This window comes from Acetobacter syzygii (assembly GCF_000964225.1).
GTDB classification, from domain to species: Bacteria; Pseudomonadota; Alphaproteobacteria; order Acetobacterales; family Acetobacteraceae; genus Acetobacter; species Acetobacter syzygii.
This window is the reverse complement of record NZ_BAMZ01000008.1, coordinates 1-57,671: the sequence shown is the minus strand read 5'-3', so window position 1 is coordinate 57,671 and position 57,671 is coordinate 1. Positions and strand designations below refer to the sequence as shown.

General features: G+C 56.2%; 52 protein-coding genes, 1 other RNA gene and 1 pseudogene (1 of these 54 running past the window's edge). 21 read left to right on the top strand and 33 right to left on the bottom strand.

The features are described from left to right. Positions 1–1,102, top strand: the 3' portion of a protein-coding gene (locus Absy_RS02995; protein WP_048853250.1) for a hypothetical protein. 239 nt of this gene lie to the left of the window's left edge; only the last 1,102 of its 1,341 coding nucleotides appear in the window; its start codon lies off the left edge, out of view; the stop codon is at positions 1,100–1,102. Between the two features lie 73 nt (positions 1,103–1,175). Here the strand turns inward: Absy_RS02995 and phoU are convergent, their stop codons facing one another. The 5 genes from phoU to Absy_RS02970 all read right to left on the bottom strand — a co-directional run bounded on the left by phoU (position 1,176) and on the right by Absy_RS02970 (position 4,917). After that, positions 1,176–1,892 carry a phosphate signaling complex protein PhoU gene (phoU, locus tag Absy_RS02990; protein ID WP_048853249.1) on the bottom strand — a complete coding sequence of 239 codons (717 nt, stop codon included), beginning with the start codon at positions 1,890–1,892 and terminating at the stop codon, positions 1,176–1,178. A gap of 33 nt (positions 1,893–1,925) precedes the next feature. Beyond that, complete coding sequence (gene pstB / locus Absy_RS02985) at positions 1,926–2,756, bottom strand: phosphate ABC transporter ATP-binding protein PstB (RefSeq protein ID WP_084596837.1); 831 nt, start codon at positions 2,754–2,756, stop codon at positions 1,926–1,928. Continuing rightward, positions 2,753–3,628 (bottom strand): phosphate ABC transporter permease PstA, encoded by an 876-nt coding sequence (gene pstA, locus Absy_RS02980; protein ID WP_048853248.1) that lies wholly within the window; start codon positions 3,626–3,628, stop codon positions 2,753–2,755. The genes pstB and pstA overlap by 4 nt, the downstream gene beginning before the upstream one ends. 2 nt (positions 3,629–3,630) lie before the next feature. Then, on the bottom strand, positions 3,631–4,614 hold the full coding sequence (pstC, locus tag Absy_RS02975) for a phosphate ABC transporter permease subunit PstC (protein WP_048853247.1): 984 nt from the start codon (positions 4,612–4,614) through the stop codon (positions 3,631–3,633). Positions 4,615–4,719: 105 nt separating this feature from the next. Then, the gene (locus Absy_RS02970) at positions 4,720–4,917 is read right to left on the bottom strand and encodes a hypothetical protein (RefSeq protein WP_048853246.1); all 198 of its coding nucleotides are present in this window, start codon (positions 4,915–4,917) and stop codon (positions 4,720–4,722) included. A gap of 20 nt (positions 4,918–4,937) precedes the next feature. Here Absy_RS02970 and ilvD point away from each other — a divergent pair, with 20 nt between their 5' ends. Further along, the gene (gene ilvD / locus Absy_RS02965; RefSeq protein WP_048853245.1) at positions 4,938–6,806 is read left to right on the top strand and encodes a dihydroxy-acid dehydratase; all 1,869 of its coding nucleotides are present in this window, start codon (positions 4,938–4,940) and stop codon (positions 6,804–6,806) included. Positions 6,807–6,905: 99 nt separating this feature from the next. Here ilvD and Absy_RS02960 read toward each other — a convergent pair whose 3' ends face one another. The 7 genes from Absy_RS02960 to Absy_RS02930 form a co-directional block, all read right to left on the bottom strand. Continuing rightward, positions 6,906–7,280: a hypothetical protein gene (locus Absy_RS02960; protein WP_146802557.1), complete on the bottom strand. Its 375-nt coding sequence runs from the start codon at positions 7,278–7,280 to the stop codon at positions 6,906–6,908. Between the two features lie 106 nt (positions 7,281–7,386). Beyond that, positions 7,387–8,001, bottom strand: a complete 615-nt coding sequence (locus Absy_RS02955; protein ID WP_048853384.1) for a hypothetical protein — start codon at positions 7,999–8,001, stop codon at positions 7,387–7,389. A gap of 296 nt (positions 8,002–8,297) precedes the next feature. Further along, positions 8,298–8,501 carry a hypothetical protein gene (locus Absy_RS02950; protein WP_048853243.1) on the bottom strand — a complete coding sequence of 68 codons (204 nt, stop codon included), beginning with the start codon at positions 8,499–8,501 and terminating at the stop codon, positions 8,298–8,300. Between the two features lie 37 nt (positions 8,502–8,538). Continuing rightward, positions 8,539–9,522 carry a quinone oxidoreductase family protein gene (locus tag Absy_RS02945; RefSeq protein ID WP_048853242.1) on the bottom strand — a complete coding sequence of 328 codons (984 nt, stop codon included), beginning with the start codon at positions 9,520–9,522 and terminating at the stop codon, positions 8,539–8,541. Between the two features lie 69 nt (positions 9,523–9,591). Next, the gene (locus Absy_RS02940; protein WP_276325217.1) at positions 9,592–10,596 is read right to left on the bottom strand and encodes an FUSC family protein; all 1,005 of its coding nucleotides are present in this window, start codon (positions 10,594–10,596) and stop codon (positions 9,592–9,594) included. A gap of 71 nt (positions 10,597–10,667) precedes the next feature. Beyond that, the gene (locus tag Absy_RS02935; RefSeq protein WP_048853240.1) at positions 10,668–12,197 is read right to left on the bottom strand and encodes a DegQ family serine endoprotease; all 1,530 of its coding nucleotides are present in this window, start codon (positions 12,195–12,197) and stop codon (positions 10,668–10,670) included. A 109-nt stretch (positions 12,198–12,306) separates the two neighbouring features. After that, positions 12,307–13,560: an OpgC family protein gene (locus Absy_RS02930; protein ID WP_084596835.1), complete on the bottom strand. Its 1,254-nt coding sequence runs from the start codon at positions 13,558–13,560 to the stop codon at positions 12,307–12,309. 215 nt (positions 13,561–13,775) lie between these two features. On the opposite strand from Absy_RS02930, the gene Absy_RS02925 reads away from it, so the two are divergent. Next, entirely contained in the window at positions 13,776–14,936 is a 1,161-nt protein-coding gene (locus Absy_RS02925) for an Mrp/NBP35 family ATP-binding protein (protein WP_371861709.1), read from the top strand. A gap of 81 nt (positions 14,937–15,017) precedes the next feature. Here Absy_RS02925 and Absy_RS02920 read toward each other — a convergent pair whose 3' ends face one another. Continuing rightward, entirely contained in the window at positions 15,018–15,314 is a 297-nt protein-coding gene (locus Absy_RS02920; RefSeq protein ID WP_048853239.1) for a hypothetical protein, read from the bottom strand. Here Absy_RS02920 and Absy_RS02915 point away from each other — a divergent pair. Beyond that, positions 15,313–15,513: a hypothetical protein gene (locus Absy_RS02915; protein ID WP_048853238.1), complete on the top strand. Its 201-nt coding sequence runs from the start codon at positions 15,313–15,315 to the stop codon at positions 15,511–15,513. The genes Absy_RS02920 and Absy_RS02915 overlap by 2 nt on opposite strands. A gap of 59 nt (positions 15,514–15,572) precedes the next feature. Here Absy_RS02915 and thyX read toward each other — a convergent pair whose 3' ends face one another. Next, positions 15,573–16,490 carry an FAD-dependent thymidylate synthase gene (thyX, locus tag Absy_RS02910; RefSeq protein WP_048853381.1) on the bottom strand — a complete coding sequence of 306 codons (918 nt, stop codon included), beginning with the start codon at positions 16,488–16,490 and terminating at the stop codon, positions 15,573–15,575. 156 nt (positions 16,491–16,646) lie between these two features. Here thyX and ssrA point away from each other — a divergent pair. The 4 genes from ssrA (at position 16,647) to Absy_RS02890 (ending at position 19,882) form a co-directional block, all read left to right on the top strand. Beyond that, positions 16,647–16,973: a transfer-messenger RNA gene (gene ssrA / locus Absy_RS02905) on the top strand. Between the two features lie 211 nt (positions 16,974–17,184). After that, positions 17,185–17,718: an SspB family protein gene (locus Absy_RS02900; RefSeq protein ID WP_048853237.1), complete on the top strand. Its 534-nt coding sequence runs from the start codon at positions 17,185–17,187 to the stop codon at positions 17,716–17,718. Between the two features lie 50 nt (positions 17,719–17,768). After that, positions 17,769–19,421: a fumarate hydratase gene (locus tag Absy_RS02895; protein WP_048853236.1), complete on the top strand. Its 1,653-nt coding sequence runs from the start codon at positions 17,769–17,771 to the stop codon at positions 19,419–19,421. A 68-nt stretch (positions 19,422–19,489) separates the two neighbouring features. Then, complete coding sequence (locus tag Absy_RS02890; RefSeq protein WP_048853380.1) at positions 19,490–19,882, top strand: VOC family protein; 393 nt, start codon at positions 19,490–19,492, stop codon at positions 19,880–19,882. Positions 19,883–19,946: 64 nt separating this feature from the next. Here the strand turns inward: Absy_RS02890 and Absy_RS02885 are convergent, their stop codons facing one another. Next, positions 19,947–21,416 carry a glucoamylase family protein gene (locus Absy_RS02885; protein ID WP_146802559.1) on the bottom strand — a complete coding sequence of 490 codons (1,470 nt, stop codon included), beginning with the start codon at positions 21,414–21,416 and terminating at the stop codon, positions 19,947–19,949. A 490-nt stretch (positions 21,417–21,906) separates the two neighbouring features. Between Absy_RS02885 and Absy_RS02880 the strand changes: the two genes are divergently transcribed. Beyond that, positions 21,907–22,398 (top strand): hypothetical protein, encoded by a 492-nt coding sequence (locus tag Absy_RS02880; protein ID WP_048853235.1) that lies wholly within the window; start codon positions 21,907–21,909, stop codon positions 22,396–22,398. Between the two features lie 126 nt (positions 22,399–22,524). Continuing rightward, entirely contained in the window at positions 22,525–23,691 is a 1,167-nt protein-coding gene (locus Absy_RS02875; RefSeq protein WP_048853234.1) for a nucleotide sugar dehydrogenase, read from the top strand. 6 nt (positions 23,692–23,697) lie between these two features. Here the strand turns inward: Absy_RS02875 and galE are convergent, their stop codons facing one another. After that, entirely contained in the window at positions 23,698–24,684 is a 987-nt protein-coding gene (galE, locus tag Absy_RS02870; protein ID WP_048853233.1) for a UDP-glucose 4-epimerase GalE, read from the bottom strand. A 130-nt stretch (positions 24,685–24,814) separates the two neighbouring features. Here galE and rfbC point away from each other — a divergent pair, with 130 nt between their 5' ends. From rfbC to Absy_RS02840, 6 genes are all read left to right on the top strand, one after another. Beyond that, entirely contained in the window at positions 24,815–25,369 is a 555-nt protein-coding gene (rfbC, locus tag Absy_RS02865) for a dTDP-4-dehydrorhamnose 3,5-epimerase (RefSeq protein ID WP_048853232.1), read from the top strand. Next, positions 25,366–26,313, top strand: a complete 948-nt coding sequence (rfbD, locus tag Absy_RS02860) for a dTDP-4-dehydrorhamnose reductase (protein ID WP_048853231.1) — start codon at positions 25,366–25,368, stop codon at positions 26,311–26,313. Before rfbC ends, rfbD begins: the two co-directional genes overlap by 4 nt. 164 nt (positions 26,314–26,477) lie before the next feature. After that, positions 26,478–27,536 carry a dTDP-glucose 4,6-dehydratase gene (rfbB, locus tag Absy_RS02855; RefSeq protein ID WP_048853230.1) on the top strand — a complete coding sequence of 353 codons (1,059 nt, stop codon included), beginning with the start codon at positions 26,478–26,480 and terminating at the stop codon, positions 27,534–27,536. Between the two features lie 17 nt (positions 27,537–27,553). Then, positions 27,554–28,429: a glucose-1-phosphate thymidylyltransferase RfbA gene (gene rfbA, locus Absy_RS02850; RefSeq protein ID WP_084596855.1), complete on the top strand. Its 876-nt coding sequence runs from the start codon at positions 27,554–27,556 to the stop codon at positions 28,427–28,429. Positions 28,430–28,828: 399 nt separating this feature from the next. Next, the gene (locus Absy_RS02845) at positions 28,829–29,557 is read left to right on the top strand and encodes an ABC transporter permease (RefSeq protein WP_158319838.1); all 729 of its coding nucleotides are present in this window, start codon (positions 28,829–28,831) and stop codon (positions 29,555–29,557) included. Positions 29,558–29,665: 108 nt separating this feature from the next. Further along, a complete protein-coding gene (locus Absy_RS02840; protein WP_408735013.1) occupies positions 29,666–30,304 on the top strand; it encodes an ABC transporter ATP-binding protein in 639 nt (212 codons plus the stop codon). Positions 30,305–30,623: 319 nt separating this feature from the next. Here Absy_RS02840 and Absy_RS02835 read toward each other — a convergent pair whose 3' ends face one another. Continuing rightward, positions 30,624–31,526, bottom strand: coding sequence for a glycosyltransferase family 2 protein (locus tag Absy_RS02835; RefSeq protein ID WP_048853225.1), 903 nt, complete (start codon positions 31,524–31,526; stop codon positions 30,624–30,626). A 422-nt stretch (positions 31,527–31,948) separates the two neighbouring features. On the opposite strand from Absy_RS02835, the gene Absy_RS02830 reads away from it, so the two are divergent. Further along, the gene (locus Absy_RS02830) at positions 31,949–33,907 is read left to right on the top strand and encodes a DUF4422 domain-containing protein (protein WP_084596829.1); all 1,959 of its coding nucleotides are present in this window, start codon (positions 31,949–31,951) and stop codon (positions 33,905–33,907) included. An 80-nt stretch (positions 33,908–33,987) separates the two neighbouring features. Here Absy_RS02830 and Absy_RS02825 read toward each other — a convergent pair whose 3' ends face one another. From Absy_RS02825 to alr, 8 genes are all read right to left on the bottom strand, one after another. After that, on the bottom strand, positions 33,988–35,133 hold the full coding sequence (locus Absy_RS02825) for an AGE family epimerase/isomerase (protein WP_048853223.1): 1,146 nt from the start codon (positions 35,131–35,133) through the stop codon (positions 33,988–33,990). Between the two features lie 18 nt (positions 35,134–35,151). Then, entirely contained in the window at positions 35,152–36,609 is a 1,458-nt protein-coding gene (gene rfaE1, locus Absy_RS02820) for a D-glycero-beta-D-manno-heptose-7-phosphate kinase (RefSeq protein WP_048853378.1), read from the bottom strand. Between the two features lie 6 nt (positions 36,610–36,615). After that, entirely contained in the window at positions 36,616–37,623 is a 1,008-nt protein-coding gene (rfaD, locus tag Absy_RS02815) for an ADP-glyceromanno-heptose 6-epimerase (RefSeq protein ID WP_048853222.1), read from the bottom strand. A gap of 689 nt (positions 37,624–38,312) precedes the next feature. Then, positions 38,313–39,281 carry an NAD-dependent epimerase/dehydratase family protein gene (locus tag Absy_RS02810; protein WP_048853221.1) on the bottom strand — a complete coding sequence of 323 codons (969 nt, stop codon included), beginning with the start codon at positions 39,279–39,281 and terminating at the stop codon, positions 38,313–38,315. Between the two features lie 8 nt (positions 39,282–39,289). Next, complete coding sequence (gene glf, locus Absy_RS02805) at positions 39,290–40,438, bottom strand: UDP-galactopyranose mutase (RefSeq protein WP_048853220.1); 1,149 nt, start codon at positions 40,436–40,438, stop codon at positions 39,290–39,292. Continuing rightward, on the bottom strand, positions 40,438–42,303 hold the full coding sequence (locus Absy_RS02800) for a DUF4422 domain-containing protein (protein WP_048853219.1): 1,866 nt from the start codon (positions 42,301–42,303) through the stop codon (positions 40,438–40,440). The genes glf and Absy_RS02800 overlap by 1 nt, the downstream gene beginning before the upstream one ends. A gap of 181 nt (positions 42,304–42,484) precedes the next feature. After that, on the bottom strand, positions 42,485–43,741 hold the full coding sequence (locus tag Absy_RS02795) for a D-amino acid dehydrogenase (RefSeq protein WP_048853218.1): 1,257 nt from the start codon (positions 43,739–43,741) through the stop codon (positions 42,485–42,487). 29 nt (positions 43,742–43,770) lie between these two features. After that, positions 43,771–44,916 (bottom strand): alanine racemase, encoded by a 1,146-nt coding sequence (gene alr, locus Absy_RS02790; protein WP_371263704.1) that lies wholly within the window; start codon positions 44,914–44,916, stop codon positions 43,771–43,773. A gap of 128 nt (positions 44,917–45,044) precedes the next feature. On the opposite strand from alr, the gene Absy_RS02785 reads away from it, so the two are divergent. Next, positions 45,045–45,497 (top strand): Lrp/AsnC family transcriptional regulator, encoded by a 453-nt coding sequence (locus tag Absy_RS02785; RefSeq protein ID WP_048853377.1) that lies wholly within the window; start codon positions 45,045–45,047, stop codon positions 45,495–45,497. A 76-nt stretch (positions 45,498–45,573) separates the two neighbouring features. On the opposite strand, the gene rbfA is transcribed toward Absy_RS02785, so the two are convergent. The 5 genes from rbfA to rimP are packed head-to-tail and all read right to left on the bottom strand — an operon-like array spanning position 45,574 to position 51,531. Next, complete coding sequence (gene rbfA, locus Absy_RS02780; protein WP_048853216.1) at positions 45,574–46,038, bottom strand: 30S ribosome-binding factor RbfA; 465 nt, start codon at positions 46,036–46,038, stop codon at positions 45,574–45,576. Next, complete coding sequence (gene infB / locus Absy_RS02775) at positions 46,035–48,713, bottom strand: translation initiation factor IF-2 (protein WP_048853215.1); 2,679 nt, start codon at positions 48,711–48,713, stop codon at positions 46,035–46,037. Before infB ends, rbfA begins: the two co-directional genes overlap by 4 nt. Then, complete coding sequence (locus Absy_RS02770) at positions 48,710–49,360, bottom strand: RNA-binding protein (protein ID WP_048853214.1); 651 nt, start codon at positions 49,358–49,360, stop codon at positions 48,710–48,712. Before Absy_RS02770 ends, infB begins: the two co-directional genes overlap by 4 nt. 14 nt (positions 49,361–49,374) lie before the next feature. Further along, positions 49,375–50,922 (bottom strand): transcription termination factor NusA, encoded by a 1,548-nt coding sequence (nusA, locus tag Absy_RS02765; protein WP_048853213.1) that lies wholly within the window; start codon positions 50,920–50,922, stop codon positions 49,375–49,377. 30 nt (positions 50,923–50,952) lie between these two features. Continuing rightward, entirely contained in the window at positions 50,953–51,531 is a 579-nt protein-coding gene (rimP, locus tag Absy_RS02760; protein ID WP_048853212.1) for a ribosome maturation factor RimP, read from the bottom strand. Between the two features lie 261 nt (positions 51,532–51,792). Here rimP and Absy_RS02755 point away from each other — a divergent pair, with 261 nt between their 5' ends. The 3 genes from Absy_RS02755 to Absy_RS02745 are packed head-to-tail and all read left to right on the top strand — an operon-like array spanning position 51,793 to position 54,662. After that, positions 51,793–52,380: a hypothetical protein gene (locus Absy_RS02755; RefSeq protein ID WP_048853211.1), complete on the top strand. Its 588-nt coding sequence runs from the start codon at positions 51,793–51,795 to the stop codon at positions 52,378–52,380. After that, on the top strand, positions 52,377–53,651 hold the full coding sequence (locus tag Absy_RS02750; RefSeq protein WP_048853210.1) for an AAA family ATPase: 1,275 nt from the start codon (positions 52,377–52,379) through the stop codon (positions 53,649–53,651). Before Absy_RS02755 ends, Absy_RS02750 begins: the two co-directional genes overlap by 4 nt. 45 nt (positions 53,652–53,696) lie before the next feature. Further along, complete coding sequence (locus tag Absy_RS02745) at positions 53,697–54,662, top strand: hypothetical protein (protein ID WP_048853209.1); 966 nt, start codon at positions 53,697–53,699, stop codon at positions 54,660–54,662. Positions 54,663–54,765: 103 nt separating this feature from the next. On the opposite strand, the gene Absy_RS02740 is transcribed toward Absy_RS02745, so the two are convergent. The 3 genes and pseudogenes from Absy_RS02740 to Absy_RS02730 form a co-directional block, all read right to left on the bottom strand. Further along, positions 54,766–55,683 (bottom strand): LysR family transcriptional regulator, encoded by a 918-nt coding sequence (locus tag Absy_RS02740; RefSeq protein ID WP_048853208.1) that lies wholly within the window; start codon positions 55,681–55,683, stop codon positions 54,766–54,768. 252 nt (positions 55,684–55,935) lie between these two features. Then, positions 55,936–57,420 carry an ABC transporter substrate-binding protein/permease gene (locus Absy_RS02735; protein ID WP_048853376.1) on the bottom strand — a complete coding sequence of 495 codons (1,485 nt, stop codon included), beginning with the start codon at positions 57,418–57,420 and terminating at the stop codon, positions 55,936–55,938. Positions 57,421–57,482: 62 nt separating this feature from the next. Continuing rightward, positions 57,483–57,671, bottom strand: a pseudogene (locus Absy_RS02730) (hypothetical protein); the annotation flags it as partial.

Sequence of the window (57,671 nt, the reverse complement as noted above, 5' to 3'; positions counted from 1 at the left end):
GGCCGAACTGACCAAGCCCGATACGCAGGATTCTGACGTAACGCGGATTCACCACCTGACCTTCCGCAATTTCCAGCTCGCGGACCCCGCAGGCAGCCTGCACCTGAAAACGGTGGAAATGGACAATCTGGCCCTGCCCACCAAGGCGGAAGACCCCGCAACCCCCGGTGTGCAGACCCTGAGCATAGAACACGCTCAGGCGACCGGACTGCACGGGTTTGTCAGCTCCTTACAGTCGGATCTGTCGGCCGAGACGGCCAGCATGGACAATTTTGGTGCGCACGAAACCTCGCACCTGCAAGCCAGCAAAGTCCAGCTCTCAACCGATGTGGCGCCACCACGCCATGTTAAGGCCGACTCCGTTGTGGTGGATGGCGTGGCCCTTGCAGACCTGTACAAAACCCTGTCCACCGGCGCGCCCTACACAGCCCAGCCTACCACGCGCGACATTACTATTGACCAGTTGAGCATAGACGGCACAACGCCGCTTATGCACGCTAGGCGCATTCTGTCCCACGCAAACCGTACCGATGCCACGGAGCAGGAAGTCTCCAGCATTCAGGGGCTGGAACTCTGGCCCGATGTACCCAATCTGGGCTGGCTGCCCTCCCTTGGGTATGACCGTTTTGTGGGCAATGTGGTCCTGAACGACACACATACACTTAAAACCGGCGCACTCCACGTGGAGACCTTCAGCATCGACTCCGCCAACATGGGGCGGCTGCATATTAATGGTGAGTTCGGGCAGGCGGCCTCCGCCTCCATGCTGAACGGCAGCAATGCGGAAATGCAGGTCATCTCCATGACCATGAACTACCTTGACCACGGTCTGGTGCCCAAAGCCCTGAACGCCATTGCCACCGCCCGTGGCCTGCCGCCACAGGATTTTCTGGCCTATGTGCAGTCCCAGTCCGCCACAGCGCAGAATCCGGCTTTTGCCAGCTTCTTCCACTGGCTGGCCAATCCGGGCAAACAGACCCTGAGCATTGGCGTCAAACCCACCCAACCCATGCCTTTGATGATGGTGGCGGCAACGCTGGGCAATCTGGCCTCCATGCCGGAACTGGCCCAGAAAATCGGGCTGACCGTACAGGCGCACTAACAGCCCACAAACAAAAACGGGCACCCCGGCTGCCATAGCCAGAGTGCCCGCCTGCGCGCCAGACGTGTGGCGCTTATTCGGGTTGTTCGATGTTGGTGCGGGCAGCCCCACCGCGCGGACGCACGGATGGCAGCATTTCCCCCGTAACGGCGTAGTACACACGCTCGGCAATGTTGGTGGCGTGGTCCCCGATCCGTTCAAGGTTTTTGGCCACGAACAGCAGGTGGATGCACGGCCCGATCTTGCGGGGGTCTTCCATCATATAGGTCACCAACTCACGGAACATGGTGGTATACAGCTCATCTACCGCTGTATCGGCCTTCCATACTTCCTGCGCGCGTTCGGCATCGTTCTCGACCATGGATTCCACGGCCATATGCAGGTTTTCCTGCACCAGACGGGCCATGGCCCGCAGGGCGCTAAAGGAGAGTGCGCCATCCAGCACCTCCACCTTGGCGGCACGGCGCGCAATGGAAGAGGCATAATCCCCGATACGCTCAAGGTCGCCGCTCATCTTGAGCACGGCCACAATCACACGCAGGTCAACCGCCATGGGTGCGCGCAGGGCCAGAATGCGAATAGCCAGCATTTCCGCCTCGCGCTCAAGCGCATCAACTTCGGGGTCCAGCTCGGGGGGTTCCAGAGCGGCTTCTTCATTCTGGTTCACCACGGCGGCAATGGCCTGAGCGGTCTGCCGCTCCACCAAGCCACCCATGCGCGCCACAATGCCACGCAGGCGATCAAGCTCCTGATCGTAGCGGGTAATGGTATGTGCGGGTTCGTTGCCCATAACGCTTTCCTCCGTGCCTTACCCTAATGGCCGTTAGCCAAACCGGCCTGTAATGTAGTCCTGCGTCTGCTGCTCACGCGGGGTGGTGAACATGCGGGCGGTGCTGTCCACTTCGATCAGCCGCCCCATATAGAAAAACGCCACCTGATCGGCGCAGCGGGCAGCCTGCTGCATGTTATGCGTGACAATGGCGATGGTGAACTCGGTCTTGAGTTCATCCAGCAGTTCCTCAATCCGGGCGGTGGAGACCGGGTCGAGCGCACTTGTCGGCTCATCCAGCAAAATCACTTCCGGGCGCACGGCAATGGTGCGGGCAATGCACAGGCGCTGCTGCTGACCACCCGACAGGGCCGTGGCGGAAGCACTCAGCCGGTCCTGCACCTCTGGCCACAGGGCCACACGGCGCAGGGCATCTTCCACCCGTCCATCCATTTCCGAGCGGGATACGCGCTCGTGCAGGCGAATGCCAAAGGCGATGTTATCGTAGATGGACATGGGGAACGGCGTTGGCTTTTGGAACACCATGCCAATGCGCGAACGCAGGACGTTCAGGTCCACCCCGGCGTTAAGGATATTCTGCCGGTCAAAAATGACCTCGCCGGTTGCGCGCTGGCCGGGGTACAGGTCGTACATCCGGTTGAGCACACGCAGCAGGGTGGATTTGCCACAACCCGATGGCCCGATCATGCCTGTAACGCTCCGCTCGGGAAAATCGAGCGAGATGTCATGCAGGGCGTGGGACGTACCATAATAGAAGTTCAGCCCTTTGACCTGCATGGCCACGGGGTGTGCATCCCTGCTGGGAGCGGCGGTGTCCAACGGTTGGGTCATGCCTGCCGTCTTTACGGGAACCTCTACGCTCATGACCGTCCTCCGCGGGTTCCGACCCGCACTACAATATTGATGATAAGCACACCCAGAGTAACCAGCAGCGCGCCGGTCCATGCCTGCTGCATCCAGTCCTGATAAGCGGAACCGGCATACTGGTAGATAGCGACAGGCAGGCTGGCCATGGGGCGACCAAGGTCAAGCGACCATTCGGAATTGCCCAGGGAGGTAAACAGCAGGGGTGCAGTCTCCCCCGCAACGCGGGCCACGGCCAGCAGCACACCGGTCATAATGCCAGCCCGCACGGCGCGGAGGCAGATAAACAGGATAACCCGCCATTTGGGCGCGCCCAGTGCAATGCCCGCCTCGCGCATGGCAACGGGAACAAGGCGCAGCATGTCCTCCGTGGTGCGGACCACAATGGGCATGGCCAGAATAGCCAGCGCCACAGCGCCCGACAGGCCGGAAAAGTGCCCGAACGGCACCACCAGCATCATGTAAATAAACAGGCCGATCAGAATGGATGGGGCGGATAGCAGCATGTCCGATACAAAGCGTACGGTGCGGGCCATGCGGCTGGTTGTGCCATATTCCGCCAGATAGATGCCCGTCATCAGCCCGGCTGGTGCACCGATCAGAATGGCAAGGCCGGTCTGGATAATGCTGCCCACAATGGCATTGGCCAACCCACCCGGCTGCCCCGGAGCCGCCATGGACATGGTGAACAGGTGCACGCTCAGCCCCGCCAGACCGTTTTTGAACAGGGTCCACAGAATGGAGCCAAGCATGAACACCACAATAAGCATCCCAAGCCAGCTCAGTACGGTGGCAAGCCGGTCGCACAGGTGGCGGCGCCACAGCAGCGATGCGGAACGGTCCGCCCGCATAAGGGTATTGTTCGCCTTCATCCTTAACGTCCTGCTGCCTGTTCGCCACGGGCCAGCAGCCAGCGGGAGAACCAGAGTGTTACAAAGGATATGGCCATCAGAATGGCACCCAGCGCCATAAGGGAGGCAAGCTTGAGGCTCCCTGCCGGACTTTCGGGGAATTCGAGGGCAATCAGGGACGCAATGGTGTTGGCCGGTGCAAACAGCGACCAGCCAATGTGGTTGCTATCACCAATAACAAAGGTAACGGCCATGGTCTCACCCATGGCGCGGCCCATACCCAGCACAATACCCCCAACAACCCCCTGGCGGGACCATGGCAGCACCACATGGCGCATGACCTCCCACCGGGTGGCGCCAAGGCCATACCCGCTCTCCCGCAGGACGGCAGGCATGGACAGGAACACATCGCGCATGACGGCGGTAATGGACGGGGTAATCATAACCGCCAGAATAAGCGCTGCGGTAAACAGACCCGTACCAAACGGTGCCCCCGCCACAAGGGCGGACAGGCCGGGCACATGCCCCAAAAACTGGCGGGCCGCAGGCTGCACGTAATGCGCCACGACCGGCACCACCACAAAAAAGCCCCACATGCCAAAAATAATGGAGGGAACAGCCGCCAGAAGCTGCACCGCCATGCCAATAACCGCTGCTGCGGCAGGCGGGGCAAGTGCTGTAAGCCAGAAGGCCGTGCCAAATGCCAGCGGCACGGCCACAATCAGCGCCAGCGCACTGCTGACAACGGTGCCAAAGACCGGGGCTGCCGCCCCAAAATGTTGCGTGACCGGATTCCACACTGCGGAAACCAGAAAGCCGGGACCAAAAGTTGCAAACGCCTTCCAGCCACCAGTCACCATAACGGCAATAATGGCACCCAGAACAACCAGCACGCCAACACCTGTTGCCGTTACCAGAAGCCTGAAGGCGGGGTCACCCTTTTGCCCTCCCTGCTGGGAAGGGGCTTTTTTCATCGCGGGCAGGGACTGCCGTGCGGGAATTTCCATCTGCTCTCCGTTCCGAACTATCAGCCGGATGGGCCGAGAAATACTGAACGCCGTGCTCTCCTGCAACACGAAGACCCCATGAAAGTCCCCTTAATCGGACTTTTGTCACAAAACTGTAGTGTTATCAGGGTCTTTGCGCACGGCGGACTCCTCCACGGACCGTAACCCACCACGACCAGCGGGAAGCTGCCGGACAATTTCTGCACAATCCAGCCCTGACAGCCAGCAGAATGTGGCGTAATGTGCGCGCCCATGCCGGTTGAACCACCGCGCATACCCCACCACCTGATAATGACCCCGCATTCCAGCAGAGAGACCCCATAATGGCCGGCTACCGATCACGCACCACCACCCACGGGCGCAACATGGCAGGCGCCCGCAGCCTGTGGCGTGCAACCGGTGTAAAAGACTCCGACTTTGGCAAACCCATTATTGCCGTCGCCAATTCCTTTACCCAGTTCGTACCCGGCCACGTACACCTCAAGGACATGGGCCAGCTTGTGTGCGAAGCCATAGCCGAGGCCGGGGGGATCGGTCGCGAGTTCAACACCATTGCCGTGGATGATGGCATTGCCATGGGCCACGGCGGCATGCTGTACAGCCTGCCCTCGCGCGAGCTGATTGCCGATGCCGTGGAATACATGGTCAACGCCCATTGTGCGGATGCCATTGTCTGTATCAGCAACTGCGACAAAATTACCCCCGGTATGCTCATGGCCTCCATGCGGCTGAACATTCCGGTCATTTTTGTATCCGGTGGTCCCATGGAAGCAGGGCGCGTAACACTGGACGACATTGAGCAGCGCGCAGACCTTGTGACCTCCATGGTTGCCGCCGCCAGCCCCGGCGTAAGCGAGGCCGACTCCCTTGCCATCGAACGCTCCGCCTGCCCCACCTGCGGTTCCTGCTCCGGCATGTTCACCGCCAATTCCATGAACTGCCTGACCGAAGCACTCGGCCTGTCCCTGCCCGGCAACGGCAGCCTTGTGGCCACCCATGCAGCCCGCCGCAACCTGTTTGTCGAGGCCGGGCACCGGATTGTGGACCTTGCCCGCCGCTACTACGAACAGGACGATACCTCGGTCCTGCCGCGCAGCATTGCCACCATGGCCGCGTTCGAGAATGCCATGTCGGTCGATATTGCCATGGGGGGCTCCACCAACACGGTCCTGCACCTGCTGGCCGCCGCACACGAGGGCGAAGTGCCCTTTACCATGAAGGATATTGACCGCCTCTCCCGCAAGGTGCCGCATCTGTGCAAGGTCTCCCCCTCCCGCCCGGATGTGCACATGGAAGATGTGCACCGTGCTGGCGGTATTCCCGCCATTATGGGCGAGCTGGACCGGCTGGGCCTGCTGCACCGCGACATCAAGATGGTCCATGCCGCCAACCTGCCCGAAGCACTGGAAAAATGGGACATCCGCGCCCCCGGTGCCGAATCCAATACGGATGCCCAGACATTCTTCCGCTCGGCACCGGGGGGCGTGCGCACCACGGTCGCGTTCTCGCAGTCCAGCGTGTACAAAACGCTGGATACGGACCAGACCAACGGGGCCATCCGCGATGGCGCTCATGCCTATAATCAGGACGGCGGGCTGTGCGTGCTTTACGGCAATCTGGCCGAAGATGGCGCGATTGTTAAAACCGCTGGCGTTGCCGCAGGGCTTGAGACCTTCTCTGGTCCGGCACGGATTTTTGAAAGTCAGGATGATGCGGTTTCCGCCATTCTGGGCAACAAGATCAACCCCGGCGATGTTGTGCTGATCCGCTACGAAGGCCCCAAAGGCGGCCCCGGAATGCAGGAAATGCTGTACCCGACCAGCTACCTTAAATCCAAGGGGCTGGCCGAAAAATGCGCCCTGATTACCGATGGTCGTTTTTCGGGTGGCAGTTCGGGCCTGTCCATTGGTCACATCTCCCCCGAAGCGGGCGAAGGTGGCGTTATTGGGCTGGTAGAGGAAGGCGATACAATCGAGATCGATATTCCCAACCGCCGCCTGTCTGTTGCGGTGGCAGAGAGTGAATTGTCCGCCCGCCGTGCGCGTATGGATGATCTGGGCGATCAGGCATGGCAGCCCAAGCGTGACCGCGTGGTATCCAACGCCCTCAAGGCCTATGCGGCCCTGACCACCAGTGCCGCCCGTGGTGCCGTGCGCGACGTAAGCCAGCTGACCCGCCGCACTCCACGCTAACGGCGCAGACCAACCGAGCAGAACGGCCAGAACGGCACCCGCCGGCTCTGGCCCTGCTTTGTTGCTGCCGCTGGCCATCCATGGCCAGCCTTGCTCAGTTCAGGCTTCCCGCAGTCCGCCTGACACAACCGGCACCTGCTGGCACCGTGGCGGAAGCAGCCGCCCCCGCACCAGAGTTGCAGCACAATGCCAAAGGCTGGCACGGCCTTTATCAACATGCCCCCAGAACAACTCACGCTGTTTATTGTAAGCAGAACCAGCATGGAGCAGAACAGGCCGCTCCGCCGCATACTCTGAGGCCACGTAAGTCTTCATGGCGCATTGCTGCTGCATAACGCAGGATGCTCTGCCATTGGGCAGAAGGGGGGAGGAGAAAGCGGCATTGGCGCGCGCCATGCCACGGCAGGCTTTGATGGTGCGCACGCGCCTGTCGTCTTTGCCCATCAGGGTTACTGGAATGCGTAAACCTGACAACGCCCGCCCTATGGCAGACAGGCCAACCGGCTGGCTGACCGGTTTTTATGCGGCACTCACCCTCCCTTGCGCCGGACTATGCAGCACAAGGGAGGGCCAGACGGCCTTACTGTGCGGCGGGTGCCGGAGCAGCAGGGGCCATAATATCGCCCGCAGGTGCCGCAAGCTGGGGTGCAGCAGGAGCAGGCTGAGGAACAGTTTTGTTGGTAACGATGTAGGTAATGGATTCCGCACGGGTAATATCCACCACGTCGCCCACTTTGAGCGTTTTAAGGAAGTCCTGCATGGCCTTGGTGCGCAGGGCCGCAATATGCAGGGACTCATCGCCTTCCGTGGTGAAGGAAATGGTGCTGGATGCCAGATCAATGGTCTTGATTGTCGCACGTTCGCGGTTGAAGGCCGCAATAATGCCGCGCGGATGACCATGCACAAAGCCACGCGCCGTGGTCAGCGTGGATTCTGGCAGCGGGCTACCGGGAGGGGCAAGCTGCGCACCCAGTGTTTCCACGAACTGGATTTTCAGCGTATCCCCTTCATGCAGGTGGGGCACGTCCTTAACGGCGGAACCATATTCGATGGTCAGCAGGTGGCCATTACCTTCGCGCAGCAGCAGTTCGCGCGCTTCGCGGTCAACGCTTTCCACCACGGCGTTTGCCTGCTGGCTTTTGAGCAGAACAGAGGCCTGCGCGTGCGCGGCCGTGGGCTGAACCAGCGCAGCCATGCCAGCCAAACCGAGCGCACATGCCGCTACAGAAGCCGCAGCCTTGGAGGAAAAGCGGGAAACAAGAGGATGCAACACTCTCAATCCTTTCCGTCAGAAGCCTGAAGCGGACTGCGCCAGGCCAGATGTGTTACTGGCAGTGATACAACGCCCACACCATAACACAAGCCACGGCTTTGCGCAGTGTGTTCGGGTCTGGCCCATGGGGTGCCACCACCACAAAAGAAAAACCCGTCTGGTGGGCCAGACGGGTTTTTACCGTATGTCGGGCGTTCAGGAACGAACCCGACGCCGGATTAGCCGCAGCACTTCTTTTTGCGGATGAAATACACAACCGCTGCGATCAGGCCGAGTGCCAGAATGCCGCGTGCACAGGGGGATTTGGGGCATTTTGCCATGTCTTGAGCATCCTCAATATGGGGTTCCACCCAACACGGGTCGGGCGTTTCTTTTTCTGTGTAGCGTATATGGCGCGCCACGTCATGCCATCTCACATCCATAAATGCCGCGCCACTTCATGCCAGACGCGCAAAATACTTATGGAAGCAGAATGGTGCTGCCTGTCGTGGTCCCTGCCTCCAACGCCTCATGCGCCTTGTGGGCTTCCGCCAGTGCAAAACGCTGCCCGATTGCCGGGCGCAAAGCCCCCTGTTCCAGCATGGCAAACAGCTCCTGTGCTGCCGCCTCCAGCGCCGGGCGCGTGCCAATATAGCTGGAAAGCGTGGGGCGGGTCAGATACAGGCTGCCCTTAGCCGCCAGCACCCCAACATCCACCCCCGTAACCGGGCCGGACGCATTGCCATAGCTGACCATAAGCCCACGCGGAGCAAGGCAGGACAGGCTGGTCTCAAACGTGGCGCGGCCTACGCTGTCGTACACAACGGGCACCATGGCGCCCTGAGTCAGCTCCCGCACCCGCTCGGGCAGGTTATCCATCCCCACCAGCACATCCGCCGCCCCGCAGGCCCGTGCGATCTGCGCCTTATGCTCCGATGAGGTCACGCCAATAACCCGCGCACCCAGATAATGCCCCCACTGGCACAGCAACTGCCCCACGCCGCCCGCTGGTGCGTAAACCAGAATACTCTCCCCCTCCCGCACGCGGTGGACCTGCCAGAGCAACATATAGGCGGATAATCCACGCAGCATAACGGAGGCGGCCACCTCGGTGGAAAGTCCATCAGGCAGAATAACCAGCCGGTCAGCCGCAATCAGCCGGTACTGGGCGTACCCCCCCAGCACCCCGGCGTAGGCCACGCGGTCTCCCACGCTCAGGCCCACAACATCGGCCCCCACGGCTTCTACCACCCCGGCCCCTTCCATGCCCGGTATGGCAGGCAGGTCAGGGAATTTGTACAGCCCGCTCCGAAAATACGTATCGATAAAATTAACGCCTATCGCCTCCTGCCGTACCAGCACCTCCCCCCTGTGGGGCAGAGGAACGGATACGAACTCGGGCAAAAGCACATCCGGCCCACCTGTCTGATGCACCCGAACAACCTGATTATGCTGCGCCACCATGCTTACGCCCCTTTATTGCTTACGCCCCGGCTGCGGGCGTGGGGCCTGCGCCAGCCGGAGCTTTTTTGGTTACGGGGTTGCGCGGTCCGAATCATCCTCACCCAGAAGCTGGATGAGCTGCCTCAGGTCCGTCAGCAGAATACCCACCACAAAACGTATGATCGGGTCTGCCGTTTCATTTTCTGTTGGCAAAGCGGCCATCACTTCGGCTGCAACGCGGTATTCATCCCCCGTGCGGGCCACGGCCTCGCTCTCGCAGCGCTGGATAATCCACTGGAATCCACGCAACATGCCAGCACGCACGCTGGCCGCCTGCTCCAGCTCCTCCGGGGTGGCGGTCTGGGGGAGCACCAGTATGGCGCGCGCCACCACCAGCGCATCCATCTGCAACTGCCGGATACTGGGGGGCAGGCGTGCAAGCATGGGGTCGCGCTCATCCAGTGGCCGCCAGTGTTCGCGCCGGGCCTCCTCCAGTGCAGCCTGCACCTTGCGCAGGGAGGCGGCACATTCGTCATTCATGTCCTGAATGACCGACCATTCCACATGCCCGCTGCGGGCTTTTTGCAGCATGGCCACAATCTGGCGCACCGTCAGGGCGGCATTGCGGAACGCATCACGCCGGGCCTGTTCGTGCAGCACAAGGTAAGTGACCAGCGTGCCAGACCCCACCCCGATCAGAATAGCCAGCACACGCTCGATCGGGCGCAGGTAGGGGTCATTATCGCTCGGAAAGAGAATCGCCACCATAAGGGTGACCACGCCCATGCGGGCTTCTGGCTTCCAGGAGACCAGAATGGCCAGCGGCACAAATGCAATGGTAAATGCCACCCACAACGGCCAGTGCAGGAACATAAGCAGCGTAATGGGCACAATACTGACCGTAGCCCCAATAAGCGTACCAACCAGTTGGTCACGCCCCTTGGAGATTGTGTCCGTAATGCTGTTCTGGGTTACAATGACCGAGGTAATCAGCGCCCAGCCCGGTTCCTGCAGGTTTGTCAGCCATGCCACAAACCCCGCAACCCCCACAGCACTGAGCAGGCGTACGGTCTGGCAGACGGTCGCGTTGCTCAGCCACCGTGCAAGCCATGGGCAATACCGCCCTACGTCCAGTACCGGGGCGCGCTTACCCGTTAAAAGGGCAATCAGGGGGTGTCCTCCGCGTTAAGGGGGAAGGGAATCCAGCGCAGACCATCCGAATCGTGGACCAGCAGCAGAACCGAGCGCTTTTTGGCCTTGCGCGCAGCCTCCACCCGCTGTTTGAGTGCGCCGGGTGTGCCAACCTCGGCCTGCTGGACCTCGGTAATCACATCGCCTTCCTTCAGCCCCCGGTCGGCTGCCGTGCCGTCTGGTTTAACACTGGTGACCAGCACCCCTTTCAGGCTGGCAGGCAGGTTGTATTTCTGCCGCCCCGCCGCATCCAGTGGGCCAACGGTAAAGCCAAAGTCCGCAAAGCTGACCGATGCGGCGGATTTGGGAGCCGGTGCCGGTTTGGCAGGCGCTTCCTCCGGGGCTTCGGGCAGGGCACCAATGGTCACGGGAACGTCCATAACCTTGCCATGCCGCCACAGGCCCAGTTTGGCCTGCGTGCCAACGGGCAACTGGGCAGACAGGCGGGGCAGAGCCTTGCCCTCAATCGGCTGGCCATTCAGGCTCTGGATTACATCGCCCGTTTTAAGCCCGGCCTTGTCGGCTGGTCCCGCTTTTTCCACCCCGGCCACCAGTGCGCCACTGGCGGGGGTCAGGCCCAGACCATCGGCTATGTCCTGCGTTACGTTCTGTATGCGCACACCCAGCCACCCGCGCGAGACCTTGCCGGTCTTGCGCAACTGCTCCACCACGGTCCGTGCCTCGTTGGAAGGAATGGAAAAACCAATACCAACCGACCCGCCAGACGGCGAGTAAATGGCGGTGTTCACACCAATGACATTGCCATCCATATCAAACAGCGGACCGCCGGAGTTGCCCTTGTTGATGGGCGCATCGGTCTGGATAAAATCATCATACGGGCCTTGGTCGATATTGCGCCCGCGGGAGGAAATAATGCCTGCCGTAACCGTACCGGACAGACCAAACGGGTTGCCAATAGCCAGCACCCAGTCCCCCACCCTGCGGTGTTCGCTATCGCCAAAGCTGACAAAAGGCAGCGGCTTTTTGCTATCCACCTTCAGCAGCGCCAGATCCGTGCGGTCATCATGCCCTACGGCATGGGCGGTCAGGACCGTATTGTCCTGCAAGGTAACGGTTATGCGGTCAGCCTTACGGATCACATGGTTGTTGGTCACAATGTAACCCGTGGGATCAATAATAAAGCCCGACCCCAGCGCCTGCATCCGCCTTGGTGGGGCGTTAGGGTCTGTCTGACGGTTCATGAAGTCATGAAAAAACTTCTCGAACGGTGAACCCTGAGGGAAATTGGGCATCTGGGGGAGCTGATCGTCCTCGTCATCCTCTTCCGAATCAGCTTCCCGCACGGTCTGGGTGGTGGAAACATTGACCACGGCGGGCAGCAGTCTGGCGGCAAGGTCGGCAAAGCTGTCTGGCGCACGGCCACCAGCCGCCACCACCGCAGGTACCGGAGCTTCTGCCGCAAGGAGCGGCGTGCTCAGCCCCACACCCGCAACCAGCAGGGTGGAAAGAGAAACAGAGCAGAACAGACGGACGGACACACGCATGGACAACACAACTTTCTGCCGGAACAGGACAATTCTCAAACAACGGGAGCAAAGGTTATTCATGGTGTGGCAAGACCGCAAGTCACAGCCCCATTCCGCCATGCCTGCCTTACCCCTTTGCACCATTGGGTACGGCGGCACCCCCGCCTGCTGGCCTGCGCGCCGCATTATTGCGCCGGCGGTCCAACCATGAGGCAAGACCAACCAGAATAGCCAGCCCCACCACATTCACAGCCACCTGCAAGGCCCAGCCCTCCCCAAAGGTGCTGAAGATAAGGCGCGCATACAGGTCCAGTATGGTGCTGACCACAAACACTTCCAGCGAATGGCGGCCTACACGGGCCAGCTCCTGCCCCGCCCATGTGTGGGCCGCCCAGTGGCGCGCCCGCTCCGAAGACTGAACGAGGTAGAAAATGGCCATCACATCAAACAGCCGCAAAGGGGAGAGCCAGCTTTTGGCCGGAGCCAGTGCATCCCCAAAGGGGCGCAGGTCGGGCAGGCCCCACAAGGTCCACGGAAAAGCCTGAAGGGCGGAAAACAGCAAATAAACACAGCACAGCGCCACAAGGGCGGGAACACGGGCAAAATCCCGGCCACGGCGCTGGGTTTCGGCCGAGGCCGTTAACCCCAGAGCAAACAGGAACTGCCACGCAAGGGGGTTAAAATACCAGCCATCAGGGTCCAGCCAGTTGGGAAAATTCAGCTCCGGGTCCATGTTCACCAGCATCCAGAGCGCACCGGACAGCAGAAGCGCCAATGAGCGGTGAATACGCATAAGCAGGTAAAAAATGGGAAAGCCGGTCAGCAACACCAGATACAGCGGCATGATGTTGAGGTTGCTGGGCAGCGCATCAAACATCATCACCCGCCAGATCCAGCCAAGACCGTGGGCCAGTTCGGGTTCCAGATAATCCACCGATACGGGGGTAAAGTGCCGCCACCCGCGCACCGTAAACACATAGGCCATGACCATAATGGTCTGGCCGATGTAAAGCTGCACACAGCGTTTGAACAGGCGTTGCAGGGTGGGCAGAACCCCATATTTGGTAAAGCCCCGCCCATAGGCCAGCCAGGAGGCATACCCCGCCAGCAGCACAAACACCTCTGCCGCATCGGCAAAGCCAACGTTGCGCATGGTAAAGCGGTTGAGCAGGTTCTGGGGAATATGGTCGATGAACATCATCAGCAGGGCGGCACCGCGCAGGGCGTCAATCCTGTGGTCGCGGCGGCTGCGTGCAGGTGCGGCCGTAGCGGGGGAGGAGGAGGCTGCCCCCGCCCCCCCATCCGCACCGTGCGTCTGCACCACGGAAGTGGGCTGTGGTGCGGAGTGTGGTGTATTCGCCTTGTCCGTGTGTGCCTGCATCTTACCCTTTCGGCACGGGCCTGCCCCGCCCGCCGGTTAGCCTTTGGCTGCACCTCTACCCATCCCGGCCTGTATGTGCCAGAAAAAATGCGGTTTCTTTATGGGCGACGGGGCAGGAAAAAAGGCGTTATACCCCCAAACGCCCTTGACGGAACGCCTGCGCTGCTGTTGCCACCATACAGCACGACATAACCCCACAGTACAGGACCAGACCCTTGGCGCAGACAGCCCCTTTTTCTCCTGACACCCTGATGGACCTGCTCAGCACTGTCAAAGCACCACAGACGGGGCTTTCCCTTGCCAGTGCCGGACGGCTGGAAAGCTGCACCGTGGATGACGGGGGGCGCCTGACCCTGACCCTGACCGTCCCGCGGGAGCAGGCATCTGCCCTGTCCGCCCTGTGTGATGATGCAGCCAAAAAACTGCAAACCCTGCCCAACGTGACCAGCGCCACCATTATTTTAACCGCGCACCGCCCGGCCGGTGTGCCAGACCCCCAACCCGGCGGCCATGCCGGGTCCCTGCCCCCTGCCGCCGCACCGGCACGCCCGGCCGCAGGCGCAGGCCACCGCCCCTTGGGGGGGGCCGCCCCCGCACCGGGTACTCCTGTGCTGCCCGGTGTTAAAACCATTATTGCCGTGGCCTCTGGCAAGGGGGGGGTAGGCAAGTCCACAACAGCGGTCAACCTTGCTGTAGGACTGGGTATGGAAGGGCTGAAAACCGGCCTGCTGGATGCCGATATTCATGGCCCCTCCCTGCACCGTATGCTGGGAACAACCGGCAAACCCGATGTGGTGGAAGGCCGCCTGCAACCCGTGCAGGCATGGGGGATTCGCGCCGTATCGCTTGGAATGCTGGTGGACGAAAAAGCAGCCATGATCTGGCGGGGCCCCATGGTTATGGGGGCGATCAACCAGCTTCTGACCGATGTGGACTGGGGAGATCTGGACGTTATGGTGGTGGACCTGCCCCCCGGCACGGGGGATGCCCACCTCTCGCTCACCCAGAAGGTGCCTCTGAGCGGGGCTGTTATTGTATCCACCCCGCAGGATATTGCCCTGATTGATGCACGGCGCGGCGTAACCATGTTTGAAAAGGTCAAGGTGCCAGTGCTTGGACTGGTGGAGAACATGTCCTACTTCTGCTGCCCCAACTGCGGGCACAATACGGAACTGTTCGGCCATGGCGGTGCCCGGCGCGAGGCCGAGGCCATGGGCGTGCCGTTCCTTGGCGAAGTCCCTCTGCTGGCCGACATCCGCTCCAGCGGGGATAGCGGGGTACCGCTTGTTATTGGCGCCCCCAACAGCGAAGGGGGCAAAGCCTGGCGCGCCATTGCACACACCGTTGCCGCAGCGATCCGCGTTCTGCCGCACTAACACCGGCCACAAGCAGGGGGCTGGCAAAAACCGGCGGGAGGCGGCCCGCCCGGTCCGGACCTGCCCCCTGCCCGTTAAAAACTAGCGTTTGGCCTTGTGGGCCTGTTTGGCAGATTTGCCCGTGTGGGCCGGTGTGTCCTTGAAGTAAACGCGGCAGGCCGGGCTGAGCTTATCCTTTTTGCGCTCCATGCAGGCCGTAATTTTCTTTTCATTAGGGATGGCAAGGGCGCACAGGCGCAGGGCATCGCCCTTGCAGGCTTTGGTCTGCTGTTCCCGCGCAGTGTCGGCATGGGCTGCGGGCAGGTTTGCCACCCCCAGAGCCAGAGCAGATAACGCCAGAAAAGTCGTACGGACAAAGCGCAGGTTCAGACACAACATGGACTATCCTTTATTCCCCAGAATTCCCGGACTGATGGTAGCACCGCGCAGGCTTTATCCGGGCATCACATCACAGCAGGCCACACTGGCGTACAAGGCGACGCGCCAACTGCCTGCCCCGGCTTCATGCCTGTTTTTGCCGCAGGGTTATATGAGCGGCGTCAAGTTCTGGCAGATTTGCCAAGAATATCCTGAATAAAAAACAGGCGCCGGAAGGGTAGCCCCTCCGGCGCCTGGCAATGTGCGGCTTGACCCCACTCAGCCTGCGGGAGGCTTAAGGGTGGCCATCATTTCATCCCATTCACGGCGGCTCAGACCAGAACTGGCCTGTTCCACCACTTCGCCTGCCAGCATACGGCGCACAACCGCCAGCATGGAGGCCGAAAAAGTAACCGCACCGCGCCGGTATTCCTCAAACGCGGCGGCGGTAATGGGCAGCCATGCGTGCAGGATTTTCAGCATGGCCTCGGCATACACCCGGATTTCGTACTGTGCGTGGGGGTCTATGCGCAGGGCCAGAAAGTGCATGAGGTTATGCAGGTCTATCTTCCAGTACCACTGCGTGTAGGTATTGAGCGTAAGGTTAATGCGCCCAAGCTCGCGCGCAAGGCCGTAACCGTTTTCCGTATCCAGCATCCGCTCATAGTCGCGGTAGGTCCGCACGGCATCCTCACGCAGGATGTCCAGCACCTCCGCTGCGGCCTGCGGGGCCAGCACATCGCCCCGCCCCTGACGGTTGACCTCGCTCTGGGCCGCCATGTGTGCGGGGTCGGGCAGATAGAACTCGCTATCCAGAATGGAATAGCGGGCGGAATACTCGTTCACACTTGCCATACGGTGGCGAATCCACTGCCGCGCCACAAAAATGGGCAGTTTGACGTGGAATTTGATCTCGCACATTTCAAACGGGGAGGAATGGCGGTGCCGCATCAGGTAGCGGATCAACCCCGCATCTTCCGACACCTTGCGCGTTCCGCGCCCGTAGGACACACGCGCAGCCTGCACAATGGCGGAATCGTCGCCCATATAGTCGATCACACGCACAAAGCCGTGGTCCAGCACTTCCTGCGGGTCATACAGAATGGCCTCAAGGGCGGGCACTGTGGGGCGGCGGGTGGAGAATGTTTCCTGCCCGTGGGCCGCAATTTCGGCACGTTGCTCTTGGGTCAGTGACATGCGCAGGATCTCCACCATGCTAGAAAAAACAGACAGCACAGGCGGAAGCCGCGGCACCTGTGCCCGCGGGTTGTAGCAGGCAATGCCCTGAACAGGAAAGATGCGCCCCCCTCATCATACCCAAATTAGTGCGCAAGACCCGCGAAAGTCGCGCAGACTGTTGCAATCCGCCAGCCACAGCCCTATGTTTGGGGTGCCGGAAGTTTTCTTGCGGCTATGGCAATAAACGGGATGTGGCATAGGCGTAGTGGACCCGGGGGCGGTACCCGGCGTCTCCACCAGACATTCAGGTCGCAAGACCCGAACCGATGGGGACGAAACAGGCTCGACACGCGCAGTAAAGACATCTTTTTTGCCCGGCATTGTACCACCGTTATCGGGCTAAATTTACAAGTGCCAATGATAACACTGAGGTGCTCGCTGTTGCTGCATAAGCAATAAGCGCGGTTCGGGGGGGCACCGGGCAACAGAAGCCCCCCCACTTGAAAACACTCCCCACACACTCCGGATAGATGCCACCACTCAGGCCCCACAGAGGCCATGTTTGCTGGAGCGCACGCCCCGCGTGTATGACAGAACATGGTCGCAGGCAGCCCTTGGTGCTTGCACTGGCCGACCCTTTCGCGCATGGCTGACGCTAGAGTGATAAGAATAGCCAGCCCGACCCAAACCGGCTGAAGCAAGGAGAGCAAGCATGGCTGATGACCACGACAATACCACGGGAAATGACGCCTTCTCCCCCACCAGCCTGCTGCCCTACGACCAGTGGCTACAGGAGGCTTACAAGGGCGTCATGCTCAAAGCACTCGAACATGTGAGCCGCGAAGGGCTTGCAGGCCAGCACCATTTCTATCTGACTTTCCGCACGGACCTGCCGGGGGTGCAAATTCCCGACCGGCTCCGTGCCCAGTACCCGCACGAAATGACCATTGTGCTCCAACACCAGTTCTGGGACCTGAACGTGGACCGCAAGGCGGGCGTTGTGTCCGTTGGTCTGTCCTTTGGGGGTGTTGGGTCCATACTGGTTATTCCCGTTCGGGCCATTACCGGGTTTGCAGACCCTTCCATCCACTTCAACCTGCACTTTGAGCTGGGGGAAGTCGCGGAGGAAGTCCCGGCAGACTCCACATCGGCCGAGACCGATGACAACACGGAAGCACAGGGCGACTCCTCCTCCCAGGTTGTGAGCCTTGACGCCTTCCGCCGCAAAGGACCATCACCAGCCTGATCCCCCGGTGTGCGGGGGGTCAGGCCGACGGAGAGAATAGAGACACGACCATGACCAGCCAGCCCCCCCGCCCCCCAGTACCAGAATTTGCATATTCCCCCCTGTTCCCGCTGGGGGAGGACACAACACCGTACCATAAGGTGGACATTGCCGGTGTGCGCACATCGCAGTGCGGTGGCAAAACCGTTCTGCACGTAACCCCCGAAGCACTGACCGAACTGACCGCCCGTGCCTTCCATGAGGTTGCGCACTTCCTGCGGCCCACGCACCTGCAAAAACTGGCCAATATCCTCAAAGACCCCGAAGCCTCCGATAACGACCGCTTTGTAGCCCTTGACCTGCTCAAGAACGCCTGCATTGCCGCGGGTGGTATTCTGCCCATGTGCCAGGACACCGGAACCGCCATTGTATTTGGCAAAAAAGGCCAGCGGGTCTGGGTGGAAGGGAACGAGGAAATCGCCTTTTCCAAAGGTGTGTACGAAACCTACACCCGCACCAGCCTGCGCTATTCGCAAATGGCCCCGCTGACCATGTTCGAGGAAAAGAACACAGGCACCAACCTGCCCGTACAGTGCGATATTTTTGCCAGCCCCGCTGGCGAGCATGACGAGCAGATGGACCTGATGTTTGTGGCCAAGGGCGGCGGCTCCGCCAACAAGACCTTCCTGTTCCAGGAAACACGCGCGCTCCTTGGTTCCGAACAGCAACTGCTGGACTGGCTGGACACAAAGGTACGCACGCTGGGCACCTCTGCCTGCCCCCCCTACCACCTTGCCATTGTGATTGGCGGCATGTCAGCCGAGCAGACACTCAAGACCGTCAAGCTGGCCTCCACCCACTGGTACGATGCCCTGCCCACCAAAGGCGACATGACGGGCCACGCCTTCCGTGATCTGGAGATGGAGCAGAAGGTGCTGGAACTCACCCGCAAGCTGGGCATTGGCGCACAGTTTGGCGGCAAATACTTCTGCCATGATGTGCGCGTGGTGCGCCTGCCCCGGCACGGGGCATCGCTTCCTGTGGGGATTGGCGTCTCCTGCTCTGCTGACCGCCAGATCAAGGCACGGGTTACGGCGGAAGGGTTCTTTTTGGAACAGCTTGAGCACGATCCCGCCCGCTTCCTGCCCGAAACCACGGACGAACACCTTGAGGGCGAAGCCGTACGCATCGACCTGAACCGCCCGATGGACGAAATCCGCAAAACGCTCTCGCAATACCCGGTCAAAACCCGCCTTGCCCTGACCGGCACGGTGGTGGTTGCGCGCGATATTGCCCACGCCAAGTTCCGCGAACGACTCCAGCGTGGTGAAGGGCTGCCCCAGTACCTTAAAGACCACCCCGTGTACTATGCCGGTCCGGCCAAAACGCCAGAAGGGATGCCCACCGGCTCCTTTGGCCCCACCACAGCCGGGCGCATGGATTCGTACGTTGCCGAGCTTCAGGCCAATGGCGGGTCCTACGTTATGCTGGCCAAGGGCAACCGCTCCAAGGTCGTGCGCGATGCGTGCCAGAAGTATGGCGGCTTTTACCTTGGGTCGGTTGGTGGCCCGGCAGCCCGGCTGGCCAAGGACTGCATTCGCAAGGTGGAAGTGCTGGAATACCCCGAACTGGGCATGGAAGCGGTATGGAAGATCGAAGTTGAGGATTTTCCGGCCTTTATTGTTATTGATGATAAAGGCAACGACTTCTACGCTGAACTGTAACCCCCAACCGGGGCTGCCCCGCCACCACACCGTGGTGGGGCGGACAGAAAAGGAGCTGTGTGGTTTTCATGCGCTTTACAGTTGATCGTCTGGACCATGTTGTCCTGACCGTGCGCGATGTTGAAATTTCCGCCTCGTGGTACCAGCGTGTTCTGGGCATGGAGCGGGAGGAATACGGGCGCAACAACCGCACAGCCCTGCGTTTTGGCGGGCAGAAACTCAACCTCCGCCCGCATGACGCCACAGGGTGGGACACCGCCACCCACGCCCTGCCCGGCGGCAATGACCTGTGTTTTATTACCGCCATTACCAGTGACGATGTGGTGGAACACCTTAAAGCCTGCGGCATTACCATTGTGGATGGCCCGGTAGCCCGCCTTGGCGCTATTGGCCCCATTACGTCCGTTTACTGCCACGACCCGGATGAAAACCTGATCGAGATTGCCTCCTATCAGGGATAAGCAAAAAAAACGGGTGCCCGCATAACCGGGCACCCGCTACAGGCCGGATGATAAAACCGAATGGTCAGCCTGTGTGTGTTTGCTGCTGTTTAAGCCGCACCGCATCATCATGGTCTACAATGGCGTGGTGGGTTGTCAGCCACCCCCCCCTGAAGCCCGCGCGGATCAGCCCGCGGCAGATAATGGGGTTTTCCTTCATGGTGTTCCACACCATGCCGTCCCGCCAATTTTCCACCATCAGCAGAATGGGCCCCTGATCAATACCCAGGTAGGTATCATCCGCCCAGTATGCCTGCTTGCCATCGTGGTAACTGGGGTTGAACGCATCCACAAACCCGTAAGTACTGTAAATCCTGTCCCCGTACTTATCCTTCATGGTGCGTAGGGCGGGAATGGCCAGTTCCGGTGCAAAAGCAACGGAGCCACCAGCCGCCGTGGGGGCCAGTGTGCCATCGTCCTGCGTATAGTCGCGCCCAACGCCACGGGCGGAATAGGCGAGGAACTTACGCTGCTGGCCATTTTCCACCTTTGTGGTTTCCGCCGGGCCATCGCTCGCGGTCAGCCCCCACACGTTTGGCCCATAATCCTGCCATTTGCCGGGGTTCTGCACTGCATAGTTCTGCTGGGCGTACACGGCCCGGCGGCTGTTTTCAAAGTAATCTATGCCAGCGGAGCGACTCCATTCGTCCCGAATCCCGCGGAAGTCGATCCACGCATGGGTGTACTGGTGGCCAAACAGCGGAGCAAAGTTAAGAAACGTCTGACCGTAGGATTCGCCCCAACGGCTTTTGTTGGTGGAAATCCATGCCTGCCACGAAGTAGGGTCGAGCGGATGGCTGGTAGAGCCAAGCCCCAGCACATACAGCATCATCCCCTCGCTATAGCCCTCCCAGTAATTGGGCAAAAAGCCACGCTCGGGTGACCAGCCCATGCTGAGCCGGTTATCGGAGCGGAGCATCCAGCGCCAGTCCACGCGGTCAAACAGCTTGCCTGCCAGATCCCGTATTTCGGCTTCGGCGGCAGAATCATGCGTGTAGTAGCTGCTGGCAAACAGAACCCCCTGCATGAGCAGAGCCGTATCTATGCTTGAAAGTTCAATATCCGGGTTAAGCCGCAACCCGTTTTCGCGCTTGAGAAAATGGTAATAAAAACCGTGGAACCCCGCAGCCTTGTCCGGCGTATCGTTTTGCGGGAGCTTCCATAGGTAGCGCAGGGTAACCAGAGTCCGGTCTACCGCCTGCTGGCGGTTAATGTACCCCCGGTCCGCACCAATGCCATATGCGGTCAGGGCAAAACCGATGGAGGCAACACTGGACTGGGTCTGGTCAGACGGGTAGCGGTCGGGCACCAGCCCGGTTGCGGGGTCTGCCGCAGTCCAGAACCACTGGAAAGTCCGGTGCTCCAGATCTGCCAGAAAAGCCCTGTCCGCCTGGTCCGGGTGGAAGGCCGCACCACTTGGCCGCGCCACAACGGATGGCACGGCTGCCGCCTGCGCGCCACCGGTATGCACGGTGCTGATTGCGCCCGACAGCATGAGACAGGAAAGAAAAAGCAGACCGGGTTTTTGCCCATACCTTTGGGGGGGCTGGTGTGTATCTGTTTTGCTGCGTGCCAAAAAGCGCCTCGGAGCCATAAGCCTAGCATTCCTCATCTGTTCACAACCGGCCCACTGCCACAGCAGGCACCATATCCGTGCCGGGGGCGGTACAACGCAGCCCCGCCTACCCCGGATTATAGGGGGCTGAACCCCGGCCCCGCCAGTGCAGGGCGTGTGGCTCCCTACCGGAATCTCCCGAATTTCAGAAAATATTCATGTTTTTATGTGTGCCTCAAGGGCTATGGGGCAGGCCACAGCCCATACCGCATGTCTGCCCAGCCTCTGCCGCCCCCACACCCCGGTGGGAAACACCAGCAAGACGTGTGTAAAAAAATGACACCACCATGCAAAACAACCGCGTGCGTCCCACCCGGCAATGCGCCTATAAGAAGCCCTTGGTCATTCCAGCCCCGAATTTGATACCCCCATGACATACCAATACAACATCCTCCGTTTTTTTTATGAACTGCTGGATATTCTGGTATCCCGGCTGGAATATGCCCTGCGCGGACTGGCTACGAGCCATGTGCTGATCCCCCCTCCGGCGCAAAGCCATTCGTTCCTGATCATGCGTGCGGAAGAAAACGGGGGGAAAACCATTTACAAGCCAGCGTACTACCTGTTCGCCAAAACCCGTGAACGGCTGAGCGGATATTTTGCACGCGGGGAAAACCGGCTTTTTCTGGACAATACCAAACATTGCCTGCTGATTGCTTTTGCAGATTCCACACTGGTCGTCGGAAGGGATGCCACGATAGGTGACTACCACCCGCACTCGTTTGAGACACTCCTTGCACTCAAAGCACATCTGCGGGACATCAAACTTGGCAAATACCTTGAAGAATATCTGATCTTACCCAAAAAGACCGCTATTCCACCCCGCCCGCCAGCCCTGCCCAAACGCGTACGGACCAGCTAAGCCAGCCGCCGCACTCCCCTGCCCCACGCTGCCAAAACAGCGTGACGGATTCTGGCCGCTCATGTATTGCAACGCCATAGTGCGCCGGGCCAACATGCCCGCCTGTATACGGCTGAGGGAGTGGTCATGAAAATTGCAGTGGTCGGTCTGGGGTATGTTGGCCTGTCTAACGCCATTCTCCTCGCCCAGCATCATGATGTCATGGCTGTGGATGTGGATGCCGCCCGGGTTGCCAGGGTGAACAACCGGGAATCCCCCATTATTGACACCGAGATTGAAGACTACCTGCGCAACAGACCGCTCTCGCTCACCGCCACGACCGATCTGGCTGCCGCCTGCCGCCATGCAGACTTTGTCATTATTGCCACACCAACCAATTACGATGCGCGGGAAAACTACTTTGACACATCCTCCGTTACCGGAGTGATCGCCAGCGTATGCGCCCTTAACCCGGATGCGAGCATTGTCATCAAATCCACCATTCCGGTTGGCTTTGTGGAACAGATCCGTACGGAGCTGCAAACCGATCAGGTCATGTTTTCCCCCGAATTCCTGCGCGAAGGCCGCGCCTTATACGACAACCTCCACCCATCGCGTATTATTGTGGGCGAACGGAGCGAACGGGCGGAACGCTTTGCAGCGCTCATGGTCGAAGGGGCGATTAAAAAGGATATTCCCGTCCTTTTTACCGGTGCAACCGAGGCCGAGGCCATCAAACTGTTTGCCAACACTTATCTGGCCATGCGGGTCGCGTTCTTTAACGAACTGGACAGCTACGCGCTGGCCCGTGGCATGGATACCCGGCAGATTATTGAAGGCGTGTGCCTGGACCCCCGTATAGGCCAGCACTACAACAACCCCTCTTTTGGGTATGGGGGGTACTGCCTGCCCAAAGATACCAAACAGCTGCTAGCCAACTACATACAGGTGCCCCAGAACCTGATCCGCGCCATTGTGGATGCAAACCGCACGCGCAAGGATTTTCTGGCAGACCAGATTCTGGCCATGCAGCCCAAGGTGGTGGGCATTTACCGGCTGGTCATGAAAACCGCGTCCGATAACTTCCGGCAAAGCTCCATTCAGGGAATCATGAAGCGGCTCAAGGCCAAGGGGATCGAGATTATTGTTTACGAACCCGCCATGCAGGAAGAGCTGTTCTTTGGCTCGCGGGTTCTGCACGATCTGGAAGAGTTCCTGTCCCTATCATCCATTATCGTCAGCAACCGGATGCGCCCGGAACTGGAACATGTGAAGGACCGCGTGTTTACCCGCGACCTGTTTGGCACCGACTAACCCCCGTTAGCGCGTGTACCCTTCGGGGTTGTTTTTGCGCCACTGCAAGGTGGTTTCAACAATTTTATCAAGCGTGCTCCACTGCGGCGTCCAGCCCGTATCCTGCCGCAAGCTGGTGGAATCCGCCACCAGCACGGCAGCATCCCCAGGGCGACGCCCGGCTTTTTCCCACGCGACCCTACAGCCACTTACACGCTCCACACTCTGGATAACCTCCAGATTGGAATAGCCCCGGCCATTCCCAAGATTATACACAACACTCCGCGCCCCGATCTGGTCCAGAACGCGGATATGAGCATCCGCCAGATCCGTGACATGAATATAATCGCGGATGCAGGAACCATCATGCGTTGGATAATCTGTACCAAACAGCCGGAGCGCTGACCTGCGCCCCAAGGCAACATCAATGGCGAGGGGAATCAGGTGTGTTTCTGGCCGGTGGTCTTCCCCCGCGCGGCCGTGCGGGTCCGCTCCGGCGGCATTGAAGTAACGCAGGCACGCACTTTTGACCCCATACAGCCGGTCCGCCCAGTGCAGAATGCGCTCGACCATAAATTTGCTTTCCCCGTAAGGGGAGTCCGGCTGGACCAGAGCGGTCTCCGGTATAGGCTCTGCCCGTTCCGGCCCACCAAACAGGGCTGCGGTTGAGGAGAAAACGATTTTTTTAACGCCATGTGCCGCACAGGCCTGCACAAGGTTAAGCCCGGTCACATAATTCTGCCGCAAATAATGGAAAGAATCCGCCATGCTGGCCCCAACGAGGGACAGCGATGCAAAATGCAGAACGCCATCCCACGGCTTGTCCCCCAGCACGTTTGCTGTTGCCTGATCGTCCATGAGGTCCACATGATAAACCGGCACCCCCTCTGGCACGGCCGCCCTATGCCCGGTGCTAAAGTTATCCAGCACGGCAACATCATGCCCGGCATCCAGCAGGGCCAGCACAACATGGCTCCCAACAAAGCCTGCTCCACCCGTTACCAAATACCGCACACACGTCTCCCACTTACACCGGCATTCAGGCCAACGGCGCTTTTACAAAAAAGTAAACTCTTTAGCCATGCCACCAAACCGTCTTACCTTTCCACTTTTTGAACCAAAAACAATCTGATACAGTTTTCCGATGAATGTGCAGCGCCTCTCTATCCCAGACGTCATCTTAATTACGCCACATCAATACGATGACCCTCGCGGCTGCTTTTTTGAAACATACAATCAGCACCGCTACCGGGAAATGGGCATAGACGCCACTTTTGTACAAGACAATCACAGTATTTCCCATTCCAAGGGGATTGTGCGTGGCCTGCACTGCCAGCTTGCCCCTTATGCTCAGGGTAAGCTGGTCCGCTGTACGCACGGACGCATATGGGATGTTGCAGTGGACATCCGCCCCGGCTCAGCCACCTTTGGGCAGTGGGTCACGTCCGAGCTTTCCGCACAGAACCGCGCACAGCTATGGATTCCCCCCGGTTTTCTGCACGGGTTCTGCACCCTGACAGATGGGGCCGAAGTGCAGTACAAATGCACGGATTTTTATAACCGGGATGCAGAGCGCGTTATTCGGTGGAACAGTCAGAAACTGGGCATAACATGGCCTGTAAGCGAACAGGATGCCCTTCTGTCTGATAAAGACCAGCAGGCCCCCGACTTTGCCGCCGTTAAAGACTGGTCTGTATGACCGGAGCTGAATACGGCATACAACCAGCCCTTATCCCCCACGGCAAACCCATTCTGGTTACAGGTCTGCACGGGCAGCTCGCACAGGCACTGGCTGCACAGGGAGGGCCACGCATACGCCTTGCTGGCCGCCCCGAGCTTGACTTTGACCACCCAGCCACACTGGCCACAACGGTTGCACGCGTAGCCCCCGCCGCCATTATTAACGCCGCAGCATGGACCCATGTTGATCTGGCGGAAAGCGAACCGGCGGCCGCGACCAGAGCCAACCGCGATGCCCCCCACACGCTGGCACGCCTTTGCGCCGAGCGGGGCATTCCACTGCTGCACATTTCCACCGATTACGTATTTGATGGCCTTAAAGGCACCCCTTACACGGAGAGCGACCCCACCTCCCCCCGTTGTGTTTATGGCCGCACCAAAGCCGAGGGGGAGGAAGCCGTGCTGCGCACCCATGCGCAAAGCATTGTTTTACGCACGGCATGGGTCTACTCCGCCCATAGCAAAAACTTTGTCCGCTCCATTCTCAATGCCGGGCAGCAGCAGCCACAACTCCGCGTGGTGGACGACCAGAGGGGAAACCCGACCAGCGCGGATGATCTGGCGTGGACGATTCTGCGCATCCTCTGCCAAATCGAACACACGGGCTGGCAGGAGCGTTACGCGGGTCTTGTTCATGCCTGTGGCACAGGGGATGCAAGCTGGTATGAGCTTGCTGTTCAAACCTTTAAAGCCGCAGCCCGCCACGGCCTTACAGCGCCCGATATTGTGCCCATTGCCACCAAAGACTGGCCAACAGCAGCCCCCCGCCCGGCAGATACGCGGCTGAATACTGGCAGGCTCCACCAGACTTTCGGCCTGACCCTGCCCCATTGGCAGGGCAGCCTGCACAACACTGTTCATCAAATATTAAGCACCTCCCCCCAAAAAGAGGCGCAGAACTAACACTCCGGAACAACACCCATGTATCAGGCTGGATAATCTGCCGTTATAGATATATAAATTCCAAAATATTTCTGTTACAGACTGAACAATCTTTATGTGGACTGGGACTGCTTTCCCTTTGGCAAAGTGGATGGCTGCCTCTTAATTTTTTCTTGAGGTGATATGTGCGTATCCTGCTAACCGGTGGATGTGGATTTATAGGATCCGCCGTTATCCGACACATTATTCAATCAACCAACCATTCGGTGCTGAACGTAGACTGCATGACCTATGCAGCCTCGCCCGAAACAATCGAAAACTCTGCCCAGAGTGAGCGTTACAGCTTTTCCAAAACCAATATTGTCGATACCGCCAGCCTGAATACGCTTTTTGATACCTTCCGCCCCGATGCGGTCATGCACCTGGCGGCAGAAAGTCACGTCGATCGCTCGATTGATTCGCCCGATGTGTTTATCCAGACCAATGTGGTCGGCACCCATTCCATGCTGGAAGCCGCACGCCGTTACTGGCAGACACTCGACCGCGAGGACCAGAAGGCTTTCCGCTTCCACCACATTTCCACCGATGAAGTGTTTGGTGCCCTCTCCCTCGATGATCCTCCCTTTACGGAAACCACCCCATACGACCCCCGCAGCCCCTATTCGGCCAGCAAGGCGGCATCCGACCATCTGGTGCGGGCGTGGTACCATACCTACGGGCTTCCAACCTTTGTTACCAACACGACCAATAACTACGGGATCTGGCATTTCCCCGAAAAACTGATCCCGCTCATTACCATCAATGCCATTGAAGGGCAGGACCTGCCCGTTTACGGCAAAGGGGACAACATCCGGGACTGGCTGTTTGTGGAAGACCACGCCAAGGCACTGATCCGCGCTGTAGAACGTGGCCAACCCGGCGAAACCTACGCCATTGGCGCACGCCAGCCCCGCACCAATCTGGAAGTCGTGCAGACCATCTGCCGGATTCTGGACGAGCTTGCTCCACAAGAGCAGGGACCGCGTGAACGTCTGATACGCTATGTGACAGACAGACCGGGCCATGACTTCCGTTATGAGATTGACCCATCTCATGCCGAGCAGGCACTGGACTGGAAAGCCGAACATAATTTTGAAAGCGGAATCCGGCGTACCATTCAATGGTATCTGGCAAACCGGACATGGTGGGAAAGCATTCGGGCCCGCCGCTATACTGGACAAAGGCTTGGTATTAAAAACTCATGACAAATAGCACCCCCCCCATGAAAGGTATTCTGCTGGCTGGCGGCGCAGGCACACGGCTGCACCCGCTGACTCTGGCCATGAGCAAGCAATTGCTGCCAGTGTATGACAAGCCAATGGTCTATTACCCGCTGTCCACGCTGATGCTCGCCGGTATCCGGGACATCATGATCATCAGCACACCGCAGGATATTCCGCTGTTCAAACGCCTGTTGGGCGATGGCTCCCAGTTTGGGGTAACGTTTGAATACCGCACCCAGAGCTCGCCCGACGGTATTCCGCAGGCATTCCTGATTGCGGCGGACTGGCTGGATGGCTCCCCCTGTGCACTGGCACTGGGTGATAACCTGATTTTTGCCGACCATCTGAGCGCCATTCTCAAACAGGCGACCCAGCGCACAATCGGCGCGACGGTTTTTGCCTATCAGGTCCGTGACCCCGAACGTTATGGGGTGATCACGTTTGATACGGAAGGCCGCGCGCTGGATATTATTGAAAAGCCAGCCGACCCGGCCTCCAACTGGGCCGTAACCGGGCTGTATTTTTATGACCATCGCGTGCTGGAATTTTCTCGCAAGCTGCGCCCTTCCGCACGCGGCGAGTTGGAAATTACAGACCTGAACCGCATGTATCTGGAAGAAGGTAACCTGCAGGTCGAACGGCTGGGCCGCGGCTGCGCATGGCTGGATGCCGGTTTGCCAGACAGCCTGCTAGAAGCCAGCGCCTTTGTGCACACCATTCAGGCCCGGCAGGGAATGCTGGTTGGCTCCCCCACCGAAGTCGCTTACAGAATGGGGTTCATTTCGCGCCAGCAGCTGATTGAACAGGCCCAGAATATTGGCAAAACCGAGCTGGGCCGGGTTCTTATGGACCTCTCCCTGCGCGACCGTTCCTGAACACCTGCCATCAACCCACGCCACTGTGGGTTGCGTAACAGGTAGCCCCAGTCTCCACCATGCCGCCATTGGCCCAGCATGGTGGGGCCTTTACCCCCCACAATCATATCGATCTTTTGCGGACCAAGTGCTCTGGGTGCCTGCCCACGCCCCTTTGGGCCTGCCTGCTCTGCTTTTTGACCACGCAGACTGCTGGAACACTCCCTTGCCGCACAAAAACCAGAAATGCCCTTTATTCCAAGGGTCTAAAATCTACTCAGATACATGACACATGGCTGATGCGTGCTATATGGCTTACGTATATGTATTTTTCTCGGAATGGAAATGTTTAAAAAAACACCTTTCTATATCGGCCTGCAAGACATTGTTGAGGCACTACATGGGTACTGGCTGCCCTGTATGCTCGCCTGGCAGGACATTTCCATCCGTTACAAACGCTCCCGGCTTGGCCAGTTCTGGCTGACCATTAACACGCTCATTTACATCTCAACACTCGGCATTATTTTTGGCAGTCTGTTCCGGTTTAACCTTTTGGAATATTTGCCCAATATTTCTGCCAGTGTTCTCATGTGGAACTTTATGAACGCCTCCATAACGGAAGGCTCCATGTCCTTTATCAGCTCTGAAAATATTATTCTTCAGGTCAAGCTGCCATTTTTTACTTATATTATAAGAACATTAATCCGGAACTTTATCGCATTCTGCCACAATATTGTTATCTTCCCGTTTATCTGCCTATGTGTCGGATATAAAATAAATTTTTACGCTTTTTTATCCATTTTCGGGCTGCTGATCGTCTTTCTCAATCTCAGCTGGATCTGCATTATTGCCGCGGTATTCTGCACCCGCTTCCGTGACCTTCAGCAAATCATCATCAGTATTATGCAAATTCTTTTTTACGTCACACCTGTTGTGTGGAGCGTTAAGGCATTTCCACCCAATTTTTCACCTTTAATGCTGACCCTGAACCCGTTTTACAATTTCATCAACGTTGTGAAAATGCCCCTGCTGGGGTACGCTCCGGCGGCATCTGAATGGATGTTCTGCTGTGGCCTTGCAGTCGTTGGGTGGTGCGCTGCACTCTACACCCTTGGAAAATACAAACGTAGAATAGCTTACTGGTTATAAAAAATGGCCTTTATTACCCTGGAACATGTTGGCGTCGAGTTTCCTATTTTCAATGCTCAAGGCCGGTCATTGAAAAATACCATTCTGAGCTTTGCAACTGGTGGGCAGATTGAAAAAGGCAAGGGCAATACAGTTGTCGTAAAAAGCCTACAGGATATTTCTCTCTCCCTTGTTCACGGGGACCGGGTTGGGTTGGTGGGCCATAATGGAGCTGGCAAAACCACTTTGCTGCGCGTGATTTCGGGCATTTACATCCCCACATCTGGCGTGTGCGAAGTAGAGGGGCGGTGTGTTTCGCTCATCAATATTCACCTTGGCATTAACCATGAAGAAACAGGCCGCTCCAACATCAAGCTTCGTGCGGCCATGATGGGGCTGAAGCCCAAACAGATTGAAGAAAAAATGGAAGAAATTGCCGAATTTTGCGAATTGGGCGATTTTCTGGATATGCCGTTCAGAACATATTCTTCCGGGATGCAAATGCGGCTTGCCTTTGCCACCTCCACCTCGATCGACCCGGATATTCTGATCATGGATGAGTGGCTATCCACCGGCGATGAGAACTTTAAGGTCCGCGCCAATGAACGCATGAAATCTCTTGTAGACAAAACAAAAATTCTTGTTCTGGCAAGTCATTCACGCAGTATGCTTGAGCAGAACTGCAACAAGATTATCTGGTTGGAACACGGACGAATCAAAGCGATTGGCGAACCCCAACCCATTCTGGATGCTTATTTTTCCCATTAACATCAGGGAAGGCATGACCAGCTTGCCATGACCAAAAGCCATGCTGGACTGGTTATATCTTGCACATAAAAACAGGTCGGGGTCTGACGCCACAAGACCCAGACGCTCCGACCTGACTGTTAGCAAAAAATGTTATTCCGCCAAGACAAAGCGCGGAGGATGCGCGGCAAAAGCTTCGACCTGCTCCAACACAGAATATGGAAACTGCAAAAAAGAGCGTGTAAACATGCTTTACGAAATTTTTGAAACCATCTGCATGGGCAATACCCTCAACCCCTTTGAATAAACTTAATAAAATAACAGGCGGACACGACCGCGCTTACCGTGGCAATGGACCACCCCGCCCTGCAAGACCATCCCTTACGCCATCAAGCATCAGACGCAAACGACGAAGCTTATGATCCCCGAAAAGGGAGAAAACGATCAGAAAAATAAATATTCGTTTTATGAAAAATATAAACCATGAGGCTTTGATGACTTTTGTTCTGGAGATGAGAATGGAATTTCTTATATAATAATAATCTCGTTCCGGAGAATGCAGGGTTACAGACCCCAAGGGAGTTTTTATCTTTTTATCCCCCAGAGTGTGCTGCATAATATATTCAAAACTTTGAAAATTCTTATATCCCAGATAATTCGCCCTTAAACCCCATTCAACATCAACCAGGTCTATAAACAGTCTCTCATCCATCAGCCCCACATCTTTAAGGGCCTCAACAGAGAGTAAAGACCCCGACGCTACAGTAAAATCCACCTCAAACAGTTTTTGCTGCGTATAATCAACCTGCTTTTTACAAAGCATTATGCCCTGCGTGTACCAGACGGCACTCACCATGTTATCGTGCGTGTTTTGATACGCACAGCATAAGGAGCCAATTTTAGTATTGTTCTTTTTTATTTGCTCATACTCATGGCATAAATACTGCACACACCCATCAGCCATAATCGTATCATGGTCCATCAACAGGATATAATGGCATCCCTGCTGAATAGCTTTTTGGATACCAATATTCTGCGCATAGGCGATCCCTTTATTAACCGGCAAGGCAACAAGTTCTGCACCATAAGAACGAGCAACATCCGTAATACTCTGAATATTTTTCGATCCATTATCAACAACAATAAGTTGATCGACCTGCCCGCACACACTGGCAATGGTTTTATGTAGTATTTCTATTTGCGTATTGTATGTTACCAAAACGGAGTGGATAATATTATTCATAATTTATTCTATTCTCCACATCCTTCTCTTCAAAAAAACCAAAGAGAAAGCTTTTGATCATTCGTTTATGTGAATATAAAAAATCCCACTCAAAGGCAAGAATACCACACCCGTTATTTTTGGTAAGAAAACATAACCCCAGAAACAATGAGAAACTATTCTTGTTAAGATAGCTAGACTGCCTGAGTGTAGCGCGACTCTAATTATTTTAAGATTTATGTAATAAAACTGTTATTTTTAAAACAAATTTTAATATAAAGGGAAAAATGCCCTTATGTCCAGTACAATTTGTGCATGGAACCCCTTGCGTAAACAGGCTTTTTTTTATGGACTTCAGGCTAGCCTCCCATATGGCTTCCGGTATAGAATAAGATAAGAGTAATTTATGCAAGTCCACTTTGGGATCCAATGAGTGTAATCCGATGAATTGTACAACTATTTACGTTGGTTATTTCAACACTTCACATATTTTTAAATCTGATGTGTTGCAGCCTATTCAGCTAGGTCGTGCAAAAGCAAAATTCGAGCTTGATATGCTCGGCGACAATACAGGACCGAACATATCAAAAAAAAATGACCAGTATTGCGAACTGACAGCCCATTACTGGGCCTGGAAGAACGACAAAACATCGGACAACATCGGTTTATTCCACTATCGGCGCCTGTTGGACCTGAAGGCCAACAGTAAACGCCAGCTTAACGTACATGGATTGGTGTACGAACCCGCCGTAACGCCCAATTTTCTGGAACGTTATGACCTGACCCAAAAGCGCGTAGATGCCCTGATGGAGGAGTATGACGCCGTCATTCCTACGCCTTTTGATTTTGGCATGACCTTGGAAAAACAATACCGGACAGCCCCGGACCATCACATTAACGATCTGCAGGCTGCTGGCGATATTATCGACTCGTTTTATCCCGAATATTTTAAATATTTTACAAAAATGATGCGTGGCACTTCGATCTACGCAGGCAATATGTTCATTTTCCGCCGGGATCTGTTTGAAGAATACTCCGAGTGGCTGTTTGATGTGCTGGCCAAGCTGGAACGCCGTATGGACGTATCGGACTATACGCCTTCAGCACGGCGTGCGATTGGTTATATAAGCGAACGCCTGTTTACTGTGTTCATCCTGAAGATGCTCGATGACAAGCAGAGAAAGGTTTACTTTGCTGAGCGGGTGTTCATACAGGATACCAAACCAGTTTTTGATATCCAAAAACCCAAGTCATCCCTCCCCATTACGTCCATTGCCATTGCCTCGGACGAACATTACGTGGCGCATCTGGCGGCATTGCTCGCATCCATTCTGGATAATGCCTCCGGCTCACACTTTCTGGATCTTATTATTCTTGATGGTGGGCTTGGAGACGAAAATAGAAGAATTTTAAACAAAATAGCAAATACAGAAAAATCCTGTATCCGCTACATCAGCATGAAGAATAATATCGAAGATATTCCAACCAATACATATTTTAGACAGGCAACTTTTTTCCGCCTGAAGCTGCCTGAACTTCTTAAAGACTACGACAGCATTGTTTTCCTTGATACAGACCTGATTGTTATGTCTGATATTGCTCCCCTCTTTGATTTTGACTTGGGGAATAATCTGGCCGCTGCTGTTCCCGACCTTGTTGTGCGTGCGTTTATTTCCATGGGTGTGCGCTCCTTGCAGGAAACTGGAGCACTGAGCACGGTCAAATATCTGTCTGATTATTTGGGCATGAAGTCCAGATACCGGGATTATTTTCAATCTGGCGTCATTTACTTCAATCTGAAGGAAATGAGGAAAGAGAACGTTACAAGGAAAATGATCAGGGATCTGATTAACAGACCCTTCTGGTTCCTTGACCAAGATGTTCTTAACAAATACTTCCAGGGCCGCGTAAAGTTCCTGCCATCCAGCATGAACACAGTCGTGATGGATGAACACCACTGGTCCAATCTGTGTAATGAAGATCTCAAATCTTACCAGAATGCCCAGAAAAACCCGCAGATTGTACATTTTGCCGGACACCCCAAACCATGGGATGGGCTGGAGCATCCGTTTTCTAAATATTACTGGTACTATCTGCGTAAAACACCTTACTATGAAACCGTGCTGATGAATGCGTTGTCCCATACCATCGCAGTCAAGCATCCGCCAGCCATGCCGGTAGCACCCATAGCGCCTGCTCCAGTAGCGCCGCCGCCCCCTGCGCCAATTACGGTAGCCCCCATAGCGCCGAATCCTACACCTGTGCAGGCTATTGTTTCCAATGCCAAAAGGTCGCTCCGGTTTTCTATTTTACAAAAATGCTGGCATTTGACCCCCAGCAAGGGGAAAGAAAAAATAAAGCCTTTTGCAACCTTTATGAGAGATCAGTTGATCTCCAAATAAAAAGCGCGCACACAACAAAAACCATCAGCCCTATCTGGCTGATGGTTTTTTACTATCTTGAACGCATTTTCCAGAAATCTTTACAGGAGAGACACACTCTCACGCACTGCACCATAAATATGGTAAAGAGAACTTGCAGGCATGTGATCAACAGCAAGCTGACCATTCTCCGCCCGACGGTCAATCCAGCCTCCATGCAAATGCTCCGGTGCAAAATGCGTGAAGAAAATATGGGTCAGAGTTTTAAACACTCCCGCTTCTGCCCCATTCCCTAAAGCTCTTTTTTGGCGGCAGGCGAGCAGTCGCACCAGTTCAGTCTGCGGCCATATCCGTGTGCTGGCGTGGCTTAACGTGCCATCGTCCAGAATGCCATCACACACGCCATTCTGCTTGAGCCCATAGCGTTGACCAAGCTGGTACAAACGCTCTGCAACGGCCTGTATCCGCTCTTTTTGAGGATCAGTCGGATAAAGCATGATGTAGGTATTGAATAACCATGACCATTCAAACAGATGGCCCGGTTCCACAGGGTTATGCCCCAGATTTTTGCACGGTTGCCAGTCTGCATTAAAAAATTCCAATAGCAGTCCGGATTCCGGCCGCACAAAATACTCCAGTGCTAACGCCACAAGAGCCTGAGCCCGATTCAGATAAAACTGATCTGCCGTAACCTCAAAAAGTGCCAGATAAGCTTCCAGAAGATGCATATGTGGATTTTGCCGCCGTATTGCATCCGGCAAGGGCACGGCATCCCAGAAGCCGCCAACTGGTGCAGCAAAAAGCTTTTCCAGTTCTTCAACCGTTTGTTTTGCAACAACGCGGAGTGCCTCTTCCCCACTCAGGCGGTAAGCCCAGGCATGAGCAAACAGGATAAACGCATGGGCATACAGATCCCTTACCCCATTGGAAGGGGAACCATCTGCCCCAATGGCAAAAACCCAGCCGGGCTGACCATCCGCCCGCCAGTACCGCTTTGTAACTTCGGACAAACAGGTCAAAGCATGGTCAGCAGCATGGAAAAGACCATCGTGTTCGGCCATACAGAATGTGGCAATCTGCCGGGCCTGCACCATAAGCCGCAGATGTGGCACCGCAATGGGGGCTGCATCAAACGTCAAACGTTCATAATAAAAATGGCGGGTCGAATCGTAACCAGCGTGACTCCACAATGGCAGGGCTTGCCCTACCATCCAGTTCTTCCACAAGGCTACATCATGAACCCACATGTTCTGCCACTCAGATTATTATTCTGCCCCGATAGGGTCGTGAGATGACGTAGTAATCTTTTTTACTAGATTGCTGGTTGAGCAGTTATTGACCAAATCGACCAGTTCCACCCGACCACCGGCAGCCTTAACAACATCCCCACCGACCACATTTTCTTCCGTGTAATCCGCTCCTTTAACCAACACATCGGGTTTAAGGGCGGTAATAAGAGCGAGTGGTGTATCCTCCCCAAAAATGACGACCATGTCCACATCACGCAGGGCGGCAATAACGGTGCTCCGCGCCTGCTCATCCTGCACAGGCCGGGTAGGGCCTTTTAAGCGACGCACGGATGCGTCGCTATTCAGCGCCACAACAAGCTTGTCCCCTTTTTGGGCGGCCGCATGAATAAGGGAGACATGCCCCGGGTGCAAAAGGTCAAAGCATCCATTAGTCAACACAACGGATGCCCCGTGCTCCCGCCAGTTTTGCATAATGGCGCAGGCTTGCTCCAGTGTGGCAATAACACCTGTTTTTGGCAGGTCTTTTGTTAATTCCCGGCTCAACTCTGCACGGGTTACAGCTGCTGTACCCAGCTTGCTAACCGCAATGGAAGCCGCGACCGTTGCAATAACAATAGCAACATCCAGATCCTGCCCGGCGGACAGCACACTGCCAAGAGTCGCCACAACTGCATCGCCCGCGCCGGATACATCGTACACTTCAGATTTACGGGCAACTTCGTGCCGGATGTGCCCATTGCGCTGCCACAATGTCATTCCCCGTTCCGAGCGGGTCACCAGCACATCCCCCCCGAACTGGTCGGAGGCAACCTGTGCCGCAGCTTCAACCTCTGCATTGGTGCGCAACGGCAACCCGGTCGCAACGCCCATTTCCGCCAGATTGGGCGTAATTAACGACGCCCCCCGATACGCAGAAAAATCCTTGCGCTTGGGGTCCACAATAACAGGAATATTGTGAGCCCGAGCGGCGTCAATAACAGTCTGCAACACCAGGTCGGACAGTACGCCTTTGGCATAATCCGAACAGATGACAACATCGACCCTATCCAGCGCAGTTTTTGCAGCGGCAATCAGGCTCTGCTTGGTTTTAGCCGAAAAATCAATAATGGTTTCATTATCAATCCGCACAATCTGTTGGTGGCCGCTGATCACCCGGGTTTTGGAAATGGTCGCCCAGTCCTCCTCCTCGACCAGCCCAGTCACATCAATCTGGGGCCATTGCCCAAGAGCCTGCCGCAGCACCGCTGCATTCTTATCAGCCCCAACCACACCAATCAGACTGACCTGGCACCCTAACGCCGCAGCGTTGACCGCCACATTAGCGGCACCTCCAGGAACGGCACGCTGGTGCGACTGACGCAGGATGGGCACCGGCGCTTCTGGCGAAATCCGCTCAACCGAACCAAAAATATACTGGTCCAGCAACAGATCCCCAATAACAAGCAACCGACCAAACTTGAAATTTTCAATCATCATCAATCACGTATTTTTATGATGTGCGTACAGGGACCTTACATAGGCGCCCACACCCTGCGCCACGGAACTAAACACCACATCGCAGCCAGTAGCACGGAGGAGCTGCATATCCGCCTGCGTATAGCACTGGTATTTGCCCCGCAGCATATCCGGAAAAGGAATATAGTTAACCAGCTTCTGCTCGACCATCTGCACCAAGGAAAGAGCAGCAAGGCCCTGCTGCTCGCGGATTGTATTCACAACCGCGCCTGCAATATTATTAAACGGTTCAGCATGACCGGTGCCCAGATTAAAAACACCACTGTGGCCAGGGTGGTCAAAGAACCAGAGTTTTGTCGCCACCAGATCATGAACAGAGATAAAATCGCGCTTCTGCTCGCCCGCGCTGCATTGATCATATTCACCAAACAGTTGCACACAGCCATCGGCCATGAACTGATTGAAGTTGTGGAACGCAACCGATGCCATCCGCCCTTTATGCTGCTCACGCGGGCCATAGACATTAAAATACCGGAAACCCGCCACCTGCGCGGTCAAGCCCGGCAGTGCACGCCGGACCATCTGATCAAACAACAGCTTTGAATACGCATAAACATTAAGCGGTTTTTCGTGCTGCGGCTGCTCACTAAAAACCGTGGATGCTCCATAAACCGCAGCGCTCGAAGCATACAGGAGCCGGGTGCCCGTTTGCTGGCAATAAGCGAGCAGTTTTTTACTGGTCTCAAAATTATTGGCCATCATATAGCGGCCATTCTGCTCTACGGTAGAAGAGCAGGCACCTTCATGAAAAATTGTATCAATATCACCCAAACGCCCAGCAAGCAGGGCATCATAAAAATCGTCTTTATCCAGATAATCGCTGACTGTCAGGTCCGCGAGGTTCAGAGCCTTGCTGCCATTGGTCAGGTTATCCACGGCGATAATATCCGTCAGACCACGCTGGTTAAGCCCGTGTATAATGTTGCTGCCAATAAACCCGGCAGCACCAGTTACAACAATACGGCAAGACATGGCGTTATAAGGCCAAGGAGCAGAAGGGATGAAACAACACGGCTATATGCTCACCTCATAATGTGCCAACGCGCACAACGCCTTAATTTAACATATGGCCGACATTAAAGGCTCCAGCACAAACAGGCAAATGGATTGCACCGCGCATTCAGCCGGATGCTCCAGTCATCAGAAAATAGATCCGCCCCAAACAATATGGGAATATGAAAGTATTATTTATGTTAAATACGGATAAAATAAGAGTTTTAAATTTTGAAAATTACAATATCCTGATAAAAAATAAAATTTATTGATTATATATATAATAATTATCGGATCTATATTTTCTATAATTCACGTATATTTCGTAATTTTTATATACATCCCTATTCTGCGTTATACTGTTCTTTATAGCCTATTGTTGGTATTTTCATACTGCTTACATCGACGACTCTCTGCTCATTAGTGCGGGAAGCTGTTTTAACATTGTATCGACGCCAGAAAAATAAACAGACCAGCACCTAATTCCCGAAGGAAAACTGTTTATTGGAAGAATTATAGCGCAGGTGCATCCTTTGAACACACCGGACACATTTTGACTGAATACCCCCCTGAAGCGCCGGATAAAAAGCATTGTGCGGGGCTTTTGCCAATCCAAACAGCTTGTTTCCGTTAATCAGGAACAGGCCACAGGCTACTCCCGCAAGAGTTCAGGAGAATTCCTTTTTTGCAACCTGCTCATCAGCCAGGCTGGAAATAACCGCTTTAATACCTGCTTCAAAATCAACCTGCGGCGACCAGTTCAGGTACTTCTGGGCTTTGCTAATGTCCAAAATATTTTTTGAAACATCCAAAGAGCGACCGGGTTTATATTCCACCAGAATGTTCTGGCCGATCAGCACCTTTAGTGCATCCACAATATCGTTCAGTCTTGTACCAGTTCCATGACCGATATTAAACACCGTCTCCTGCCCTTGGTAGCAAAGCGCGGCATTGATGGCAGAAGTAACATCATCAATATAAATGTAATCACGCACCACATTACCATCACCCCAGATTTCTATGGGCTTTCCGGTCAGGGCTTTTTCAATAAAGACGGGGACAACACCCTGTATGCGATTACCCGTCTGCCCCGGCCCATAAGGGTTGGAAAGGCGCAGAACTACCGACTGTATGCCGTAGAGTTCCTGAAAAAGATAACAGTATTTCTCAACCGCGAGCTTAACAATACCATATGAGGAAATCGGGTTAGTCGGGTGTGTCTCGCTAATTGGAACATGAATCGGATTACCGTACACCGTTCCACCAGAAGAGAGATAGACAATCTTCCTGATGTTTTGTTCGCGCATAGCCTCCAGCAACTGGACTGTTCCGGCTAGATTACTTTGAATATCAAAAATTTTGTTATTGTTAGATGTGGAGGGGAGTGTTGTTGTTGCAAGGTGAATACAGGTATCGCACCCGGCAAGTGCAGGAAGCAGGTCTTCCTTGCACGTAAAATCTCCGGTCACTATTTTCAGATTAGCCTGATAGCCAAACATATTGTGGATCTGGGCATCAGGCACTTTTGTCCGACTCATAACGCGCACCTTGCAGCCTTGGGCCAAAAGTGAGCGCACGACGTGGCAGCCAATAAAACCTAAACCACCAATGACAAAAATTTCTGAATTCTCTAACATTATTTTTCTTATATCGGTCGATTGAAGAAAACAGGAATATTTTGTGCCTGTCTGTCCAGTTTTATAAATTCACCAGCAGCCTGCAAGGCTTCAGCAATGGCCACATCCATATCCATATATCTGTATGTGGCCAGCCGCCCCATAAAGGTCACGCCTTTTTCCTGATCTGCCATTTCCACGTAGTTGGAAATAACCTTCTCTTCCTCAACAAGACGGATGGGGTAGTACGGGTCATCATCTTTACCACAATAACTGCTGTATTCGTGGAAAATGACCGTATTTTCAAAGTTTTTCCACGGGGTAAAATATTTATGCTCGGTAATCCGGGTGAAGGGGACTTTTTCTTCCGGGTAGCTCATAACCGCACATCCCTGAAAATCGCCAGCATGGTGGCTCCTTTCAAAGCGTAGGGTACGATAACCAAGACGCCCGGCCCTGTGCTGGAACCAGGAGTCGAGCGGGCCGGTATAGAAAACATGGTCAAACCCATGCTCTTCTGCCGCATTAAAATCCCGGTTGAGATGCACCGTTATATTCTCATGCGCAAGAATGCGGTCCACCATTGTGGTATATCCCTCCCGCGGGATACCCTGATACTGATGATTGAAATAATTATCATTGTAATTAAAGCGCACAGGCAAGCGCTTTAAAATAGAGGCAGGCAGCAAGGAGGGATCCATCCCCCACTGCTTGAGCGGATACCCACGGAAAAATGCTTCATACAGATCGCGCCCCAAAAAGCGCAGAGCCTGATCCTCAAAGCTTTTGACCGGCTCGATCGGTTCGCTAATGGATTCAATAAAATCCTTGGCTTCCTGCGGGCTGAAGGTCTTGTTAAAAAATTGATTAATGGTGAGCAGGTTAATAGGTAGGCTAAACACCTTACCCTGCGTGGTTGCTTTGACCTGACAGATATAGGGTGCAAAATCGGCGAACTCATTCACATAATTCCATACGGTCGTATTATCCGTGTGGAAGATATGCGGGCCGTATTCATGCACAAGAATACCCGTTTGCGGGTCGGTTTTTGTGTAACAGTTGCCTGCGGTATGTTGGCGTTTGTCAAAGACTGTCACGTGGTAGCCATTTACGGCCAGTTCACGCGCAACAATTGCGCCGGTTACTCCTGCGCCAATAATCAGGATGTTTTTCCGCACTACTGTTTACCTTTGACAATCTGAATAGCAATAGGATGAATTATCCTCTTAACATCAGGTGGTAATGCACGCCACACCCGGCGCAGAAGATTCCATACAAATCCCGACTGCGGTGCCTTAGTACCCGGTCCGTACAGGGTTGCTTTTTTGTTAACATATTGTTTTAAAACGGTTTCATACCGGTGTGTCTTGCGTGCAAACACCCAGTAATAAAATCCCAGAGGGTGCTCATCATTAATCCAAGGTTTAAGCGCTCCTGCAAAATGCAGAATTTTGGGTGCTTTAAGAGAATCCTCGTAAAGCACTTTATCCGATGCCCCAAGATAAGGCATATTATTTTTATGTATAAATAGAAAATTCCATTGATGGTCCAGAAAGTGGACATCACCTTTTAAGTTTTTATTAAGAACATCCTGATCAAGGAACCAGTATTTTTTTTGCGTAATATCCCGCATCATTTTAGAGGCATAATGGCGCTCTCTCATCAGATCGAGATTGAACAGAATTGTGCCAGCCTGAAAATAATCTTTATAGTCGTCCCCCATTCCCAAGTAATCAGAAATATAGTGCTGCGCGGGAACTCTATTGGCTTCTATAATAGAGGGTGTTTTTTCTCCCACAAAGGAAGCCATGGCAAGGTCGCGGACAGCGGCAATTGCCTTACCCTGCGTATCGGTTGCAAACAGTTCTGTTAAGTCGGATATGACGACCATATCCGTATCAAGGAACAGCACGCGCTGATAGTCTTTAAGAATATCCGGCAGAACAAGTCTGTAGAATGTACTTCTGGTAAAATAGGAATGAACCTTTATATCCAGAAAGTTCTTTGACATATCTACAAATGTAATACGTCCCCTGCCACCATAACTGGCCGGTATTTTTTTCAATATTGTTTTATCGATCTCGGATATTCCACCATCGAGTACAATAAAATCAACAAATGTTGTCTGCTGTGCAGAGTCAAAAATCGAATAAATCAGCGTTGCCAGATGAGGCAGGTAAGCCTGATCGGATGAAGCAACGATAGAAATAACGGACAGGTCGGTTCTTGGAGGCTTTGGGCCACTTGGAATGGCTGCCGTATCCTGAATAAACACCATAGGACGTTCTTTAAAGCGCGTGTGAGGGTGGGTTGCACGTATTTTGAGAATAAATGCCGTAAACAGCCGCTCACTCAAATAACCAATAACGCGCTTTTCCTGCTGGTTATAACCGGACGTATCAATCCGTTTTTCCACCTCTTCCAAAATAGGGAAGACCCATGCACAGTATTCCAGAAAAAGATCGCGCTTAAAAACAAAAATATTGCACGGATACAGTAATGACCCGGAAGCCATTTTTTCAAAAAAAACAACATCATCTGGATACAGATCATGAATAACGGATTTTGCCGCCATAAAATCTTTAATATGGTGGCCTTTTGTTCCTCTGTACTGGTCTTCAAGTGTTTTATACCCGATCCCTTTAACGTTGAACGGTTCCGGGATCACCCCCTCACACTGCGCCAAGACCTGCGCCATATTCTGCCTGGTCAGACCACAATTATTCAAAAAATCATCATCAAGGCGGCCAATACCCGTACCCCCCAATGTTGTATCCCGCTTTTGCGCAGAAGAGGAAAAATCCAAAAAGCGGCGGTAATGCATAAACCCAATGTATTCAGACTGCCGATCGTTCTTCCACGCCCAGTAAACGCCTGTCATTTCGCAATATGATGGATTTTTTTTGGAGATATTTTCGCCAGTATCATCAGCGATCATATCCAATGCAACAGGGGATAAGGCTTTTCCGACCTGAATAGGTTCAAGAACAGAATTGGATATTATTTTGTTGTTGGAAAAATAATTCACATAAATCTTGATCACGTTAAAACCTGCTACCCTTATTTTTCTAATTCTCGATAAGGTCCCATGTAGAGGCTTTATTTTATCTATATTTTTTTATTTTCACTAGAGCATTTTCTAGCCAACACCCACCTATATGCCAGCCCCAAAAGCATTCAGGCCCGCGCAAACGGGCCTGAATAATGGCAGAATACAACGCGTTTTATGGCCGGTAACGGAACATATTCAGGTCTTCATACGCAATATCCGGCTTACGGTTGGACATAATATCCGCCAGCACGCGGGCAGACCCGCAGGCCATGGTCCAACCCAGCGTGCCATGCCCGGTGTTGGTGTACAGATTGTCCAGCCCGGTACGGCCAATAATGGGCGTGCCATCGGGCGTCATGGGCCGCAGGCCGGTCCAGAACTGGGCAGCTGGCACATCGCAACAGTTGGGGAACAGGTCGGTGACCGAATGCTCCAGCGTCGCCCGGCGGGGAGCGCGCAAACGGGTGCTAAACCCGGCCAGTTCCGCCGTGCCGCCAATACGCACGCGGTCGCCCAGACGGGTGATGCCGATTTTAAACGTTTCATCCATAATGGTGGAAACAGGTGCCCGGCCCGCATCGGTAATATCCGCCGTAAGCGAATAACCTTTAACCGGGTAAATCGGCAGGTTCAGCCCCAAAGGCCGCACAAGCGCAGGAGAGAAGCTCCCCAGCGAGAGCACATAACTATCTGCCGTCAACACACCGCGGGATGTTTCCACCCCAACCACACGCCCATTGTCCGTACGAATTTTACGAATGTCGGTGTTGTACAGGAAGGTCACACCAGCAACCGCAGCCATTTCCGCCAGCCGCTGCGAGAACTTGAAGGCATCCCCCGTCTCGTCCCCCGGCAGGCGCAGACCGCCCACAATTTTTTCGGCCGATGCCGCAAGCCCGGGTTCTGCCTGTACACATTCCGCAGTATTCAGCACCTCGTAAGGCACGTTGTACTGTTTAAGCACGGCAATATCCTGCGCAATGCCGTCCATCTGCTTTTGGGTACGGAACACCTGCAGGGTACCCTGCTGCCGGTCATCATAGGCAATATTTGTCTCACGGCGCAGATCACACATAACATCGCGGCTATATTCGGCCAGCCGGACCATCCGCCCCTTGTTGCGGTCGTATGCCGGGGTGTTGCAGTTCTCCAGCATCTGCACCAGCCACTTCCACAAATGAGGGTCTGGCATGGGCCAGAACACAAAGGGGCTGTATTTCATAAACAGCCATTTTAACGCCTTGAGCGGAATACCCGGCCCGGCCCACGGCGCAGAATAACCGGGCGAGACCTGACCCGCATTGGCAAAGCTGGTCTCCAGCCCGGCACCCGGCTGACGGTCCACAACTGTGACCTCGTGCCCCGCCTGCGCCAGATACCAAGCGGTTGTTACACCCACAACGCCACTGCCCAGAACAAGAACCTTCATGATCTTACTCTTCTCCTGCTGTCCTGCCCTCAGGCAGCGTGCACATAATTGCGATGATACCGATGCCCCAGTGATGTCAGGACTTCGTAACCAATGGTGCCTTCGGCGGCGGCTACATCATCCACGCCGTATGCATCATTCAAAAGCTCCACCATGCCGTCAGTCTCAAGCTGGCCTTCTGGAATGGAGGAGACATCCACAGTCATGGAATCCATGGAAATACGGCCCAGTATGGGCAGGCGCTGGCCACGGAACCATGCAAAGCCTCTGGCCCGTGCGCGTATAAAACCATCCGCATACCCTGCGGCAATGGTCGCAACACGGCATGGACCAGAGGCCTGCCATGTCAGCCCGTACCCCACCCGGTCCCCTTTGCTTAACGCACGCGTTTGCAGCACATGGGCCTTAAGCCCCACCACAGCCCGCAAAGGGTTGGTAGCCTGCGGGTCTGGCGCTACGCCATAAAGGGCCGCACCGGGGCGAACGAGGTTAAAATGATAGTCCGGCCCCAGGAACACACCGGAGGAGGCGGCAAGACTCAGCGGAGCCTGCACAGGTAAAAGCGCTGCGTACTCTACAAGGCGTGCCGCCTGCTCTGCATTGGCCGGATTGCCCGGATCATCCGCACAGGCCAGATGGCTCATAACCAGTTCCACACTCAGCCCGTCCAATAGGTCCGGATTGGCCGCAATATGCCGCACATCCTGCACGGACAAACCAAAGCGGGACATGCCCGTATCCAGTTGCAGCACAACCCCCAGCGCCCTCTGGTTCTTACGCGCTACCGCCCGTACCCAACCAAGCTGGTCCAGACTGTTCAGCACCGGGCGTAACCCGTGGGCCAGGCAGGCTTCCACCGCATCGGGGCGGGGACCATGCAGCACGGTAATCCCTGCCTGAGCCCGCACATGGTGGCGCAGGGCAAGTCCTTCATCCACATGCGCTACAAAAAACTGGCTGGCACCGGCCTGCTCCAGAACCGGTGCGACCTGTGCCGCGCCCAGGCCGTACGCATCGGCCTTGACCACAGCAGCACACACGGCGTTAGGCACATGGGCCTTGAGCAGACGATAATTGTGGGCCACCGCCTCCAGGTTAATGGTCAAAACTGCACCTGCACGTTGTGCGGGCCAGCCTGCATGAACGGGAGAGGAAGCATTGGTCACGGCGCATATCCGTTCTGTTACGGTATCAGAATTTTATCGCACTCTTCATGGCATATCCTGCGATTATGGTGCATGATTCGTGCTTGGTTGTATTATTTTTGCATAATGTTGCACAAAAAAGGCACAAAAGACAGATTATGCCAGATCGCCTGAACGATGCCATACTCCGCCACCTGCGCCACAATGGCCGCCTGAGCAACGCCGAACTGGCCGAGCGTATTGGCCTTTCTCCCTCGGCTTGTTTGCGGCGGGTTAAAACATTGGAAAAAGAAGGGATTATACGGGGTTATCAGGCCATTATTGCCCGCCGCAATGCACCATCTGTTGCAACGGTTATTGTGCAGATCACTCTGGAACGACAGACAGAGGAGTGCCTGCGCCGCTTTGAAAGCCGTATCCGTGAATGCCCCGATGTGAAAGAATGTTACCTGATGACAGGCGATGCCGACTACCTGCTACGGGTGGAGGCCAAAGACATGCAGGATTACGAACGTATTCATAAAGAAGAATTATCCCGCTTGCCCGGCGTTGTGCGCATTCAAAGCAATTTTGCCATCCGCCCCATTGTCCAGCAGGAAAAAGGGTCATAACCCACACTCAACAGCGCATAAAAAAAACCCGCCAGACTGGTCTGGCGGATTTTTCCAATAGAGCGACTTGTCAGTCTTAATCTTCTTCTGGCTGATCCTGTTCCGCATGACCAAGGTCACGCTGGACTTCGGGCAGACGCAGGAGAGAATCAACATGCATTGCCGTATCCAAAGCCGTATCGGGCTGAAAATGCAGCTCTGGCACGGTGCGGATTGTCAGCTTATGGGCAAGCTGGGTGCGCAGCCATGGAGCCACCCGCTTAAGCCCGGGCAGCAGACTGGCCACATCACTACGACCCAACCGCGTAACAAAGACCGTTGCATGTTTGAAGTCCGGCGCAAGCCGCACTTCGGTTACTGTAATGGCAACATCGGACAAATCCGGGTCACGGAACGTGGTGCGTGCGAAGAGTTCAGCCAGAACGCGCCGGACTTCCTCCCCTACCCGCAACTGACGCTGCGATGGCCCAGATGAGGAAAGACCGGCGAGATAGTCCGCCGGTCCCCCTGTTTTACTGCCTGATCCGTGGCGACGACTCATGCTGGAATTAACTCGCTTTCAAAGCATTCCACCACATCGCCTTCGCGCAGGTCGTTGTAACCCGCAAACGACAGACCACATTCGTAACCTTTGGTGACTTCTTTCTGGTCGTCCTTGAAGCGCTTGAGCTGGCTCAGATCACCTTCATGGATCACCACGCCATCACGCAGCAGACGCACGCCACAGCCACGTTTGACAACACCGTCGGTCACAAAGCAACCGGCCACCTTGCCAACCTTGCTGATTTCGAAAACCTTGCGGATTTCGGCGTAGCCAAGGAACTTTTCGCGATGCTTGGGTGCCATCTTGCCACGTACGAGCAGTTCCACGTCATCCGCCACCTGATAGATGATGGAGTAGTAGTGGATATCCACGCCCTCACGCTGGGCCAGCAGCCGCGCCTGAGAGGTTGCACGCACGTTAAAGGCGATGATTACGGCATCCGATGCCTTGGCAAGCTGCACATCACTTTCCGTGATCTGACCAACCGAGGCGTTAAGAACACGCACACCAACTTCTTCATTCGCCAGCTTGAGCACTGTCGTCTGGAGTGCTTCTGCCGAACCCTGCACGTCCGCCTTGATAAGGACAGACACTTCCTTTTGCACACCGGCCTGAATACGGGCCAGCATCTGGTCGAGCGTACCGCGGGCCGCAGCCTGACCGGCAGCCTGATGCTCCTTCAGCTTGCGCTGGCGGAACTCGGAAATTTCGCGGGCGCGGTTTTCATTTTCCACGACCACAAAAGGGGCACCTGCGGCAGGAACACCGGACAGACCCAGAATTTCCACCGGCATGGACGGACCAGCTTCTTCCACCTGACGACCACGGTCATCAACCAGAGCACGCACACGGCCCCACTCTGCACCGGCCACAACAATGTCGCCCTTACGGAGTGTACCTTTTTGCACCAGCACGGAAGCAACGGAACCACGCCCACGGTCCAGACGGCTTTCAATCACGGCACCTTCAGCAGCGCGGTCCGGATTGGCCTGAAGTTCCAGAATTTCTGCCTGTAGCAGAATCCCTTCTTCCAGCTTGTCCAGCCCAAGGCGCTGGCGTGCGGACACTTCAATGTCCATCACGTCACCACCCATAGATTCCACCACGATCTCGTGCTGCAACAGATCCTGCCGCACGCGGTCCGGCTTGGCACCCGGCTTGTCCATCTTGTTGATGGCAATGATCATGGGCACATTGGCAGCCTTGGCGTGCTTAATGGCTTCGATCGTCTGCGGCATCACACCATCATCTGCGGCCACCACCAGCACGACCACGTCCGTAATGGATGCGCCACGGGCACGCATAGCCGTAAAGGCCTCATGTCCCGGCGTATCCAGGAAGGTGATCTTCGCACCAGATTCCAGAGTAACCTGATAAGCGCCAATATGCTGGGTAATGCCACCGGCTTCCCCTGCGGCCACATCGGTGGTGCGCAGCGCATCCAGCAGGGAGGTCTTGCCGTGGTCGACATGCCCCATGATCGTCACCACAGGCGGGCGCGGCTGCATATCTTCGGTCGTGTCTTCCACGCCCTCAATACCCAGTTCCACATCCGCTTCGGAAACGCGGCGGACACGGTGGCCGAATTCTTCCACCACCAGTTCTGCCGTATCGGCATCAATGCTCTGGGTCACGGTCGCCATGACACCCATTTTCATGAGCGCCTTGATCACCTCACCCTGACGGGCAGCCATACGGTTAGCCAGTTCCTGCACCGTAATCGTTTCCGGCAGGATCACGTCGCGCACCACCTTCACCTGATCGGAACGCAAGCGCTCCAACTCGGCCTGACGGCGCTCACGCTCACGCTGACGGCGAACAGAAGCGAGTGAACGGGTTTTATCGTCATCCCCTTCAATCGCAGCCTGCACGTCAATACGACCCGCACGACGGCCACCACCGGTATCGCCCTTGCGGCCGCTGCTGTTCTTGCGGGGCGGCACGGCCTTGTTACGGGCTGGGCCACGGCGCTGCTCATCCTCGCCTTCCGCACCACGACCACCGCGCAGGCGCAGGGTCTGGGCTGCACTTGCATCTTTTTCCGCAGCGGGTGCCGCGGGGGCTCTTGCAGGGGCAGCAGCCGGCTTGTTCAGCGGCTTGGCTGGCATAATGGCACGTTCAGCCAACGGACGCAGGCGTCCAGCAGGCGGTGCCAGAGTGACTTCACCCGGAATCGGCACAGCGGACACGACCGGCGTTTTGAGTTCGATCGGCTTGATCGAATCAATCCGGGCCTTGCGTTCTGCATCGGCTGCGGCTGCTTCTTCAGCGGCCTGCTCTTCTGCCAGACGCTTGTCTTCTTCTTCCTTCCGGCGCGCTTCTTCAGCGGCGGAAAGAATACGAATCTTCTCAGCTTCGCGCCGCTCGGCTTCACGCCGTTCAGCTTCTTCCGCTTCTTTCTTCTGTTCCTGAAGCACGCGCTGGCGCATGGCCAGTTCGGCTGCGGTCAGGGTACGGCCGCCACCTGCACGGGAACCACCGGCACGCCCACCAGCGCCTGCCGGGGAAGGACCACGTTTTTTACGCACTTCCACCTGCACGACCTTTGAACGGCCATGACTGAAACTTTGCCGCACGGACCCGGCATCAACCGTCCGTCCGACCTCCGGACGCCCTGCCGGCCGAAGGGACAAACGCCCCTTACCCTGATCCTGATCCTTGCCTTCGCTCATTGACCCGCCTGTTCACACCCATCCGCCGGAAAGGTCCGGCAGACCCGGGGATCGCCAACGGCCACCCCCGCAAAACGTCTGTTTTCACAACAAAGACGCGTAGCCAGCCCGCCGGCCGCCAGCGCCACATTCACAACACGTTCACGCCCAAAAACCTTAGCCAGTTCCTCGGACGACAACGCATCAACGACAGGAATGTCCCGCCCGCCTGAAATCAGACGGTCCAGTTCTTCCCTGCTTCCGTCCGATGCGTGAACGATAACAGCAGCACGACGCTGCATAACCCATTCCCGCACCTTAACGAAGCCACTAATGGCCTGACCAGCGCGCCGCGCCAGCCCAACCACTTCTATCATGCGCCGGTGCAGACCCACTTCCACCTGAGAGAGAAGATCTTCCGGCACCTTGACCTGCATCCGCGCCGAGCGTGCGAACACGCCGCGCTTGCAGGCCTGTTCTATCACATCCCGACGGGCACTCAACCATATTCCCCGTCCCGGCAGACGCGCGTCTAGGTCAGGGACAATAATGGATGAGGGTGAGACAGCAAACCGCACCATCTGAGCTGGAGTTCCTTCCTCCCGTGTGACTGCGCACCTGCGGAGGCTGCCCTTCTCTTCTGCTGCTGGCAAGAAATCACCACCCACCCTGTATCAAGGCCTCAGACGCCTGCCCCGCCTTCTGGCGTGGATGAAGGAGTTGCCCCCTCTTCCCCATCAAACCAGTGCGCACGCGCTGCCATGATAATCTCGTTGGCGGCGTCTTCTTCTATGGCATCCGCCCCCAGAATCTCAACCAGCTCATCGCCAGCCAGATCACCAAGGTCGTCCAGAGTTTTTACACCCTTTTCACCCAGTGTCACAAGCATCTGGTTGGTGAACACACCCATATTTGCAATATCGTCGGTAACACCCAGCTCCTGACGGCGCTCATCCAGCTTTTCTTCCTGCCGGACAAGATGGCCTTCCGCACGCTGGACCAGCTCCTGCACCACCGATTCGTCAAACCCTTCAATACCCACCAGCTCATCAGGGTCGGCAAAAGCCAGCTCCTCAATGCTGTGGTACCCTTCGGTCACCAGCAGGCCAGCAATCACGTCATCCACATCCAGTGCCTCAACAAACTGGTTGCTCCGGCGACGGAATTCTTCCTGACGGCGTTCGGATTCTTCAGCCTCGGTCAGAATATCAATATCCCAACGCGTCAACTGGCTGGCCAGGCGGACGTTCTGCCCACGGCGACCAATAGCCAGAGAAAGCTGGTCATCCGGCACAACCACTTCAACGCGCCCGGCTTCCTCATCCATCACCACCTTGCTGACTTCAGCCGGGGCCAGCGCGTTCACCACAAAGGTGGCAGCCTGCGGGCTCCAGGGGATAATGTCGATTTTTTCACCCTGCAATTCGGCCACAACGGCCTGCACGCGGGAGCCGCGCATACCAACGCAGGCCCCGACCGGGTCGATGGAAGCATCGCGCGAGATCACTGCCATTTTGGCACGGGACCCCGGGTCACGCGCAACAGCCTTGATTTCGATGATACCATCGTAGATTTCGGGCACTTCCTGCGCAAACAGCTTGGCCAGAAAAGCCGGATGTGTGCGGGACAGGAAAATCTGCGGCCCACGCGGTTCGTCACGCACATCGTAAATATAAGCGCGCACACGGTCCGAGTTGCGGAATGTCTCACGCGGGATCAGCTCATCGCGGCGCAGCAGCGCTTCGGCAGAGCCAATTTCAACCAGCAGGTTGCCGTATTCGGTCCGCTTGACGGTCCCGTTGACGATCTCGCCCACACGGTCCTTGAACTCATTGTACTGGCGCTTACGCTCATACTCACGCACGCGCTGCACAATAACCTGCTTGGCGGTCTGCGCCGCAATGCGCCCGAAGTCGATCGGGGGCAGCGGGTCGATCAGATATTCGCCAGCCTGAATTTCGGGGCGGAACTTGCGGGCAATGGAAAGGGCGATCTGGGCGTCCTCGTTTTCCACCTGATCCACAACTTCCGTCCAGCGGGAGAGGCGAACCTCGCCCGAGCGGCGGTCGATTGTGGCGCGAATGTCCTTTTCGTGCCCGTATTTGGCGCGGCCAGCCTTCTGGATGGCCTGCTCCATGGCCTCCAGAACCTCTTCACGGTCGATGCCCTTCTCGCGCGATACGGCGTCTGCCACCAGCAGCAGTTCAGGACGGGAAACGGAGGTATCCATGCTCTCAGCTCTCCAAAACAGGCAGCTTTATCAATGCACCTTGGAAGCAGGGGGCTCTTTTTTACCATCCTGCTCCACACCTGCATCCGATGCAGGCTGTACCATACGGGCGCTGTCTTTAATCAGCGCATCAGTCAGGACCAGTCGCGCCTTGCGGATTTCGGCCAGTGGCAAAGCCACTTCCGTGCCGTCATCCAGCCGCATACGGGCAACTGTTCCATCGGACCCCAGAGAAATACCGGCAAAACGCCGCCGTCCTTCAATAGGGACCAAAACTTCCGCCTTGGCCTGATGCCCCGCAAAACGGGTCCAGTCCTTGGCGCGTGTGAGCGGGCGATCGATCCCGGCGGAGGAAACTTCCAGCGTCCACGCCCCCGGAATAGGGTCTTCCACGTCCAGCACAGCGCCTACAGCGTGGCTGATTCGCTCACAATCTTCAACATTGATCAACATTCCGTCCTGCCGGTCGGCCATGATCTGCACCGTTGGGCGCTCACGCCCAAGCACTGCCACGCGCACGATCTCATACCCCATTTCCTCTACGGCGGGAGCAATCAATGCAAGCAGGCGGCCCTCAAGGCCAGAATGGGCAGAAAGATCATTGTCCAAAGCAAAAAAGGCGGCCCTTCTAAGGCCACCCCCCGAAACGTCATTCAAATTGAGAAGGATGATGCTTTATCTAGTGCACAAAGGCGCAAACTGCAAGGGAAGAAACTGCACGCGCCATGTTTGCGCACGGCTGACCATAAAAAATAAATTACCGCTGGACCAGTTTTGCACATTGCGCCAACCCACAGACATGCTTTTATTGCTTTGGCTGCGACATATCTGCAACGCTCCACTACGCAAGCAAGGAGGCTGACCGTCATCATGCAGAACAAGCCAGACCCGGCATGGCAGCCTCAGCCCCAGGCGGCCGAAAAATCCCCCAACATGAGGCTGGGCCTCATTGGTATGGCAGCCTGCGTGCTTATGGCTGGTGCCGGACTGCATTTTTATGGCGGGGGCAAAACCCAGTCCAACCCCGCCATTGCCGCCGAATCCGCACAAGGTGACGAGTCGCAGCGTATGGGCCTGCCCCTGAACGTGATCGCCCCCCAAAATGCCGAGCAGGCACTGGCAGGCTCCAGCTTTTCCCCCCAGCAGCAGGCGGATATTCTGGCCGCAGTCAAACGCCGCGATGTACGGCTGGTGGCCATGCCGGTCTATGATGCAACGGGGGCTGGCGGCACCATTACCCTTGTTTGTGGCCCGTGGCAGCAGAGCGTGGGGCTGACCGCCAAGCCCACAACGGTTATCCTCCCCATAAGCATGAGCGGGAATGTGGACATCATTCCATCGACCCCACCCGGCCCTGCGGGGATTGGCAGCGGGGCCATAACCGTTTTTGGCCCCCAGTCCCTGCCCGTTCTTTATAAACAAGGGGATACCCTTGCACTCACGGTGATCGCGCAATGAAGGGTCTGCTTCCCACACTAAACCGGCTGATGCCGCTGATGATGGTGGTTTTTCTGGTGCTGGCCAGCATCCAGATCATTCTCAGCCTGCATCTGTCCCTGCATTCCGTTGCGCATGTGCTGCAATGGTGTGCATCTGCCTGGCCTGTTCTGGCCGCAACCGGCCTTGGGCTGAGTGTTGCAGGACTGCTGTTTGAAACTCGGGCCGAACATCTGGCCCGCAAAGGGCTACTACGCCGACGGGGGTTCATCATGGACGTTCTTGCCAGACTGACCAATCGCGCTGAACTGGAAGAAATGCTTGCGCGCGAACAGCGCGAAACCACAATAGATGCCGAAGAACTGGCCGCAAACCTGCGCGCACGGGTGATTGGGCAGGATCAGGTATGCGAGGATATTGCAGCCCAGCTCCGCCGCCGCCTTGCGTTGCAGGTACGCGGCAAGCCTGTGGGTATCTTTTTGCTCGCGGGGCCACCGGGTACGGGTAAAACCTACCTTGCCAAACAGATGGCCCGCCAGCTCGAACGCCCCCTGCTGCATTTTGACATGACGCAGATGAGCAGCCCCCACGCAGCCACACAGCTTTTTGGCTCCCCCAAAGGCTATGTCGGCTCGGACACATACGGCAAGCTGACCGGCGGGCTGAAAGAAAAACCCGATGCCGTGGTTCTGCTGGACGAAATTGAAAAAGCCCACCCCGATGTGTTCAAAAAATTCCTGACGGCATGGAACGACGGACATATTACCGAGGCCTCCACCGGGCAGCAGATTTCCACCGTGCGGGCCATTTTTGTGCTGACCTCCAACATTGCCACCGATGCCCTGACCGAAATTGCCGACCGCCTGCACGATGACCCGGACCGGATGCGGGCCGAATCGGTTGAGGCCCTCCGTCAGGCGGGCTTTGCCCCCGAAGTGCTTAACCGGCTGGACCGCATTTTTGTCTTCCGCGCACTGCGTGGTCTGGACATTGCCCGCGTTGGCGCACTGGAAATTGAAGCCATGATCGAAGGTTATGGCCTGAAGGTGGAAACCGCGGGGATTGATGCCTCGCTTCTGCTGGATGTCATGCGCCGCCAGAGCCGTATGGGCGATGCTGCCTCCGCCCGCGATCTGGTCCGCTCGATTGAAGATATGATCAGCGAGTCCCTGATTGTTGCCCGCCAGCAGGGGGCCAGCATGGTCCGTCTGGTCAAGGAGGATGACGGCACCGTGGTAGCCAAGGTAGCCGACAACCGGGATGACGGGCTACACGCCCGCCTGACCCCATAACCCACTGCCCCCTTTAACCGACCGCCCCATAACCAAGGTTACTACATGACCGCTTTTACCCGCCTGTGGCACCGCGCCCCGTTATGGCGCACCGCACTGATAACCGCAGGCGTGTGCGGCACGCTCTCCATTCTTTTTCCCGCTCCGTGGCTGAGTGCCCGCCTGCCGGGCTATGGCGCGCTCAGCAGCAAGGTCCGGCATATGCTGCCTTCAGCCATGGGCGGCACCGAAGCGAGTGACGCACTCCACCCCGATGAAGACCAGCGTACGGTTTCCATCCCTCCCATGGATGCACAGTTTGAAGGCTCCGTGGCGTTTGCGGGGCGGCAACTCCCCCTGCCTGCGGGCAAATGGCACCCGATCGTGAATTTTCAGGATGACGTGGCCCATGGGGAGGTCCTGACCACCCTGTATGTCCGCTCCGCTCAGGGCATTGTCACCGGGCTGATTATTGCGCAGGCCACCACCCAGTCCCTGCCAGTTGCAGCCGTGCGTATGATTCAGGACGAATGCCACAGCAGCTTCAACTTTATGAACGAGGCCGCACCGCAGGATGGCAACCGCAACGAATGCTGGATGACCACCCCCATACGGGTGGTGAACAACCTGTTCCTGACCTCCAACGAGGCCCTGCAGGCGCTCCTGAGCGACCAGATGTACATTCCCCCCGCTGTCCAGCGCCTGACCATGATGGGCTTTGACCTCCCCCCCATTCTGGTCGATGCCGGATGGAATCTGGTGGAAAAGAGCAAATCTGGCGCGGGCGTGGACTTTATGAGCGTGCACATGCTGCTCAGCCCGGCAGAAGCTGGCGGGCGCAGGGTTCCCGGCTCGCCCGAAAACTGGTCCCGTGCAGGTATGGCCGATTCGGGCGCGGTAACGGACTTTGTGCAACGCACCAATAGCTGGCTGCGGGGATGGGTGCCCACACTGGAACATGGGTTTGACAGCAAGCTAACCCCAAATACCGCCCCTCCGGCGGAAGCCATGGACCCGGCTTTTCATGGGTAATCCTTCTGCCTGAACAGGCAGCCCCAACCATACACAATAAAAAAGCCGGGCTTTATTGGCCCGGCTTTTTTATTGGCAGGTCAATACAAGGACCCGGCCCCGCTTACTCCACGGGGGACAAAGCCCCGCCATCCCGCAGAAGATCGCCCGAGACTTCGACCAGAAAATCCATAACCGTGCGCGTACGCAACGGCAGAGTGCGTGGACCGGTATGCACGGCATAGAACGGCAGACCCGGAATATTCCAATCTGCAAACAGGCGGACCAGACGACCACTGGCCACCGCATCGCGCACCTGAAAAGCCGGAAGCAGCCCCACACCAATGCCCGCTTCCACAGCGTACATAACGGCCTCGCTACTATTGGCGCGGAACACGGCGGATGGGGCAATAACGCTCTCTTCCCCATCGCGCTCAAAATTCCAGTCCAGACGGCTGGAGCCGTAATTGTACACCACCCCCGGATACTCGGTAAGATCACGCGGGAATTCAGGCATATTGTGGCGTTGCAGGCAGGCGGGCGAGGCCACCAGCCATTTGTGGACAACCCCCAGCTTGCGGGCGATCAAGGTGCCTTCGGCTATTTCACCCACCCGCACGGCCAGATCCAGCCCTTCTTCCACCAGATCGCCAAACGAATCGCGCATGACCACCTCCACCGACAGGTCGGGGTGGCGGTCCAGCAGTTCGCCCATTCTGCGGGTCAGGCACAGGCCAAAGGCCGTGGTTACCCCCAGCCGCACAAGGCCGGAGACCGAAGCGCGCCTGCGGCCCAGAACGGTTTCTGCGGTTTCCAGTATTTCCAACACCTCATAGGCGTGGGGGAGCAGGCTGCGGCCATCTTCGGTCATGGTCAGGCTGCGTGTGGTGCGCGCAAACAGCGTGGTGCCGTAGTGCGCCTCCAGCAGGGCAATATGTCGGGAGATGGTAGGCTGGCTCACCCCCGTCTCGCGCGAGACGGCGGAGAATGAGCCTGTAGCGGCAACACGCACAAAACTATGCAGTGCAGAGAGAAGATCCATGGAGTTCGGCACCGTTTCCTGTGTAGGCGGTCAGCCTTATCCAGTGCTGCCAACAACCACAGGAGAAACGGTGAAGAGTATGCCGAAAAAGGACTCCAACCGTCCCGCCCTGTATCCAGCATTCTGTTTCAGGCTACGAGTCTGTTATCCTTCCTATTGCAGCAAGGTTAGGACGGATACAACAATGCAGAACAAGAACCGGCCATGCCTATAGCGCATTAAAGCTATAAACATGGCCTCTGGCCATCGGGGTTACCGACGGCGGGTATGGGGCATGGACAGGCGTTTTTCCGCCAGCCGTGCCAGCCGCACAAACGGCAGGCCCAGCAGCAGGTAAGCCGCACCCACCATCAGCCCCGTGCCAAAATAGTCAAAATAGGCAGAAGACAGGCGGACGTAGGTCTGGGTCAGCTCGGTCAGGGTGATCACGCTGACCAGAGACGAATCCTTGAGCAAAGAGATAAAATCGTTCGTCATGACCGGCATAACCAGCCTGAACGCTTGCGGCACCAGCACATAACGCAGCGCCTGCCTGTGGGTCATGTTCAGCGCCAGCGCTGCTTCCATCTGCCCATGCGCGACCGACTGCAAACCGGCCCGGTAGTTTTCGGCCTCATATGCCGCGTAGTTCATGCCCAGACTGACCACACCGGCAACAAACGGGGTCATGCTGATGCCAAATTCCGGCAGACCATAAAAAATAAACAGGACCTGAATAAGCAGAGGTGTGCCGCGCACAAGCTCCACATACACCCCAGCCAGCCATGCCAGCGGGCGGGGGCCGTACAGGCGCAGCAGCGCCAGAGCAAGGCCCAGCCCCACCGCCAGAACCATGGCACAAAGCGAAACCAGCAGGGTCAGCCATGCGGCTTTGAGCAACTGCGGCACAAAACCTGCATAACGCTCAAGCTTGACCCGCAGCCCCCCCTTGCCTTCCAGCTCGGCCACATAGTTGTTCCATGCGGCAGGGGTTACGTTTGGCTGTGTATAGTCGTTGGTCAGCTGCGCCATTTCTGGCGTCCACAGATCCCAGCGCACCAGAATATGGTGCAGGCTGCCATCCTGCTGCATTGCCACAAGGGCGGCGTTCACCCGCTCACGCAGTTCCTTGTTCTGGCCTTTGGCAAAGGCAATGCCATACTGCACCCGCCCGATGGGTTCCCCCACAATATGCAGGGCCGGATTGGTCTCGCCGTAATATTTGGCAATGGGACCATCGATCAGAATGGCGTCCGTACGACCATTGGCCAGATCCATGAAGGCATCTGTTTCTTCATCATACGTGCGGAGTGAGATTTTGGAATTGTTGGTCAGCATACGCTCGGCCTGCGTATCCTTGATTGTACCGACCGTATGCCCTTCCAGCGCAGCCAGAGTGGTCAACTGCTTGCCCTTGCGCCGCACCACCAGCCGCTCGGATGTAATGTAGTAAGGAACGCTGAAGTCGATGCCTTCGGCATGTTCATCCGTCATCTCGATCCCGCAGATGACCATGTCGTACAGGCCACGTTGCAGGCCGGGAATAAGCCCGTCCCAATCGTTGTTGATGAACTCGAGCGGCGCGCCCATATGGCGGCTCAGCTCCTGCATCAGATCATATTCAAAGCCGGTAAGCTTGTTCTGATCCTTGAGGTCATGGAACGTGTAGGGCACATCGGCCGAGGCATCGGCCGCCCAATGGAAGGGTTTGCTCTGCGCATGAGCAGGCATGGCAGCAACGCCACCCAATGCCAGCATAAGGCAGAACAGGCCAAAAAGAGCGCGGCACAGGCGCCGAGGGCTGGGCTGTGTGATCGTCTTCACAGGACTGTCCTCATAAAACGGCGGGTCTGTTCATGGGCAGGGTTCACACACAGGACTTCTGGCGGACCGGCCTCAATCACATGGCCACCATCCATGTACACAACCGTGTCGGATGCGACCTCGGCAAAGCGCATGTCGTGGGTAATGAATTGCCCCGGGTTTTGTGGAGACAGAACGACCCGAGA

Coding starts and splice junctions, on each gene's coding strand:
- phoU (WP_048853249.1), bottom strand. CDS start 1,892: ATGGGCAACGAACCCGCACATACCATTACCCGCTACGATCAGGAGCTT.
- pstB (WP_084596837.1), bottom strand. CDS start 2,756: ATGAGCGTAGAGGTTCCCGTAAAGACGGCAGGCATGACCCAACCGTTG.
- pstA (WP_048853248.1), bottom strand. CDS start 3,628: ATGAAGGCGAACAATACCCTTATGCGGGCGGACCGTTCCGCATCGCTG.
- pstC (WP_048853247.1), bottom strand. CDS start 4,614: ATGGAAATTCCCGCACGGCAGTCCCTGCCCGCGATGAAAAAAGCCCCT.
- Absy_RS02970 (WP_048853246.1), bottom strand. CDS start 4,917: ATGCGGGGTCATTATCAGGTGGTGGGGTATGCGCGGTGGTTCAACCGG.
- ilvD (WP_048853245.1), top strand. CDS start 4,938: ATGGCCGGCTACCGATCACGCACCACCACCCACGGGCGCAACATGGCA.
- Absy_RS02955 (WP_048853384.1), bottom strand. CDS start 8,001: ATGGCTGCGCTGGTTCAGCCCACGGCCGCGCACGCGCAGGCCTCTGTT.
- Absy_RS02950 (WP_048853243.1), bottom strand. CDS start 8,501: ATGGATGTGAGATGGCATGACGTGGCGCGCCATATACGCTACACAGAA.
- Absy_RS02945 (WP_048853242.1), bottom strand. CDS start 9,522: ATGGTGGCGCAGCATAATCAGGTTGTTCGGGTGCATCAGACAGGTGGG.
- Absy_RS02935 (WP_048853240.1), bottom strand. CDS start 12,197: ATGCGTGTGTCCGTCCGTCTGTTCTGCTCTGTTTCTCTTTCCACCCTG.
- Absy_RS02930 (WP_084596835.1), bottom strand. CDS start 13,560: ATGCAGGCACACACGGACAAGGCGAATACACCACACTCCGCACCACAG.
- Absy_RS02915 (WP_048853238.1), top strand. CDS start 15,313: ATGGACTATCCTTTATTCCCCAGAATTCCCGGACTGATGGTAGCACCG.
- Absy_RS02920 (WP_048853239.1), bottom strand. CDS start 15,314: ATGTTGTGTCTGAACCTGCGCTTTGTCCGTACGACTTTTCTGGCGTTA.
- thyX (WP_048853381.1), bottom strand. CDS start 16,490: ATGTCACTGACCCAAGAGCAACGTGCCGAAATTGCGGCCCACGGGCAG.
- Absy_RS02900 (WP_048853237.1), top strand. CDS start 17,185: ATGGCTGATGACCACGACAATACCACGGGAAATGACGCCTTCTCCCCC.
- Absy_RS02895 (WP_048853236.1), top strand. CDS start 17,769: ATGACCAGCCAGCCCCCCCGCCCCCCAGTACCAGAATTTGCATATTCC.
- Absy_RS02890 (WP_048853380.1), top strand. CDS start 19,490: ATGCGCTTTACAGTTGATCGTCTGGACCATGTTGTCCTGACCGTGCGC.
- Absy_RS02885 (WP_146802559.1), bottom strand. CDS start 21,416: ATGCTGTCGGGCGCAATCAGCACCGTGCATACCGGTGGCGCGCAGGCG.
- Absy_RS02880 (WP_048853235.1), top strand. CDS start 21,907: ATGACATACCAATACAACATCCTCCGTTTTTTTTATGAACTGCTGGAT.
- Absy_RS02875 (WP_048853234.1), top strand. CDS start 22,525: ATGAAAATTGCAGTGGTCGGTCTGGGGTATGTTGGCCTGTCTAACGCC.
- rfbC (WP_048853232.1), top strand. CDS start 24,815: ATGAATGTGCAGCGCCTCTCTATCCCAGACGTCATCTTAATTACGCCA.
- rfbD (WP_048853231.1), top strand. CDS start 25,366: ATGACCGGAGCTGAATACGGCATACAACCAGCCCTTATCCCCCACGGC.
- rfbA (WP_084596855.1), top strand. CDS start 27,554: ATGAAAGGTATTCTGCTGGCTGGCGGCGCAGGCACACGGCTGCACCCG.
- Absy_RS02845 (WP_158319838.1), top strand. CDS start 28,829: ATGCTCGCCTGGCAGGACATTTCCATCCGTTACAAACGCTCCCGGCTT.
- Absy_RS02835 (WP_048853225.1), bottom strand. CDS start 31,526: ATGAATAATATTATCCACTCCGTTTTGGTAACATACAATACGCAAATA.
- Absy_RS02830 (WP_084596829.1), top strand. CDS start 31,949: ATGAATTGTACAACTATTTACGTTGGTTATTTCAACACTTCACATATT.
- Absy_RS02825 (WP_048853223.1), bottom strand. CDS start 35,133: ATGTGGGTTCATGATGTAGCCTTGTGGAAGAACTGGATGGTAGGGCAA.
- rfaE1 (WP_048853378.1), bottom strand. CDS start 36,609: ATGATTGAAAATTTCAAGTTTGGTCGGTTGCTTGTTATTGGGGATCTG.
- rfaD (WP_048853222.1), bottom strand. CDS start 37,623: ATGTCTTGCCGTATTGTTGTAACTGGTGCTGCCGGGTTTATTGGCAGC.
- Absy_RS02810 (WP_048853221.1), bottom strand. CDS start 39,281: ATGTTAGAGAATTCAGAAATTTTTGTCATTGGTGGTTTAGGTTTTATT.
- Absy_RS02795 (WP_048853218.1), bottom strand. CDS start 43,741: ATGAAGGTTCTTGTTCTGGGCAGTGGCGTTGTGGGTGTAACAACCGCT.
- Absy_RS02785 (WP_048853377.1), top strand. CDS start 45,045: ATGCCAGATCGCCTGAACGATGCCATACTCCGCCACCTGCGCCACAAT.
- rbfA (WP_048853216.1), bottom strand. CDS start 46,038: ATGAGTCGTCGCCACGGATCAGGCAGTAAAACAGGGGGACCGGCGGAC.
- infB (WP_048853215.1), bottom strand. CDS start 48,713: ATGAGCGAAGGCAAGGATCAGGATCAGGGTAAGGGGCGTTTGTCCCTT.
- nusA (WP_048853213.1), bottom strand. CDS start 50,922: ATGGATACCTCCGTTTCCCGTCCTGAACTGCTGCTGGTGGCAGACGCC.
- Absy_RS02755 (WP_048853211.1), top strand. CDS start 51,793: ATGCAGAACAAGCCAGACCCGGCATGGCAGCCTCAGCCCCAGGCGGCC.
- Absy_RS02750 (WP_048853210.1), top strand. CDS start 52,377: ATGAAGGGTCTGCTTCCCACACTAAACCGGCTGATGCCGCTGATGATG.
- Absy_RS02745 (WP_048853209.1), top strand. CDS start 53,697: ATGACCGCTTTTACCCGCCTGTGGCACCGCGCCCCGTTATGGCGCACC.
- Absy_RS02740 (WP_048853208.1), bottom strand. CDS start 55,683: ATGGATCTTCTCTCTGCACTGCATAGTTTTGTGCGTGTTGCCGCTACA.
- Absy_RS02735 (WP_048853376.1), bottom strand. CDS start 57,420: ATGCTGGCATTGGGTGGCGTTGCTGCCATGCCTGCTCATGCGCAGAGC.